51 protein-coding genes, 1 pseudogene and 1 riboswitch (1 of these 53 running past the window's edge) are annotated in these 56,994 nt (G+C 59.9%); of the genes and pseudogenes, 28 read left to right on the top strand and 24 right to left on the bottom strand.

Annotation, left to right across the window (positions count from 1 at the left end; all coding sequences use genetic code 11):
• The first annotated feature begins 331 nt into the window (after positions 1-331).
• The 10 genes from betI to yccS all read left to right on the top strand — a co-directional run bounded on the left by betI (position 332) and on the right by yccS (position 14,987).
• Positions 332-925: a transcriptional regulator BetI gene (betI, locus tag ACFZPT_RS02890; RefSeq protein WP_034101198.1), complete on the top strand. Its 594-nt coding sequence runs from the start codon at positions 332-334 to the stop codon at positions 923-925.
• A gap of 109 nt (positions 926-1,034) precedes the next feature.
• A complete protein-coding gene (gene betB, locus ACFZPT_RS02885; protein WP_034115325.1) occupies positions 1,035-2,507 on the top strand; it encodes a betaine-aldehyde dehydrogenase in 1,473 nt (490 codons plus the stop codon).
• 139 nt (positions 2,508-2,646) lie between these two features.
• Positions 2,647-4,350, top strand: coding sequence for a choline dehydrogenase (betA, locus tag ACFZPT_RS02880; RefSeq protein ID WP_034101201.1), 1,704 nt, complete (start codon positions 2,647-2,649; stop codon positions 4,348-4,350).
• A 165-nt stretch (positions 4,351-4,515) separates the two neighbouring features.
• A complete protein-coding gene (locus tag ACFZPT_RS02875; protein WP_034115326.1) occupies positions 4,516-5,958 on the top strand; it encodes a TldD/PmbA family protein in 1,443 nt (480 codons plus the stop codon).
• Positions 5,958-7,274 carry a TldD/PmbA family protein gene (locus ACFZPT_RS02870; protein ID WP_034115327.1) on the top strand — a complete coding sequence of 439 codons (1,317 nt, stop codon included), beginning with the start codon at positions 5,958-5,960 and terminating at the stop codon, positions 7,272-7,274. Before ACFZPT_RS02875 ends, ACFZPT_RS02870 begins: the two co-directional genes overlap by 1 nt.
• Before the next feature lie 294 nt (positions 7,275-7,568).
• Positions 7,569-8,459 (top strand): alpha/beta fold hydrolase, encoded by an 891-nt coding sequence (locus ACFZPT_RS02865; RefSeq protein ID WP_099312894.1) that lies wholly within the window; start codon positions 7,569-7,571, stop codon positions 8,457-8,459.
• 36 nt (positions 8,460-8,495) lie between these two features.
• Complete coding sequence (gene mdtD, locus ACFZPT_RS02860; RefSeq protein ID WP_034101205.1) at positions 8,496-9,923, top strand: multidrug transporter subunit MdtD; 1,428 nt, start codon at positions 8,496-8,498, stop codon at positions 9,921-9,923.
• Between the two features lie 131 nt (positions 9,924-10,054).
• Entirely contained in the window at positions 10,055-11,392 is a 1,338-nt protein-coding gene (gene dbpA, locus ACFZPT_RS02855; RefSeq protein WP_231980942.1) for an ATP-dependent RNA helicase DbpA, read from the top strand.
• A gap of 100 nt (positions 11,393-11,492) precedes the next feature.
• The gene (locus tag ACFZPT_RS02850; RefSeq protein ID WP_034101207.1) at positions 11,493-12,671 is read left to right on the top strand and encodes an NAD(P)/FAD-dependent oxidoreductase; all 1,179 of its coding nucleotides are present in this window, start codon (positions 11,493-11,495) and stop codon (positions 12,669-12,671) included.
• Positions 12,672-12,803: 132 nt separating this feature from the next.
• On the top strand, positions 12,804-14,987 hold the full coding sequence (gene yccS / locus ACFZPT_RS02845) for a YccS family putative transporter (protein WP_034115330.1): 2,184 nt from the start codon (positions 12,804-12,806) through the stop codon (positions 14,985-14,987).
• Between the two features lie 94 nt (positions 14,988-15,081).
• On the opposite strand, the gene ACFZPT_RS02840 is transcribed toward yccS, so the two are convergent.
• Positions 15,082-15,819 (bottom strand): ABC transporter substrate-binding protein, encoded by a 738-nt coding sequence (locus ACFZPT_RS02840; protein WP_034101210.1) that lies wholly within the window; start codon positions 15,817-15,819, stop codon positions 15,082-15,084.
• A gap of 190 nt (positions 15,820-16,009) precedes the next feature.
• Between ACFZPT_RS02840 and ACFZPT_RS02835 the strand changes: the two genes are divergently transcribed.
• Positions 16,010-16,462: a GNAT family N-acetyltransferase gene (locus tag ACFZPT_RS02835; protein ID WP_034101761.1), complete on the top strand. Its 453-nt coding sequence runs from the start codon at positions 16,010-16,012 to the stop codon at positions 16,460-16,462.
• 76 nt (positions 16,463-16,538) lie between these two features.
• On the opposite strand, the gene ACFZPT_RS02830 is transcribed toward ACFZPT_RS02835, so the two are convergent.
• From ACFZPT_RS02830 to ACFZPT_RS02820, 3 genes are read right to left on the bottom strand one after another with little or no spacing between them, the layout of a single operon-like run.
• The gene (locus ACFZPT_RS02830; protein ID WP_034101211.1) at positions 16,539-16,835 is read right to left on the bottom strand and encodes a helix-turn-helix domain-containing protein; all 297 of its coding nucleotides are present in this window, start codon (positions 16,833-16,835) and stop codon (positions 16,539-16,541) included.
• 19 nt (positions 16,836-16,854) lie between these two features.
• The gene (locus ACFZPT_RS02825) at positions 16,855-17,355 is read right to left on the bottom strand and encodes a M48 family metallopeptidase (protein ID WP_034115331.1); all 501 of its coding nucleotides are present in this window, start codon (positions 17,353-17,355) and stop codon (positions 16,855-16,857) included.
• A gap of 41 nt (positions 17,356-17,396) precedes the next feature.
• A complete protein-coding gene (locus ACFZPT_RS02820; RefSeq protein WP_034115332.1) occupies positions 17,397-19,502 on the bottom strand; it encodes a bifunctional diguanylate cyclase/phosphodiesterase in 2,106 nt (701 codons plus the stop codon).
• 309 nt (positions 19,503-19,811) lie between these two features.
• On the opposite strand from ACFZPT_RS02820, the gene ACFZPT_RS02815 reads away from it, so the two are divergent.
• Positions 19,812-20,477: a polysaccharide lyase family 7 protein gene (locus tag ACFZPT_RS02815; RefSeq protein ID WP_034115333.1), complete on the top strand. Its 666-nt coding sequence runs from the start codon at positions 19,812-19,814 to the stop codon at positions 20,475-20,477.
• A gap of 60 nt (positions 20,478-20,537) precedes the next feature.
• Here ACFZPT_RS02815 and ACFZPT_RS02810 read toward each other — a convergent pair whose 3' ends face one another.
• Positions 20,538-20,822, bottom strand: coding sequence for a hypothetical protein (locus tag ACFZPT_RS02810; protein WP_379554916.1), 285 nt, complete (start codon positions 20,820-20,822; stop codon positions 20,538-20,540).
• A gap of 964 nt (positions 20,823-21,786) precedes the next feature.
• Here ACFZPT_RS02810 and ACFZPT_RS02805 point away from each other — a divergent pair.
• Positions 21,787-22,185, top strand: a pseudogene (locus ACFZPT_RS02805) (carbamoyltransferase C-terminal domain-containing protein); the annotation flags it as partial.
• Positions 22,169-23,386 (top strand): MFS transporter, encoded by a 1,218-nt coding sequence (locus ACFZPT_RS02800; protein WP_256593250.1) that lies wholly within the window; start codon positions 22,169-22,171, stop codon positions 23,384-23,386. The pseudogene ACFZPT_RS02805 and the gene ACFZPT_RS02800, both read left to right, overlap by 17 nt.
• A gap of 112 nt (positions 23,387-23,498) precedes the next feature.
• Here ACFZPT_RS02800 and fba read toward each other — a convergent pair whose 3' ends face one another.
• From fba to tkt, 6 genes are all read right to left on the bottom strand, one after another.
• Positions 23,499-24,563 (bottom strand): class II fructose-bisphosphate aldolase, encoded by a 1,065-nt coding sequence (gene fba, locus ACFZPT_RS02795; RefSeq protein WP_003177554.1) that lies wholly within the window; start codon positions 24,561-24,563, stop codon positions 23,499-23,501.
• 273 nt (positions 24,564-24,836) lie between these two features.
• Positions 24,837-25,169, bottom strand: a complete 333-nt coding sequence (locus ACFZPT_RS02790) for an MliC family protein (protein ID WP_034101217.1) — start codon at positions 25,167-25,169, stop codon at positions 24,837-24,839.
• A gap of 61 nt (positions 25,170-25,230) precedes the next feature.
• Positions 25,231-25,458 carry a lipoprotein gene (locus tag ACFZPT_RS02785; RefSeq protein ID WP_034101218.1) on the bottom strand — a complete coding sequence of 76 codons (228 nt, stop codon included), beginning with the start codon at positions 25,456-25,458 and terminating at the stop codon, positions 25,231-25,233.
• 29 nt (positions 25,459-25,487) lie between these two features.
• The gene (locus ACFZPT_RS02780) at positions 25,488-26,651 is read right to left on the bottom strand and encodes a phosphoglycerate kinase (protein ID WP_099312895.1); all 1,164 of its coding nucleotides are present in this window, start codon (positions 26,649-26,651) and stop codon (positions 25,488-25,490) included.
• Between the two features lie 17 nt (positions 26,652-26,668).
• Positions 26,669-27,724, bottom strand: a complete 1,056-nt coding sequence (epd, locus tag ACFZPT_RS02775; protein ID WP_034115335.1) for an erythrose-4-phosphate dehydrogenase — start codon at positions 27,722-27,724, stop codon at positions 26,669-26,671.
• A gap of 139 nt (positions 27,725-27,863) precedes the next feature.
• Positions 27,864-29,861: a transketolase gene (gene tkt / locus ACFZPT_RS02770; protein WP_034115336.1), complete on the bottom strand. Its 1,998-nt coding sequence runs from the start codon at positions 29,859-29,861 to the stop codon at positions 27,864-27,866.
• Positions 29,862-30,118: 257 nt separating this feature from the next.
• On the opposite strand from tkt, the gene ACFZPT_RS02765 reads away from it, so the two are divergent.
• The 5 genes from ACFZPT_RS02765 (at position 30,119) to ACFZPT_RS02745 (ending at position 35,114) form a co-directional block, all read left to right on the top strand.
• Positions 30,119-31,114 (top strand): metalloregulator ArsR/SmtB family transcription factor, encoded by a 996-nt coding sequence (locus ACFZPT_RS02765; protein WP_034115337.1) that lies wholly within the window; start codon positions 30,119-30,121, stop codon positions 31,112-31,114.
• A gap of 19 nt (positions 31,115-31,133) precedes the next feature.
• Positions 31,134-32,324 carry a methionine adenosyltransferase gene (gene metK / locus ACFZPT_RS02760; RefSeq protein WP_034115338.1) on the top strand — a complete coding sequence of 397 codons (1,191 nt, stop codon included), beginning with the start codon at positions 31,134-31,136 and terminating at the stop codon, positions 32,322-32,324.
• Positions 32,325-32,540: 216 nt separating this feature from the next.
• Positions 32,541-32,891 (top strand): DUF1090 family protein, encoded by a 351-nt coding sequence (locus tag ACFZPT_RS02755; protein WP_034101224.1) that lies wholly within the window; start codon positions 32,541-32,543, stop codon positions 32,889-32,891.
• A 99-nt stretch (positions 32,892-32,990) separates the two neighbouring features.
• Positions 32,991-34,652: an NAD-dependent DNA ligase LigB gene (ligB, locus tag ACFZPT_RS02750; RefSeq protein ID WP_034115339.1), complete on the top strand. Its 1,662-nt coding sequence runs from the start codon at positions 32,991-32,993 to the stop codon at positions 34,650-34,652.
• A gap of 66 nt (positions 34,653-34,718) precedes the next feature.
• Positions 34,719-35,114, top strand: a complete 396-nt coding sequence (locus ACFZPT_RS02745; RefSeq protein ID WP_034115340.1) for a DUF1090 domain-containing protein — start codon at positions 34,719-34,721, stop codon at positions 35,112-35,114.
• A 6-nt stretch (positions 35,115-35,120) separates the two neighbouring features.
• On the opposite strand, the gene ACFZPT_RS02740 is transcribed toward ACFZPT_RS02745, so the two are convergent.
• Entirely contained in the window at positions 35,121-35,570 is a 450-nt protein-coding gene (locus tag ACFZPT_RS02740) for a cytochrome c (RefSeq protein ID WP_034101227.1), read from the bottom strand.
• 128 nt (positions 35,571-35,698) lie between these two features.
• Here ACFZPT_RS02740 and ACFZPT_RS02735 point away from each other — a divergent pair, with 128 nt between their 5' ends.
• The gene (locus ACFZPT_RS02735) at positions 35,699-36,895 is read left to right on the top strand and encodes a murein transglycosylase A (protein ID WP_034115341.1); all 1,197 of its coding nucleotides are present in this window, start codon (positions 35,699-35,701) and stop codon (positions 36,893-36,895) included.
• Between the two features lie 65 nt (positions 36,896-36,960).
• Here ACFZPT_RS02735 and ACFZPT_RS02730 read toward each other — a convergent pair whose 3' ends face one another.
• The 4 genes from ACFZPT_RS02730 to ACFZPT_RS02715 form a co-directional block, all read right to left on the bottom strand.
• Entirely contained in the window at positions 36,961-37,347 is a 387-nt protein-coding gene (locus ACFZPT_RS02730) for an MAPEG family protein (protein WP_034101230.1), read from the bottom strand.
• A gap of 121 nt (positions 37,348-37,468) precedes the next feature.
• Positions 37,469-38,356 carry a formate/nitrite transporter family protein gene (locus ACFZPT_RS02725; RefSeq protein WP_034101231.1) on the bottom strand — a complete coding sequence of 296 codons (888 nt, stop codon included), beginning with the start codon at positions 38,354-38,356 and terminating at the stop codon, positions 37,469-37,471.
• Positions 38,357-38,427: 71 nt separating this feature from the next.
• Complete coding sequence (locus ACFZPT_RS02720) at positions 38,428-40,344, bottom strand: patatin-like phospholipase family protein (RefSeq protein ID WP_034115342.1); 1,917 nt, start codon at positions 40,342-40,344, stop codon at positions 38,428-38,430.
• A 97-nt stretch (positions 40,345-40,441) separates the two neighbouring features.
• Positions 40,442-40,846: an acyl-CoA thioesterase gene (locus tag ACFZPT_RS02715; protein WP_034101233.1), complete on the bottom strand. Its 405-nt coding sequence runs from the start codon at positions 40,844-40,846 to the stop codon at positions 40,442-40,444.
• 198 nt (positions 40,847-41,044) lie between these two features.
• Positions 41,045-41,151, top strand: a riboswitch (S-adenosyl-L-homocysteine riboswitch).
• A 21-nt stretch (positions 41,152-41,172) separates the two neighbouring features.
• Between ACFZPT_RS02715 and ahcY the strand changes: the two genes are divergently transcribed.
• The 5 genes from ahcY (at position 41,173) to ACFZPT_RS02690 (ending at position 47,663) form a co-directional block, all read left to right on the top strand.
• Entirely contained in the window at positions 41,173-42,582 is a 1,410-nt protein-coding gene (gene ahcY / locus ACFZPT_RS02710) for an adenosylhomocysteinase (RefSeq protein WP_034101234.1), read from the top strand.
• 121 nt (positions 42,583-42,703) lie between these two features.
• Positions 42,704-43,549 (top strand): methylenetetrahydrofolate reductase [NAD(P)H], encoded by an 846-nt coding sequence (metF, locus tag ACFZPT_RS02705; protein WP_034101762.1) that lies wholly within the window; start codon positions 42,704-42,706, stop codon positions 43,547-43,549.
• 78 nt (positions 43,550-43,627) lie between these two features.
• Entirely contained in the window at positions 43,628-44,707 is a 1,080-nt protein-coding gene (locus tag ACFZPT_RS02700) for a hypothetical protein (protein ID WP_034101235.1), read from the top strand.
• A gap of 64 nt (positions 44,708-44,771) precedes the next feature.
• Positions 44,772-45,563 carry an ABC transporter substrate-binding protein gene (locus ACFZPT_RS02695; RefSeq protein ID WP_034115343.1) on the top strand — a complete coding sequence of 264 codons (792 nt, stop codon included), beginning with the start codon at positions 44,772-44,774 and terminating at the stop codon, positions 45,561-45,563.
• Positions 45,564-45,785: 222 nt separating this feature from the next.
• Positions 45,786-47,663: a DEAD/DEAH box helicase gene (locus ACFZPT_RS02690; protein WP_034101237.1), complete on the top strand. Its 1,878-nt coding sequence runs from the start codon at positions 45,786-45,788 to the stop codon at positions 47,661-47,663.
• A 216-nt stretch (positions 47,664-47,879) separates the two neighbouring features.
• On the opposite strand, the gene ACFZPT_RS02685 is transcribed toward ACFZPT_RS02690, so the two are convergent.
• Complete coding sequence (locus ACFZPT_RS02685) at positions 47,880-48,458, bottom strand: YceI family protein (protein WP_034101238.1); 579 nt, start codon at positions 48,456-48,458, stop codon at positions 47,880-47,882.
• A gap of 32 nt (positions 48,459-48,490) precedes the next feature.
• Positions 48,491-49,042 (bottom strand): cytochrome b, encoded by a 552-nt coding sequence (locus tag ACFZPT_RS02680; RefSeq protein ID WP_034101239.1) that lies wholly within the window; start codon positions 49,040-49,042, stop codon positions 48,491-48,493.
• 273 nt (positions 49,043-49,315) lie between these two features.
• On the opposite strand from ACFZPT_RS02680, the gene ACFZPT_RS02675 reads away from it, so the two are divergent.
• Complete coding sequence (locus ACFZPT_RS02675) at positions 49,316-50,722, top strand: adenosylmethionine--8-amino-7-oxononanoate transaminase (RefSeq protein WP_034101240.1); 1,407 nt, start codon at positions 49,316-49,318, stop codon at positions 50,720-50,722.
• A gap of 69 nt (positions 50,723-50,791) precedes the next feature.
• Positions 50,792-51,511: a 16S rRNA (uracil(1498)-N(3))-methyltransferase gene (locus ACFZPT_RS02670; RefSeq protein ID WP_034101241.1), complete on the top strand. Its 720-nt coding sequence runs from the start codon at positions 50,792-50,794 to the stop codon at positions 51,509-51,511.
• 159 nt (positions 51,512-51,670) lie between these two features.
• On the opposite strand, the gene ACFZPT_RS02665 is transcribed toward ACFZPT_RS02670, so the two are convergent.
• Genes ACFZPT_RS02665 through ACFZPT_RS02655 form a run of 3 tightly spaced genes read right to left on the bottom strand, consistent with a single transcriptional unit; the run spans position 51,671 to position 54,200 of the window.
• Complete coding sequence (locus ACFZPT_RS02665) at positions 51,671-52,573, bottom strand: transporter substrate-binding domain-containing protein (RefSeq protein WP_034115344.1); 903 nt, start codon at positions 52,571-52,573, stop codon at positions 51,671-51,673.
• A gap of 24 nt (positions 52,574-52,597) precedes the next feature.
• Complete coding sequence (locus tag ACFZPT_RS02660; RefSeq protein WP_034101243.1) at positions 52,598-52,948, bottom strand: RidA family protein; 351 nt, start codon at positions 52,946-52,948, stop codon at positions 52,598-52,600.
• Between the two features lie 10 nt (positions 52,949-52,958).
• Positions 52,959-54,200 (bottom strand): D-amino acid dehydrogenase, encoded by a 1,242-nt coding sequence (locus ACFZPT_RS02655; protein ID WP_034115345.1) that lies wholly within the window; start codon positions 54,198-54,200, stop codon positions 52,959-52,961.
• Between the two features lie 106 nt (positions 54,201-54,306).
• Between ACFZPT_RS02655 and ACFZPT_RS02650 the strand changes: the two genes are divergently transcribed.
• The gene (locus ACFZPT_RS02650; protein WP_034115346.1) at positions 54,307-55,209 is read left to right on the top strand and encodes a LysR family transcriptional regulator; all 903 of its coding nucleotides are present in this window, start codon (positions 54,307-54,309) and stop codon (positions 55,207-55,209) included.
• Here ACFZPT_RS02650 and ACFZPT_RS02645 read toward each other — a convergent pair.
• The 3 genes from ACFZPT_RS02645 to ACFZPT_RS02635 all read right to left on the bottom strand — a co-directional run.
• Complete coding sequence (locus tag ACFZPT_RS02645; protein ID WP_034101246.1) at positions 55,204-55,821, bottom strand: hemolysin III family protein; 618 nt, start codon at positions 55,819-55,821, stop codon at positions 55,204-55,206. The genes ACFZPT_RS02650 and ACFZPT_RS02645 overlap by 6 nt on opposite strands.
• Positions 55,822-56,300: 479 nt before the next feature.
• On the bottom strand, positions 56,301-56,720 hold the full coding sequence (locus ACFZPT_RS02640) for a hypothetical protein (RefSeq protein WP_034115347.1): 420 nt from the start codon (positions 56,718-56,720) through the stop codon (positions 56,301-56,303).
• A protein-coding gene (locus ACFZPT_RS02635; protein ID WP_052202244.1) for a polymorphic toxin type 44 domain-containing protein crosses the window boundary here: on the bottom strand, positions 56,698-56,994 show its 3' portion. It continues 87 nt past the right edge of the window; 297 of the gene's 384 nt are visible here — the last part of the coding sequence; its start codon lies off the right edge, out of view; the stop codon is at positions 56,698-56,700. Before ACFZPT_RS02635 ends, ACFZPT_RS02640 begins: the two co-directional genes overlap by 23 nt.

The raw sequence follows: 56,994 nt of genomic DNA, 5'->3' as shown, positions 1-56,994 counted from the left end.
TGGCGCAGATGCTCCGGGCAGTGCGAGAGAGAAACACAAGGCAACGGTTATCCCGGGACATCGATTTTTCGGCAGTCGACGGACGGGTGTTATAAAGACACCCCGAAAATCCCCGCCCCCGCGAAAGCGGCGGCAGGCCCTTGAGCGGGCCCTTCCAGGGATGTTCCAGGTGTCAGATGTCGCTGTCAGAACGGGCTGAAAACCTGCCAGCAGCGACGATTTGTCGCAGAGCTTATTCTTTGTTGATTGAACGTTCAATCAAAACAAAATAGACTGGCCTTCAAGCCGATGGACGTGATCGCCCGCCGGCAGGCCTAAGGAGACGTGCTACATGCCCAAGGTCGGTATGCAACCCATACGCCGCCAACAGTTGATCGAAGCCACGTTGACGGCCATCGATCAAGTGGGGATGGCAGACGCCAGCATTGCGCTGATCGCCCGTCTGGCCGGTGTATCGAACGGCATCATCAGTCACTACTTTCAGGACAAGAACGGCCTGATCGCCGCAACGATGCGGTACTTGATGAATGTGCTGATCGAGAACGTCTACGAGCGCAGGCTTGCGCTGAAGGATGACAGCCCACGGGCGCACATTCAGGTGATCATCGGAGGCAACTTCGACGCCAGCCAGGTCAATGGCCCGGCAATGAAAACCTGGCTGGCCTTCTGGGCCGCCAGCATGCATCACCCGTCATTGCACAGGTTGCAGCGGATCAACGATCAACGTCTGTATTCCAACCTGTGCTGCCAGTTCCGCCGAGCGCTGCCGCTGCCCGAAGCCCGCAGCGCGGCTCGCGGCCTGGCGGCGTTGATCGACGGTTTGTGGTTGCGCGGCGCCCTGTCGGGAGACGCTTTCGACACGGAGCAGGCGCAACGCATCGCTTACGAATACATGGATTTCCAATTGGCCAAGCAGGTGAGTTAGAGCCCTTATAAATGCTCAACCCCTGAACGTCCGCCGCGCAGTGATGCCACACCCTCATGGCCCACTGTCGGCGGGTAACGCCAACCACTTATGCACTTGCGAGGACTTTATGGCCCGTTTCGACCTGCAAAAACTCTACATTGACGGCGGCTACAGCGACGCTGGCAGCGATGCCACTTTCGAAGCCATCAACCCGGCTAACGGTGAAGTTCTCGCCCAAGTGCAACGTGCAACGAAAGAAGACGTTGAACGTGCCGTGGTCAGCGCTGAAAAAGGCCAGAAAATCTGGGCCGCCATGACTGCCATGGAGCGTTCGCGCATCCTGCGCCGTGCCGTCGACATCCTGCGCGAGCGCAACGATGAGCTGGCCGCCCTGGAAACCCTGGACACCGGTAAAGCCTTCTCCGAAACCAAGTACGTCGACATCGTTACCGGCGCCGACGTGCTGGAATACTACGCAGGCCTGGTGCCGGCCATCGAAGGCGAGCAGATCCCGCTGCGCGACACTTCATTCGTCTACACCCGCCGCGAACCGCTGGGCGTAGTCGCCGGTATCGGTGCGTGGAACTACCCGATCCAGATCGCCCTGTGGAAATCCGCCCCGGCCCTGGCCGCCGGCAACGCGATGATCTTCAAGCCGAGCGAAGTCACCTCGCTGACCACCCTGAAACTGGCCGAAATCTACACCGAAGCCGGTGTTCCCGCCGGTGTGTTCAACGTCCTGACCGGCAGTGGCCGCGAAGTCGGCACCTGGTTGACCGAGCACCCGCGCATCGAGAAAGTCTCGTTCACCGGCGGCACCGACACCGGCAAGAAAGTCATGGCCAGCGCGTCGAGCTCCTCGCTCAAAGACGTGACCATGGAACTGGGCGGCAAGTCCCCGCTGATCATCTTCGACGACGCCGACCTGGATCGCGCCGCCGACACCGCCATGATGGCCAACTTCTATAGCTCCGGTCAGGTCTGCACCAACGGCACTCGCGTGTTCGTGCCCAAGCACCTGCAAGCGGCGTTCGAAGCCAAGATCGTCGAGCGCGTGGCGCGCATCCGCATCGGCAACCCGGAAGACGAGAACACCAACTTCGGCCCGCTGGTCAGCTTCGCCCATATGGAAAGCGTGTTGGGCTACATCGCCAAGGGCAAAGAGCAAGGCGCACGCCTGCTGTGCGGCGGCGATCGCCTGACCGATGGCGACTTCGCCAAAGGCGCATTCGTGGCACCGACCGTGTTCACCGACTGCACCGACGACATGACCATCGTGCGTGAAGAAATCTTCGGCCCAGTGATGAGCATCCTCACCTACGAGACCGAAGAAGAAGTGATCCGCCGCGCCAACGACACCGACTTCGGCCTGGCCGCGGGTCTGGTGACCAAGGACCTGAACCGCGCCCACCGCGTGATTCATCAACTGGAAGCGGGCATCTGCTGGATCAACGCCTGGGGCGAGTCCGACGCGAAGATGCCGGTGGGCGGCTACAAGCAATCGGGTGTGGGCCGTGAGAACGGCATCAGCTCGCTGAACAACTTCACCCGCATCAAATCGGTACAGGTTGAGCTGGGCGATTACGCCTCGGTGTTCTAACACCCGAGCCTTGCGTTGCCTTTGAGGCCGCCATCGGAGGCAAGCCCCCTCCCACCTTTGGAATGCATTCCCCTGTGGGAGGGGGCTTGCCCCCGATGAGGCCCGACCTGCTGACCACACTTCAAAGAGGGTGCATTCAATGTCCCAAGAATACGACTACATCATTGTGGGTGCCGGCTCCGCCGGTAACACCCTGGCGACCCGCCTGACCGAAGACGAAGGCGTCACCGTCCTGCTGCTGGAAGCCGGCGGCCCCGACTATCGTCTGGATTTCCGTACCCAGATGCCAGCCGCCCTGGCGTTCCCGCTGCAAGGCCGTCGCTACAACTGGGCCTACGAGACCGATCCAGAGCCGCACATGGACGGCCGCCGCATGGAATGCGGTCGCGGCAAGGGCCTGGGTGGTTCGTCGCTGATCAACGGCATGTGCTACATCCGTGGCAACGCCATGGACTACGACAACTGGGCGAAGCTGCCGGGTCTGGAAAACTGGACCTACCTCGATTGCCTGCCGTACTTCCGCAAGGCCGAAACCCGCGACATCGGCCCCAACGACTACCACGGTGGCGACGGTCCGGTCAGCGTAACCACGCCCAAGGCCGGCAATAACCCGCTGTTCCACGCCATGGTCGAAGCCGGCGTGCAGGCCGGTTACCCGCGCACCGAAGACCTCAACGGCTATCAGCAGGAAGGTTTCGGCCCGATGGACCGCACTGTCACGCCGAACGGCCGGCGCGCCAGCACCGCGCGCGGTTACCTGGACACCGCCAAGAAGCGCTCCACGCTGACCATCGTCACCCACGCGCTGACCGACAAAGTCTTGTTCGAAGGCAAGCGCGCCGTGGGCGTGCGTTACCTGATCGGTGCCGCCGAAGAACGCGTTGAAGCCCGCGCGCGCAAAGAAGTGCTAGTGTGCAGTGGCGCAATCGCTTCGCCGCAACTGCTGCAACGCTCCGGTGTTGGCCCGGCCAAATTGCTGGAAAGCCTGGATATCCCGGTGGTCCACGACCTGCCCGGCGTCGGCGAAAACCTGCAGGACCACCTTGAGCTGTACCTGCAATACGCCTGCACTCAGCCAGTGTCGCTGTACCCGTCGCTGCTCTGGTACAACCAGCCGGCCATCGGTGCCGAGTGGCTGTTCAACGGCACCGGCATCGGCGCCAGCAACCAGTTCGAAGCGGGCGGTTTTATCCGTACCCGTGAAGAGTTCGAATGGCCGAACATCCAGTATCACTTCCTGCCGGTGGCGATTAACTACAACGGCAGCAACGGTGTGAAAGAGCACGGTTTCCAGGCGCACATGGGTTCCATGCGTTCGCCGAGCCGTGGCCGTGTGCAGCTGAAATCGAAGAACCCACGGGACTACCCGAGCATCCTCTTCAACTACATGGCCACCGAACAGGACTGGCAGGAATTCCGCGACGGCATCCGCCTGACCCGGGAAATCATGCAACAGCCGGCGCTGGACCCTTTCCGTGGCCGCGAAATCAGCCCGGGCATCGACGTGCAAACCGACGAGCAGCTCGACAAGTTCATCCGCGAACACGCCGAGACCGCGTTCCACCCGTCCTGCTCGTGCAAGATGGGCACCGACGAGATGGCGGTGGTGGACGGCGAAGGCCGCGTGCATGGCATGCAGGGTCTGCGCGTAGTCGATGCGTCGATCATGCCGATCATCACCACCGGCAACCTGAATGCGCCGACGATCATGATCGCCGAGAAAATCGCCGACAAGATCCGTGGCCGCCAGCCGCTGCCACGCAGCACCGCCGACTACTACGTAGCGGGCGACGCGCCGGTACGTGGTAAGCCGTTGCGTGAAGTGGGGCCGACTGCGCAGTAACTGATACACCGCGGTGCCTTCATCGGGGGCAAGCCCCCTCCCACATTTTGACCTTGTGTGGGAGGGGGCTTGCCCCCGATAGCGCCCGACCCGCCAATGCAAAACGCCTCCTTGATAAGCTACTCTGTTGCCTGCCCGCACCGAGCCGCCCACAAGGAAGGCCCCATGTTCGACCACCACGCCACACTCAAAAAACATTTCAGTGCCCTGCGCACCACCGCCGACTTCTTCTCCCTGCGCTACGTACGCGAGTCCGGCCAATACCTGTCGGTGCGCAAGAATGTCGCCGAACCGCCGCACCTGAACCATGACGAGGGCGTCATGCTCACCGTGCGTCTCAACGGTGTGGAGGCTTACGCCGCGACCCACGATATTTCCCTGGCCGGCCTGCAAGCCGCCCTCGAACGCGCCGAACAGCAGGCGCTGCGGATCAAGCCCCATGCGCTGCTCGACCTGCGCGATCAGCAGGTGTCCAGCGACGTGGCCGACTATCTGTCGCCCGAACTCAACCAGCCCTTTCCTGCCTTGAGCGACTGCTATCAATTGCTGGGCGACGAGTCTGCCGCCGTGCCGAAAGACGAGCGCCTGGTCAGCTGGGACGTCAGCCTTGGCCTGACCCAGGTCGAGCAAATCTACCTCAACAGCGCTGGCGCCGAGTTGCGTCAGGCCCAACGTTTTGTGTTCCCCGGCGTGAGTGTCACCGCCTACGACAGCACCGACAGCCAGACCCGCACCCTGGGCGGTACCAACTTCGGCCAGCAAGGCGGCTATGACGTGATCCGCCGCTTCGGCCTGGTAGGCGCCGCACCACGGGTGGCCGACGAAGCCCTGCAACTGTTGCTGGCGCCCAACACGCCCCAGGGTCCGCGCGACCTGCTGCTGATGCCCGACCAGATGATCCTGCAGATCCACGAATCCATCGGCCATCCGCTGGAGCTGGACCGCATCCTCGGCGATGAACGCAATTACGCCGGCACCAGTTTCGTCAAGGCCAGCGACTTCGGCCACCTGCAATACGGCTCCCGCCTGCTCAACGTAACGTTCGACCCGAACATCCCCGAACAGCTCGCCAGCTACAGCCATGACGACGATGGCAGCGCCGCCAGCAAGCAGTTCCTGATCCGCGAAGGCTTGCTGCTCAAGCCGTTGGGCGGTGCGTTGTCGCAATTTCGCGCCGGCATGGACGGTGTGGCCAACAGCCGGGCCAGCAGTTGGAACCGCCCGCCGATCGACCGCATGGCCAACCTGAATATCGAGGCCGGCGACCAGAGCCTGGCGCAAATGATCGGCGGTATCGAAAGCGGCATCCTGATGTCGACCAACCGCTCGTGGTCTATTGATGACGCGCGCAACAAGTTCCAGTTCGGCTGCGAATGGGGCCAGTTGATCGAAAACGGCGAACTCAAAGGCGTGGTGAAGAACCCCAACTACCGCGCGATTTCCGCGCAGTTCTGGCGCAACCTCAGCGCGGTGGGCGACGCCAGTACCTTCCAGGTGCTGGGCACGCCCAACTGCGGCAAGGGCGAGCCCAACCAGGTGATCCGTGTCGGCCATGCCTCGCCGGCCTGCGTGTTCAGCAACGTCGACGTTTTCGGAGGAGATGCCTGATGAATGATTTCAAGGCATTGGTGCAGTGGCTCACCCAAGCCATCACCGACAAGGAACAGTTTCACCTGGGCTATGCCGCCGAAGCGTCGGAGTTCGTGCGTTTCAACCACGCCAAAGTGCGCCAGGCCGGGCAGGTGCAGCAGGCCAGCGTGAACCTCAAGTTGATCAGTGACGGGCGTCACGCCGACCTGAGCATCACCCTGGCCGGCGATTCGGAACTGGATCGCCAGCGTTTGGCCGAAGGCCTGCAGCAGTTGCGCGAAACCTTGCCGCTGCTGCCACCGGATCCCTACCTGTTGCTCAACCACGATGCCTGGCACAGCCACAACGAACAGGCCCAACCCTTGCCGGAACTGGCCCAGGTGTTGGCCGAAGTCAGCCAGGCCGCAGACGCGCTGGACCTGGTGGGCTTCTATGCCGCCGGCCCAATCAGCCGTGGCTTTGCCAGTTCCGACGGCGCATTCGGCTGGCACCAGGCCAATAGCTTCAATTTCGATTTCAGCCTGTTCCATGCCAATGGCGAAGCGGTCAAAGCCAGCTACGCCGGGCACACCTGGGACAGCGCCGAGTTCGCACGGCGCTTGCAGCAGGCTCGCGACCAGCTCGACTTCCTCGGCCGGCCGCTGCACACCCTGGCACCGGGTCAATACCGCGCTTACCTGGCACCGGCAGCGCTTGAAGAAATCATCGGCATCATCACCTGGGGCGGTTTTTCCGCCCAGGCCATCGCCAGCAAAGGCAGTTCGCTGCAACGTCTGTATGCCGGCGAGCAACACCTCAATAAGCAGGTGACGGTGCAGGAACGGATCAGCGGCTCCCTGAGCCAGGCGTTCTCCAGCGAAGGCTACCCGCGCAGCGATGTAACGCTGATCGACGCCGGCCAGGCGAGCGGTCAACTGGTCAATTCGCGCAGCGCCGCCGAATACGGCCTGAGCGCCAATGGCGCCAGTGGCGACGAATCCCCCAGCGCCCTGCAAATGGCGGCCGGCGACCTGGCCCAAGCCGACATCCTCAAGCAGTTGGGCACCGGGCTGTATATCAGCAACCTGTGGTACCTGAACTACTCCGACCTGCCGGCCGCGCGCCTGACCGGCATGACGCGCTTCGCCACGTTCTGGGTGGAGGACGGCGAGATCAAGGCGCCGGTCAGCACCATGCGTTTTGATGACAGTGTGTACAGCTTGCTCGGTTCGCAGCTGGAAGCACTGACCGCCGAGCGGGAGTTACTGCTGTCACCCAGTACCTACGGTCAGCGCAACACAGCCTCCAATCTGTTACCGGGGGCGCTGATAAAACGCCTGACCCTGACGTTGTAAAAACTCTCCCTGTGGGAAGGAGCTTGCTCCCGATAGCGGTGTTCAACCAAGTGCTCATTAACTGACACATCGCTATCGGGGGCAAGCACCCTCGCACATTGTCTTGTGCTGGTTTCAGACAGCTCGGCTTTACCCATTCCTACGGTCATTTCTCTTGCGCACCGTGCGCGCGGGCAGCCTGTTGTCGCCTGCAAAAAACCTCGTTATAAGGGTTAGTGGCATCCCGCCACCCTACCCGCGTGCCCGCACGCAAAGCATGACCTTGTCCGGGGAAGGACAAGCTGGAGCGTTGACATGAACCATGGAAGTTTTGTCATTGAACGGCTGTACAAGCACTACAACGTCCACGTAGAGCGACTGGGAAACGATCCACACAAGAACACCGTCCTGCTGGTCAATGGGGCGCTCTCCACCACGCGGTCTTTCGCGCGTACCAGCAAATGCCTGGCCGAACACTTCAATGTGCTGCTGTTCGACCTGCCGTTCTCCGGCTATTCACGCGAACACAACGGCGACCTTGACCTGGTCACCAAGGACGACGAGGTGCAGATCCTGCGGGCGCTGGTGGAGCGTTTCGAGGTCAACCATCTGGTGTCGGCTTCCTGGGGCGGCATTTCCACCCTGCTCACCCTGGCGCACAACCCGCCCTCCATCAAAAGCTCGGTGGTGATGGCCCTGGCACCCAACCTCAACCGAGCCATGCTCGACTACGTGGACCGCGTACGCGTGCTGATCGAGGCCGATGACAAATCCGCCGTCGGCCATTTGCTCAACGAAACCGTAGGCAAATACCTGTCGCCGCGTCTCAAGCGCAATAACCATCGGCACCTGTCGAACATGGCCACCACCGAATACCGGCAAGCGCGCTTTCATATCCACCAGGTGCTGGCATTGGGCGACGGCAATTACCTGCCGGCGCTGCGGCAAATCGAAACGCCGGTGCATTTCCTCAACGGCGCGCTGGACGAATACACCCCCGCCGCCGACGCTCAATTGTTCAAGCAATACGTGGGGCGCAGCAGTTTTGCGGTGGCGCAACACACCGGTCACCTGTTGGATCTGGAATCCCGCGAGGCCGCCCTGGCGGTGCATCGCGCGCTGTTGGATTTCCTGGTGGGCGAGCACGCGGTGTTGTCGGACTTAGACCAACCGCCAGTGGGAAAAGGCGCGATGGATGGCGCATAATCGCCGACACATAGCCGGCTAACAAAAAGGTCCCCCATGCCCGATCGCGCCCCTCTCGATGCCAAGACCGCCCGCTGGCTCCCCTGGGTGGTGGCGATTGCCTTCTTTATGCAGTCGCTCGATGGGACGATTCTCAACACCGCTCTGCCGGCCATGGCCAGGGACCTGGCGGAAAACCCGTTGCGCATGCAGGGGGTGGTGATCGCCTACATGCTTACGGTCGCCTTGCTGATCCCAGCATCGGGCTGGATCGCCGACCGTTTCGGCACCAAGAAGATCTTCTTTGGCGCAATCATGCTGTTCAGCATCGGCTCGCTGCTGTGCGCGCTGTCCAGCAGCCTGACCATGCTGGTGGGGGCTCGGGTCGTGCAGGGTCTGGGCGGCGCGCTGATGCTGCCGGTGGGACGCCTGGTGGTATTGCGCGCCTACCCGCGCTCCGAGCTGGTGCGGATCATGGGCTTCATCACCATCCCTGGCCTGCTCGGCCCGCTGCTTGGCCCGACCATGGGCGGCTGGATGGTGCAATACCTGACCTGGCACTGGATCTTTCTGATCAACCTGCCGGTGGGCATGATCGGGTGCTACGCCGTGTGGAAGTTCATCCCGGACCTGCGCGGCAGTGAACGCACGCGCTTTGACGGAATGGGCTTTGTGCTGTTCGGCGCGGCGATGGTGCTGATCACCATCGCCATGGAGGGCCTGGGCGAACTGCACCTGCCGCACCTGCGGGTGATGTTGCTGCTGTTCGGCGGGCTGGCGTGCCTGGCGGCGTACTGGCTGCGCGCCGGGCATATCGATAACCCGCTGTTTTCGCCGGTGCTGTTCAAGACCCGCACCTTTGCCGTGGGCATCCTGGGTAACCTGTTCGCCCGCCTGGGCAGCGGCGCGTTGCCGTTTCTGGTGCCGCTGCTGTTGCAGGTGGCGCTGGGGTATTCGCCGTCGGAGGCCGGCATGAGCATGCTGCCGTTGGCGGCGGCGGCGATGTTCGCCAAGTCCGTGGCGCGGCCGCTGATCGAACGCCTGGGCTACCGCGTGGTGCTGACCGGCAACACCCTGGCGCTGGGCATCATGCTGGCGAGCATGGGCCTGGTCAGCGAGCAGACGCCCTACCCGCTGCTGCTGGGCATGCTGGCGGTGCTGGGGGCAATCAACTCCCTGCAATTTACCGCGATGAACACCGTGACCTTGATCGACCTCGACGACGCCCAGGCCAGCAGCGGCAACAGCCTGCTGTCGGTGGTGGCGCAATTGTCCCTGAGCCTCGGCGTGGCCTGCGCCGGCGCATTGCTGGGCGGGTTCACCGCCGAAGCCGGCAATGACGGGGTCAATACCGTGCTCGGCGCGTTCCAGTTGACCTTCCTCACCGTGGGCGTCATGGCGATGTTGGCGGCGGCGATTTTCCTGCAACTGTCGCCAAAAGACGGCAAACGGCTGGGCAGCCGCGAGCACGACATCGAGCACTGACGGGCGGCTCGTCTAGAACTTGCGGGGAAAATCCCACGAGACTGGTACACTGCGCGACATTTTGTTTTTGCAGAGCCCGCCCCGTGACCACCATCGCCACCGCTTTTAATACCTTGCCGCTGTCCGCCGCCATGCTGGCTAACCTCGACTCGCTGGGTTACGTCGAGATGACGCAGATCCAGGCACAAAGCTTGCCGGTGATCCTCAAGGGGCTGGACCTGATTGCCCAGGCCAAGACCGGCAGCGGCAAGACCGCCGCCTTCGGCATCGGCCTGCTGAACCCGATCAACCCGCGCTACTTCGGTTGCCAGGCCCTGGTGATGTGCCCGACCCGCGAGCTGGCCGACCAGGTGGCCAAGGAAATCCGCCGCCTGGCCCGCGCCGAAGACAACATCAAGGTGCTGACCCTGTGCGGCGGTGTGTCCCTCGGCCCGCAGATCGCTTCGCTGGAACATGGCGCCCACGTGATCGTCGGCACCCCGGGCCGTATCCAGCAACACCTGCGCAAGGGTTCGCTGGTGCTGGACGGCTTGAACACGCTGATCCTCGATGAAGCCGACCGCATGCTCGACATGGGTTTCTATGACGCCATCGAAGACATCATCAGCAAGACCCCGCCACGCCGTCAGACCCTGCTGTTCTCGGCCACCTACCCGGTGAGCATCAAGCAGTTGGCCTCCAAGTTCATGCGCGCGCCACAGCAGGTGAAGGCCGAAGCGTTCCATTCCGACGAGCAGATCGAGCAGCGTTTCTATGAGATCTCCCCGGAAGAACGCATGGACGCGGTGACCAAGGTGCTGGCGCATTTCCGTCCGGCCTCGTGCGTGGCGTTCTGCTTTACCAAGCAGCAAGTGCAGGAAACCGTCGACCACCTGACGGCCAAGGGCATCTCCGCCGTCGGCCTGCACGGCGACCTGGAACAGCGCGACCGCGATCAGGTACTGGCGATGTTCGCCAACCGCAGCACCTCGGTGCTGGTGGCCACCGACGTGGCCGCCCGTGGCCTGGACATCGACTCGCTGGACATGGTGATCAACGTCGAACTGGCCCGCGACTCGGAAATCCACATCCACCGCGTCGGCCGCACCGGCCGCGCCGGTGAGACCGGCATCGCCATCAGCCTGGTGGCGCCGTCCGAGGCCCACCGTGCCCAGGCCATCGAGCAGCTGCAAAAGTCGCCGCTGAACTGGGACCAACTGGACAACCTCAAGCCGCAAAGCGGCGGTCCGTTGTTGCCGCAGATGAGCACCCTGTGCATTGCCGCTGGCCGTAAAGACAAAGTGCGCCCAGGTGACATCCTCGGTGCATTGACCGGCGAAGCCGGCATCCCCGGCGCCCAGGTTGGCAAGATCGCGATCTTCGACTTCCAGGCGTTCGTGGCCGTGGAACGGGGCATCGCTAAGCAAGCACTGCAGCGCTTGAACGACGGCAAGATCAAGGGCCGCTCGTTGCGCGTGCGCATCCTGTAACCCGATCTGCGACCTATATGAAGATCCAATGTGGGAAGGGTTTTGCCCCCTCCCACAGTTTTGATTGCATTCAGACCCGTATTTTTATGAGGACATTGCTGTGCGCTCGACCGAAGTTGTGATCATTGGCGCCGGCGCCGCAGGCTTGATGTGCGCACTGACCGCCGCTGGTCGTGGGCGCAAGGTGATGTTGATCGACCATGCAAACAAAGCCGGCAAAAAGATCCTGATGTCCGGCGGTGGCCGCTGCAACTTCACCAATATGTACACCGAGCCGGCTAACTTCCTGTCCCACAACGCGCACTTCTGCAAGTCGGCCTTGGCCCGTTACACCCAATGGGACTTCATCGGGCTGGTGGCCAAGCACGGCGTGCCGTACCACGAGAAGAAACTCGGCCAACTGTTCTGTGATAACAAATCCAGCGACATCCTCGGAATGTTGCTCGATGAGTGCATCCAGACCGGTGTAAGCCTGCACCTGGACACCTCCATCCAGGAAATCGCTAAGCTCGACAGCGGCTATCAGTTGCAAACCACCCTCGGTGAGCTGCGCTGTGAATCCCTGGTGATCGCCACCGGCGGCCTGTCGATCCCGACCCTGGGCGCCACCGGGTTCGGCTATCAGGTGGCCAAGCAGTTCGGCCATGAACTGCTGCCAACCCGCGCAGGATTGGTGCCGTTTACCATCACCGATCAGCTCAAGGCGCTGTGCACCGAGTTGTCCGGCACCTCCGTGGATTGCGTGGCCAGCTGCAACGGCCAGAGTTTTCGCGAGAATCTGCTGTTTACCCATCGCGGCCTGAGCGGGCCGGCGATCCTGCAGATTTCCTCGTACTGGGAGCCGGGCGACACGGTCGAAATCAACCTGCTGCCCGAGCACGACGCCCACACCTGGCTGCAACAGCAACAGGTCGAGCGACCGAACAGCGAGTTGAAGACCCTGCTCGGTGAGATCTTCACCAAAAAGATGGCCAACCTGCTGGCAGACACTTGGTTCGCGTCCAAGCCGATGAAGCAATACACCCATGCCGAAGTCGCCGACATCGCGCAGAAGTTGTCGAGCTGGCAGTTCGTGCCCGCCGGCACCGAGGGCTATCGCACCGCCGAAGTGACGCTGGGCGGCGTGGACACGCGGGAAGTCTCGTCCAAGACCATGGAATCACTGAAAAGCCCAGGGCTGTACTTTATTGGCGAAGTGCTGGACGTGACCGGCCACTTGGGCGGGTTTAACTTCCAATGGGCCTGGGCATCGGGCTACGCCGCCGCGCAATACGTCTGACGAAGCCCCCTCCCACGTTCTGATTTGCAGTGTGCCTGTGAAATAATTTGCGGTGAGATGTGATCACCACGCTTGCCGTGGCGTCCTTACTGCCTCAATTTAGCGGCATCGTCCCGGAAGACTCCAGCCTTCATGTCATCGACCTCGTTCAAGCAGTCCATGCGGCGCCTATGGGCGCTGGATAAATTCAGCTACAGCGTTCGGGTGTTTATCGCCCTCACCGGCAGCATGGCGCTGTGCTGGTATCAGGATGAAATGACCCTGCTGATCCCGCTGTTCCTGGGGATTATCGCCAGCGCTCTGGCCGAGACCGATGACAGCTGGCAAGGCCGCCTCAATGCCCTGGCGGTGACGCTGGTGTGTTTCAGCATCGCCGCGCTGTCGGTGGAACTGTTGTTCCCCTACCCCTGGCTGTTTGCGATTGCCCTGGCGCTGGCGAGTTTCTGCCTGACCATGCTCGGCGCCCTTGGCGAGCGCTACGGTGCGATTGCCTCGGCGACGCTGATTCTGTCGGTCTACACCATGATCGGTGTGGATCAGCGCGGAGGGGCGGTGTCGGACTTCTGGCACGAACCGCTGCTGTTGGTGGCCGGCGCTGCCTGGTATGGCGCGTTGTCAGTGTTGTGGCAGGTGCTGTTTTCCAACCAGCCGGTGCAACAGAGCCTGGCGCGTTTGTTTCGCGAGTTGGGGCGTTACCTCAAGCTCAAGTCGTCGCTGTTTGAACCGATCCGCCAACTGGATGTAGAAGCCCGTCGTCTGGAACTGGCTCAGCAGAACGGTCGCGTAGTCGCAGCGCTGAATGCGGCGAAGGAAATCATCCTGCACCGCGTGGGTAACGGTCGCCCGGGTTCGAAGGTCAGCCGCTACCTGAAGCTGTACTTTCTGGCCCAGGACATCCACGAACGCGCCAGTTCTTCGCACTATCCCTACAACGCCCTGGCCGAGGCGTTTTTCCACAGCGACGTGCTGTTCCGCTGCCAGCGCCTGTTGCGCCAGCAAGGCAAGGCCTGCCAGGCCCTCGCTGAGTCGATCCAGTTGCGCCAGCCGTTTGTCTACGACGACAGTTTTGCCGAAGCCCTCGGTGACCTGAACGCTTCTCTGGAACACCTGCGCATCCAGAGCAACCCGGCCTGGCGCGGCCTACTGCGCTCGTTGCGCGCCCTGGCGGCCAACCTGTCGACCCTCGACCGCCTGCTCGGCGACGCCAGCAACCCCGACGCCCTGGCCGACGCCACCGACAGCAATCTGCTCGATCGCGCGCCGCGTAACCTCAAGGAAATGTGGACACGGCTGCGCACGCAGCTGACGCCGACGTCATTGCTGTTCCGCCATGCGTTGCGCCTGTCGTTGGCGCTGACCATCGGCTACGGCACCTTGCATGCGATTCACGCATCCCAGGGTTATTGGATCATCCTCACGACGCTGTTCGTGTGCCAACCCAACTACGGCGCCACCCGGCGCAAACTGGGCCAACGGATCGTCGGCACCGCCATTGGCCTGACCGTGGCCTGGGCGCTGTTCGATCTGTTCCCCAGCCCGCTGGTGCAATCGATGTTCGCCATCGCTGCCGGCCTGGTGTTCTTTATCAATCGCACCACCCGCTACACCCTGGCCACGGCGGCGATCACGCTGATGGTGCTGTTCTGCTTCAACCAAGTGGGCGATGGCTACGGGCTGTTCCTGCCTCGGCTGTTCGATACGTTGATCGGCAGCCTGATCGCGGGGCTGGCGGTGTTCCTGTTTCTGCCGGACTGGCAGGGCCGGCGCCTGAACAAAGTGCTGGCCAACACCCTGACCTGCAACAGTATCTACCTGCGGCAAATCATGCAGCAGTACGCCGCCGGCAAGAGCGACGACCTGGCCTATCGCCTGGCCAGGCGCAATGCGCACAACGCCGATGCGGCGCTGTCCACCACCTTGGCCAACATGCTGATGGAGCCGGGGCACTTTCGCAAAGAAGCCGACGTGGGCTTTCGCTTCCTGGTGCTATCACACACTTTGCTCAGCTATTTGTCGGGGTTGGGCGCACACCGCGACACCGCACTGCCGGCCGACGTGCGCGAACACCTGATCAACGGCGCCGGCCATAGCCTGGCAGCCAGCATTGACGAAATCGCCACGGGGCTGGCCAACAAACAACCGATTGCGATCCAGAGCGATGCCGAAGAAGCCCTGGCCGCCGAGCTGGAGCAGATGCCGGATGAGATCGACGAGGGGCAGCGCTTGGTGCAAACGCAGCTGGCGCTGATCTGCCGACAGCTGGGGCCGTTGCGCACACTGGCGGCGCATTTGATCAAGGACACCGAAGCGGCTTAGGTCGCTATCGGGGGGCAAGCCCCCTCCACCCCTGATCGGATTAACACGGTCCACCTGTGGAAAGGGCTTGCCCCCGATAAGGCCCGCACAGGCACTACATACCATGGGCCTTCATCAACCGCGCATAACTGCCATCCACCTTCATACTGGCAATCTCCCGGTCAAAGCTCGCCACAATCTGCGCATGCTGAGGATTTTTCAGGCTAACCAGGATGTGCAGGCTGTTTTCGCTCAGCGGTTTGGGCAGAAACTCTATGGCGTTGCGCACCCGGGGCGATTCGCGGGACAGGTAATAGCGCGCCACATACTCATCCTCCACCGTCAGCCGCACCCGCTGCGCCGCCAGCATGCGTACGGCCATGGCGAAGTTATGCACCGGCACTTTCTGCAGTTGGGTGTCCCCGTCGAAGGCCGCCGAATAGGCATAACCGCGCACCACGGCAATCGGGTAGTCGTGCAGTTGTTCCAGGGTCTGATAGTCGATAGGGTCGTCGCGGCGCTTGATAAAACGCACGCGGTTGAGCAGGTATTCGTTGGAGAATTCGCCCAGTTGCGTGCGGGCGTCGTCGTACCAGGCGTTGATCAGCACGTCATAGCGCCCATCGCCCACGCCCATCAACGCCCGGGCCCAGGGCACTTGTTCAAAGTCACTGGCATAACCTGCGCGCGCTAGGGCCGTGGTGACAATGTCAGTGGCCAGCCCACCATTGATCAAAGTCGCATCGGTAAAGGGTGGCCAGGCATCCGCGACCAGGCGCAGACGCTGTGCAAACGCCGGCTGAGCCAGCAACAACACTCCAATTAAAGCAAAGGCACGAGAAAATCGCGGCATGCTCAAAATCCTTGGCGAGCTTAGCTCAGGCCATACCTGAGGTGTTAACAGTAGCCCAGATTACACAAAGAAACGGGGCAACAGGGCACTCAGTGATGGCTAATTGATTTCATTCACCACAATAGACCATTTAGACAGAGCTGCCCGTCGCGCTTACTATCAAGAACAGACATTTATGCGAGAACACACCATGACAGTTGATTGGGTCTGCAAACACCACAATGACCTGGGCAAAGATCAGCTCTACGCCATCCTGCGGTTACGCAACGAAGTCTTCGTAGTGGAGCAGAAATGCATCTATCAGGACGTCGACGGGCAGGACTTGATCGGCGACACCCATCACCTGATGGGCTGGCAGAATGACGAGCTGGTGGCCTACCTTCGGCTGCTGGACCCCGATACCCAAGGCGGTGACGTGGTGGTCGGCCGAGTGATTATTGCCCCAGCGGCACGGGGCACCGGGTTGGCGCACCGGATGATGGAAGAGACTCTCAAGCAGATTGACGATATCTGGCCTGATACGCCGATATTTCTCTCAGCCCAAGCGCATTTGCAGGGCTATTACGGCCGTTATGGCTTCGTGGTAGCGGGAGAGGAATACCTGGAGGACGACATTCCTCATATCGGCATGCGGCGCGCCTGAGAAAGCCATCCAGAGCACTGCGGCCAACTGTGGGAAGGGGCTTGCCCCCGATGATGCCAGGGAATCAACCAAGAACTCAGGGATAACCCAGCACGCGCTTGATCGAGGTCAGATTGGCTTCGATCCAGCGCCGATCGATCGCGCCCCAGTCGCGAATTCGATAACACCCGGCATGGTTGCGGGCGCCGTCTTCTTGTTCGAACTCACACACGATATCCAGGTCGGCCAGCGCGGCAATGGTGTCCTGGGCCGTGCGCCGAGGCATGCCGGTCATCTCCGTCAGCGCCGGTACGTTGCTGGCCTGGCCGCTGTCGATCAGGTAGGCCACATAGAGGCGGCGGTAGAAGCTGCTTTTGGTTTTGCTCACATCCATGGTCATTGGCCTTGTGCGGTCAGGGTTTGCCCAGCAGGTCGCGATACGTGAGGTATACCCGCAGGTCGAATTCCACCTGATGGTATTCCGGCATCATGTATTGGCAGAGTTTGTAGAACGCCTTGTTGTGGTCCGATTCTTTGAAGTGCGCCAGCTCATGCACCACGATCATGCGCAGAAATTCCGGCGCGGCCTCTTTGAACAAGGCGGCGATGCGGATCTCTTTCTTGGCTTTGAGGTTGCCGCCCTGCACCCTGGAAATGGTCGTGTGCAGGCCCAGGGCTCGGTGCGTCAGGTCCAAGCGGTTATCGAACAGCACTTTATCGATGGCCGGCGCGTTGCGCAGGTGTTCTTGCTTCAAGGCCAGCGCGTAGGCGTACAAGGCCTTGTCGCTCTGCACCCCATGGCGCTCGGGATAACGCTGTTCCAGATAGGCGCCCAATTGGTCCTTGGCGATCATCTGGCGCACTTGCTCCTGAAGAGTGACAGGGTAGGCCTGGAGGTATTTCAGCGTAGTCATGGCGTGCGCGGCGGGATTCGAAGGGCGTCAGTGTAACCAATTCAACTCACGCGGGTGCGGGACCAGTCGACCATTTCCTCGGCCATCAACGGCAATGCCGCCCATGCCCCTTGAACGAACGGACAGCCGTGTGCCCTGAGCCAGTGGGCCTGCTCTTGGGTTTCCACGCCCTCGGCCACCACCAGCACTTCAAAATGCGCACACAACTCAATGATGCTGCGGGCCATGGCCGCATCGCGCGCCGAGCCTGGCAGGCGCGCCACTAATTTCGGATCGAGCTTGAGGGTGTCGAACTCCAGATCGCGCAGATGGGCCAGGGAACACTGCCCGGAACCAAAGTCATCCAAGGCGATACGCACACCAATGCGACGCAACAACTTGAGTTGCTTGATGGCCTCCTCGCGGTTACTCATCAGGCAATCTTCGCCGATCTCCACCTCCAACTGACGCCCGTTCAAACCGTAGCACTCCAGCATCTGCTGCAGCTGGTTGGCCAGGTTGGGCATATTGAACTGGCTGCTGCTCAGGCTCACGCTCAGCACCAGCTCTTCATCGAAAGTGCTGTGCCAGGCATGACGCTGGGCGGCGACCTGCTGGTAAATCCACGCGCTCAATTGGCTGATCAGCCGCGCTTCCTCCAGCAACGGCAGGAACAACCCCGGCGGCACGTCACCCACACTGGGATGTTGCCAGCGCAACAACGCTTCCACGCCACGCAGGCGCCCATCCTCCAACGACACCTGCGGCTGGTAGACCAGGGTGAACTCTTTATTTTCGATTGCCGTGCGCACGCTGTCTTCGAGCATCAAGCGTGAGCGGGCGCGCCCGTTCATTTCCTGGTCGAAATAGCGATATTGCTGACGCCCTGCGCGTTTGGCTTCGTACATGGCGATATCGGCCGCCCGCAGCAGACCATTCAAATCCGCGCCGCAGTCCGGAAACGTGGCGATGCCGATACTCACGCCGAGCATCACATCCAAACCGTCGACTTGCTGACAGACAGACACCCGTTCGATCAATTTTTCCGAAATTTTTGCCGCCTGCTCCGGAAACTCCAGCTCCACCAACGCGGTAAATTCATCACCGCCCATGCGTCCGATGATGTCGTAGGAACGCAGGCAACCTTGCAGTTGTTCCGAGACCCAGCGCAGCACCCGATCCCCTGCATCATGGCCCAGGGAATCGTTGACCCTCTTGAAGCCATCGAGGTCCAGGTACAGCAGCACCAGCGACTGCTCCCCCCGCTCGCCGCGCAACAGGCTGTTTTCCACGGCTTGATAGAACCCACGGCGATTAAGCAAACCGGTGAGTGGGTCAGTGACCGCTTGAAACTCCAACTGCTGGTGCAGGTGGCGCACCTCGGACATGTCCAGCACCGTCACCACCATCGCCTTCTGCTCGGACGGCAGCGGCGCGCAGGATAACGCCACCGGCACCTGCTGACCGCGACCGGTGCGCAGCAGGGCGTCATGCAGGCGCCAGGTCTGGCCCGTTTGGTAACCGGCATACATCTGCGAATCCTGCCAACTAGGCAAATGAGGCTTTTGCAGAAAACTCAGAAACGGCTGGCCCTGCAGCTCATTGTGCGTGGCGTTGAGCAAGCGCGAGATCGCCGGGTTGGCGTACTGAATCACGCCCTCCTCGCTGACCACCAGGATGCCTTCGGCAGCGTTGTCGAGCACCGAGGCATTGAAGGCGCGGGCCGACTCCAGGTCGTGGCTCAAGCGCTGCAAAGCCCGGCGATTGCGCTGGTGCTCCAACAACGCCTGGACCTTGGGTTTGAGAATATGTGGGTCGAAAGGCTTGAACAGGTAATCGATGGCGCCGCTGGCATAGCCTTCCAAGACGGAAGCAGGCGATTGCGCATTGGCACTCAGAAAAATGATCGGGGTCATGCGCGTACGTTGACTGCCGCGCATCAGGCGGGCGACTTCAAAACCGTCCATGCCCGGCATCATCACGTCCAGCAATACCAAATCGACGTCATGCTGCAGCAGCAACTCCAAGGCTTCCACGCCGGACGCAGCGGTCACCACGTGCCAATCCTCACGTTGCAGAAGGGCGCGCATGCTGATCAGGTTTTCGGGGTAGTCGTCGACCACCAGAAGAACCGAACTGCCATCGCCGTGGTGTGGAGCGCATTCCATGCTACGTCTCATCCTTAGATTGCCGCTCCGGTCACTTCTGAGATAAAACCCGGATAAACACTGAGGCTTCACTCTAGCTCCGGTTCTGAAAAATCAGAAGGGAAGTGGATGCCATCATTGCGCCAAAGTTCGGGCAGCCGACTAACGGTCAACCTCTACAGCCCCCGATTCATGGGAAACATGGCATTTTGACATTCCGTTGACGCCAATAAACTGCCATCGATTGTTTAACAATTGGACAGCCACCGCCTATAAAGAACGTTTAAGGCCCCGTGCCAGAGCTTTCACCCCCCGTAAAAGGCCAATGCCATGATCGACCTCTCTACTTGGAACCTGAGCATTCCGATCGGCTCGCCCCCCGCGACCATCGAAACCCCGAAACTGCTCAGCGGCTTCAACGACCAATATTTCCAGGCCGAAGGCAGCAATGTGCAATTCTGGACACCCGTCACCGGTACCCGCACCGAGAACGCCATCTACCCCCGCAGCGAACTGCGCGAAACCTACGCCGATGGCCGCCTGCGCAACTGGACCTACCCCGACGCCGACAACTTCCTACGCGCCACCCTCACCGTCAACCAGGTGCCTTCCACTGGCAAAATCGTGATTGGCCAAATCCACGCGTATGAGAGCCAGAAACCGCTGATCAAACTTGAGTATCAATTCAAGGAAAAAACCCAGACCGGCAACATCGTCGCCAAAGTGCGCATGCGTCCGGACGAAGAGGAGAGCCGCGTGATCACCGTGGCCTCCAACGTACCGCTGGAAAAGAGCTTCACCTACGTGATCAACCTCAACAAAGCCGGACTGCTGAGCGTCTATGCCGCCGATGGCGAATGGAACGAGCGCATCGGCGCCGCCTGGGGCGCCAAGCCGCTGTACTTCAAGGCCGGCGCTTATGTGCAGGACAACAGCGGGGATAGCAAGGAAGGAGCGAAGGTGACGTTCGACAAGTTGGATATTGATCACGAGTGAAGGTTTCTGTGGGAGCCGGCTTTGCTCGGCCCCCACATTTGCGAGGGGCTTTTCACCTGCTTATTGCACAGGCAATTTAATCGGAGCAGGTCCTTTTGAATTCATTACGTTAAAGGCGCATTTAGAAACACTGCTCTGGATACATTCGTTGTTCTCATTCCAATTAGAGCCCTGTGCCACGGGAGACGAAACGAAACTCTGGGCCATTCTCAAGTAGTCGTCACTTCCTGCGCCGACGTAATTACAAGCCACATAGTAATAAGCGTGGCTGGTCTCACTATCTGTACCTTGTTTGATGGCTGCACTTTGGAACTTAAATGCGGCTGTAATAGAACTGTCTTCCATGTATTACTCACCCTTCCAAACACCGCTCTGATCCGCAAACTGGCGACTGACAGTCTTGATGGTCGAAACCTCAGGGCAATTCAACTCCACTCCGTATACCTGCCCTATAAGCATAAAAGCACCGAGTATTGCACCCATTTTCAAGCACTTGAAAGTGTCATGACCGCGTATTCCTTTACTGGATTGATAGCCCAATAATGAGGACAAAACGCAATCGATGACACTGTAAACTTTGACAGTCTTATAGATAAATTCCAAATAACCACAAACCCATAGATAACCGAATAATAGATCAGCACACCGCCCCCATTAATGAGCCTGATAGGGGCTCGGTTTTTTATGCCTATTGCTTGGGATTTAAGCGCGAGTCTGGATTCTGCTAAGTGCTGCACAGCGTACCCTAAAAAATCGGCTGAATTCCTGAGGTTTTATTACCCCAGTACAAACGCGTTATAACACGTGATATACACCCCATATTACGTTCATGGCCGCTAGGGCTCCCCCCCATACTGGTCAATATTAACGTAGATATTCCCTGCGTCGTACTCGGTTTCTCCGATCAAACTCTCGAAATTAAGCCGCAAAGAAGAATATTTGAATCACAACGACAATCAAATCTTTCGCACATATGCAACCAAATATTACATAACTGTGTTTTACTTAATATTTTCAAAAATCAGCGGTAGCGCGAAATGTAGGAAATATCAATCAGAATAACCCGACAAGCTCATACAAAAAATAAACAAGGACTTAGCTAAAATTAATACAGCTGAAAAAATACACATTGACAATCAAAATAAACCTTCATACGGTTTGAGTGCATCGCCAATCTGCGAATGCAATAACACTGAGGAACTATATATGAATCGTGTAATTATAGAACCTACGCTCATCAATCAGTCAAACGATGCATACCAGACCCTCACTTCTCAATTAAGACAGAGAAAATCTCGTTAGATTAAACAAAATCAAGAAACGCGAAGGGTTTCGCCCTATAGCTCCGATATGTTTAGAAGAATGTATGGCTGAATACTTCTATCCCCCTGCCCCCTCACCCTTCATGCTGGAATTTCGCAAAGTTATCTCAGCTAGCATACCGGCGGTGACACACGTCGATAACTCAGCGCGTCCGCAATCAGTCAATAAATTACAGAATATTCGTATGCACCAATTACTCAGCACCTATCATGCCGTATCAGGAGTCGGCGTACTTTGTAACACCTCTTTAAATTTCAACGGATGCGGCTTTATAAATAGACTAAGCGACTTGTATCGATTCGCCAGTGAAAATGAACTGGATGGCTTCGTATTTGAAGATAAGCTTTTTCTGCATCCAGACCGTCATAATGAAAACGTCAAGTAAAATTATTTGCGTGCAAGCGCTATCCAGTTTCTCACTGTGGCTCGATATTTTTTTAATCTTCACGGTTCCCGTTTATCTATGGCATGCCTCTCCTTCTTCGATAGCGTTCCTGGCTTTTTGCCTGGGTGCGCCTATGTTGTTTCTAGGTCCGATTATAGGATCGCTGATAGATCGATATGATGTAAGGAAAACACTAGTATCCGGCGCTTCACTCCGCATACTGTCTACTTTAGGGCTGGCAGTGTCTCCAGACCTTAAAAGCTTTTTTCTTTTCGTCATATTCAAAGGCATGTCAACCTTATTTTACCTTCCGTCAATAACCATTCTTGTTCGGCAATTGATACATGCTGATGAGCACAAATCTTTTTTCAGTCACGTAAGTTTATTTGATCAATCGTCAAAAATTCTTGCACCGTTACTTGCAGGCGTGTTAACGGCAGTATTGTCGCCTAAAGATTTATTCTTTTTCTCAGCTACCGCAGTTTTATTAACCTTTCCACTCCTGAGGTCTATTTGCCTATCACTCCGAACGCAAATTAAGGCAAGCTCCATCAAAGCCTTACCACTTTATCTCGATATAATAAGAGGACTATCTATATTCAACGCCTTACCTTTTCAACTACGCATAGGCTTTTTGTACTCCCTGCTTACATCGCTGGCTTTAGGTATTTATGACCCACATTTGGCGTCTTTTCTGGCCTATGAAGGTTTACATCCAGTCAATTTTTCAATAATCGTATCAGCGACGGCCGGAGGTGCAATAAGTGCCGCATTGATGATGAAATTTAAATTGAGAAACTTCGATGAAATTCTTCTTCGGTCAGGCGCATTACTTATTTTCTCTACAGCATTAACCCTGACCGCAATTTTAGTATTTTTCCAAACACCGGGGAGAGCCTACTTCTATCCAATGGTTTGGTTTTTGAATGGCTTCGGCTATGAGACACTCATAATATCTTCAAATATAATTCTTCAGCAATTATGTCCTACAGAAAATATTGGAAGAATATCCCTATCATTTAGAAGCATTCAAATACTTTGCGTGATAACGGGCCCCTCTTTAGGAACAATGCTAATAATCGCGGGTGGTCGCCCAGCACCTTTTATTGTGGCAGCAGGCATGGCATTTCTAACTGCGTCGGCGTCCGTTATGGTCTATTTATACTTGCAAAAAAAACAAGCGCACACACCTGTCAGCTAGTGCAGAATCAAAAAGTTCATTCCGTGAATCTCCTGTCTTGCGAACCCACCTAGCCAAATCTCAACAAGAAAAAGCCCGCATCACTGCGGGCTTCTTTTTAAACGCCTGAGGCTTAGTTCACCTTAGCGTTCAACTCACCTTTCAAGTAACGCTGGTACATGGCTTCCAACGAGATCGGCTTGATCTTCGACGCATTGCCCGCAGTACCAAATGCTTCGTAACGAGCGATACACACATCACGCATCGCGGTGACGGTGGCGCCGAAGAATTTGCGCGGGTCGAATTCGCTCGGGTTGGTGGCCATCAGGCGACGCATTGCGCCGGTGGAGGCCAGGCGCAGGTCGGTGTCGATGTTGACTTTGCGCACGCCGTACTTGATGCCTTCGACGATTTCTTCAACCGGTACGCCGTAGGTTTCTTTGATGTCGCCGCCGTACTGGTTGATGATCGCCAGCCACTCCTGCGGTACCGAGGAAGAACCGTGCATCACCAGATGGGTGTTAGGGATGCGCTTGTGGATTTCCTTGATACGGTCGATGGCCAGTACGTCGCCGGTCGGCGGCTTGGTGAACTTGTAGGCGCCGTGGCTGGTGCCGATGGCGATGGCCAGGGCGTCGACCTGAGTCTTTTTCACGAAGTCAGCGGCTTCTTCCGGGTCGGTCAGCATTTGGCTGTGATCCAGCACGCCTTCGGCGCCGATGCCGTCTTCTTCACCAGCCATGCCGGTTTCCAGGGAACCCAGGCAGCCCAGCTCGCCTTCCACCGAAACACCGCAAGCGTGGGCCATGGCCACGGTTTGCTGGGTAACGCGGACGTTGTATTCGTAGTCGGTTGGGGTCTTGCCGTCTTCGCCGAGGGAGCCGTCCATCATGACCGAGCTGAAGCCCAGTTGGATGGAGCGCTGGCACACGTCAGGGCTGGTGCCGTGGTCCTGGTGCATGCACACCGGGATGTGCGGGAATTCTTCGATCGCGGCCAGGATCAGGTGACGCAGGAACGGCGCGCCGGCGTATTTGCGGGCACCGGCCGAAGCCTGGACGATCACTGGGGAGTCGGTCTTGTCAGCGGCTTCCATGATGGCGCGCATCTGCTCAAGGTTGTTGACGTTAAAGGCTGGGACGCCATAGCCGAACTCGGCTGCGTGGTCCAGCATTTGACGCATGCTGATAAGTGCCATTGTGTTGTCTCTCCCGGTCGAGGGTCGTTAATCGTGCAAGCCTGCCGTAGCGGCGGCTGCTATTCAAGTTATTGCAGGCCAGGTGTTATGGGCCTCGCCTGCTGAATCGTTATTGCTGTGTCCGACCCACAACCTATGCCACTTTGGAGCCGGATTTAATGTGGGAGGGGGCTTGCCCCCGATGACAGTGGATCAGCCAGCACATGGGTGTGCTGAAAAACCGCTATCGGGGGCAAGCCCCCTCCCACATTGGATCTCACCAAATTTGAAATCTTATTGGGCCTTGCAGCCACGCCCGATCAAATCGTCGGTGGCGACCCAGTAAACCAGGCCTTCCTCACCTTTGGTGTGAAACGCCAGTTGGTCGTTGCTGTAGAGCACGCCCGAGGCGGCAACCTCCTGTTTAAGGCGGTAGACCTGGTCGGAACCGCCGAGGCGCACATCCACCTCGCTGCGCGCCGCATTGGCAAAGCGCCAGTTGACCTCGGCCTTGCTGTCGCAGGTCCAGGTGGTCCACTTATCGGCAGGGTCTGCCTTATTGAACATGTTGATGCTGCTGCAACCGGCCAACAGAGCCAGTGCCGCCAGGGCGAAAACGCCTTTCATTGCCAATCCTCGAACGGCGGCCCAAAGGCCGCCACTGCTGTCGGTTAGTTGATCAGACCCGTCAAGGGCAACCCTGTTCCTGACCGTTGGGCGCGGAGTCGTATTTCTCCAGCCGTTCATTGCCGATGCGCTTGTTGATCACCGGCATGGTTTCGGCCTGCCAGTCAGCCTGGTAGCAGCTCTGTTTCTGCTGCGCCGCAGGCTGTTCGGGCGTCGACGCCGCAGTGGGCGCGCTGCCGCAGCCGGCCAGCAGGCCCGCCGCGAACACCAGTGCCAATGACTTGATCATAGGAATGCTCCTTTTCCGGATCACGAGCCTTAAACCTTGGCTCGGGTTTCCAGCACTTCAACGGCAGGCAGCACTTTGCCTTCGACGAATTCGAGGAATGCGCCACCACCGGTAGAAATGTAGGAGATTTGGTCAGCCACGCCATATTTATCGATGGCCGCCAGGGTGTCGCCGCCACCGGCGATGGAGAATGCCGAGCTGTCGGCGATGGCCTTGGCCAGCACCTTAGTGCCGTTGCCGAACTGGTCGAACTCGAACACGCCGACCGGACCGTTCCACAGAATGGTCTTGGAAGCCTTCAACAACTCAGCGAAGTTAGCCGCGGTTTGCGGGCCGATATCCAGAATCATGTCATCGGCGGCTACGTCAGCGATCAGCTTGACGGTAGCTTCGGCGCTTTCGGCGAATTCCTTGGCCACGACCACATCCACCGGCAACGGCACGCTGACTTTGGCGGCGATGGCGCGGGCGGTGTCGAGCAGATCCGGCTCGTACAGGGACTTGCCCACCGGGTGGCCAGCTGCGGCCAGGAAAGTGTTGGCGATGCCGCCGCCGACGATCAACTGATTGCAGATCTGGCTGAGGCTGTTAAGTACGTCCAACTTGGTGGACACCTTGGAGCCCGCCACGATGGCGGCCATCGGCTGTGCCGGCGCTCCCAGGGCCTTGCCCAGGGCTTCCAGCTCAGCGGCCAACAGAGGGCCGGCAGCCGCAACCTTGGCGAACTTGGCCACGCCGTGGGTCGAACCTTCGGCACGGTGAGCGGTGCCGAAGGCGTCCATGACGAACACATCGCACAGCGCAGCATATTGCTGGGCCAGTTCGTCGCTGTTCTTTTTCTCGCCTTTGTTGAAGCGCACGTTTTCGAACAGCACGATATCGCCGGCCTTCACGTCAACGCCGCCCAGGTAGTCAGCCACCAACGGCACTTCACGGCCCAGGGCCTTGCTCAGGTAATCGGCTACCGGCTTGAGGCTGTTTTCGGCGGAGAACTCACCTTCGGTCGGACGACCCAGGTGGGAGCAGACCATCACGGCCGCACCTTTTTCCAGGGCCAGCTTGATGGTCGGCAGCGAGGCCAGGATTCGCGCATCGCTGGTGACAACACCGTCCTTGACTGGGACGTTGAGGTCTTCGCGAATCAGTACGCGCTTACCCTGCAGATCGAGGTCGGTCATCTTCAACACGGTCATGGGTCGCAGTTCCTGAATTACTGTTGAGGTTGTTTAGAGGCGATGTGCAGATAATGTTCCGCAACATCCAGCATTCGGTTGGCAAAACCCCATTCGTTATCGAACCAGGCCAGGATGTTCACCAGCCTGGGGCCGGAAACGCGGGTCTGGCTGGCATCGACAATCGCCGAATGCGGGTCATGGTTGAAATCGCAACTGGCGTGGGGCAACTCGGTGTAGGCCAGTAAACCTTTGAGCGGACCGCCGGTGGCGGCCTCGCGCAGGATCCGGTTGACCTCCACGGCATCGGTGTCGCTGACGGTTTGCATGGTGATATCCAGGCAGGACACGTTCACCGTCGGCACACGTACGGCTTTGGCCTGGATTCGCCCGGCAAGTTCCGGCAGCAAGCGTTCGATGCCGCGCGCCAGGCCGGTAGACACCGGAATCACTGACTGGAACGCCGACCGCGTGCGGCGCAGGTCTTCGTGGTGGTAAGCGTCGATCACCGGCTGGTCGTTCATGGCCGAGTGGATCGTGGTGATCGACACATAATCCAGGCCGATCGCCTGATCCAGCAGGCGCAACAACGGCACGCTGCAGTTGGTGGTACAGGACGCATTGGACACCAACCGCTCATCGCCAGTCAGGCAATCCTGGTTGATGCCATAGACGATGGTGGCGTCGACATCCGCCTCGCTGGCCATCGGCTGGGAAAACAGCACACGCGGCGCGCCGGCGTCGAGAAACCGCTGGCCATCGGCGCGGGTGTTGTAGGCACCGGAGCATTCCAACACCAGGTCGACGTCCAGCGCCGCCCAGTCGATGCCCTCGGGGGTGGCACTGCGCAGGACTTTCACGCAGTTGCCATTGATATGCAGACAATCGCCGTCGACCCGCACTTCGCCGGGGAATCGGCCATGGGTGGAGTCAAAGCGTGTCAGGTATTCGATGCTGGCCATGTCGGCCAAATCGTTGATGGCAACAATCTCGAACCCGGCTGCCGCCCCTCGCTCGAACAGAGCACGCAAGACGCAACGACCAATGCGGCCGTAGCCGTTGAGTGCAACTTTGTAGGGACGCGGTTGGGGCATGGGGCTCTCGATCAATAGTTCGCTCAGTGTTGAATGTTCCGACGCCATCGCGGGCAAGCCCGCTCCCACCTTCAGATCGCGATCCAATGTAGGAGCGGGCTTGCCCGCGATAGCGCCAGTACAGACAACGCAGACTGACTTAGTCTTCCAGCAGCTCTTCAGCCTGACCCAGGATGTTTTCCAGGGTGAAGCCAAACTCTTCGAACAAGGCTGGCGCCGGCGCCGACTCACCGTAGGTGGTCATGCCGATCACGCGGCCTTCCAGGCCCACGTACTTGTACCAGTAGTCGGCGTGTGCCGCCTCGATGGCGATACGCGCACTGACCTGCAACGGCAGCACCGATTGCTTGTAGCCGGCGTCCTGTGCTTCGAACACGCTGGTGCACGGCATGGATACAACGCGCACGTTACGGCCCTGCTCAGTCAGCTTGTCGTACGCCTGAACGGTCAAGCCCACTTCGGAACCGGTGGAGATCAGGATCAGCTCCGGCTCGCCCACGCAGTCCTTGAGCACGTAACCGCCGCGGCTGATGTCGGCGATCTGCGCGTCGGTGCGCGCCTGATGCTGCAGGTTCTGACGGGAGAAGATCAGCGCTGTAGGGCCGTCCTTACGCTCGATGGCGTGCTTCCAGGCCACGGCGGATTCCACCGCGTCGGCTGGGCGCCAGCAATCCAGGTTCGGCGTTGTACGCAGGCTGGTCAATTGTTCGACCGGCTGGTGCGTCGGGCCGTCTTCGCCCAGACCGATGGAGTCGTGGGTGTACACATGGATCACGCGCTTCTTCATCAGCGCGGCCATGCGCACGGCGTTGCGGGCGTATTCCATGAACATCAGGAAGGTTGCGCCGTAAGGCACCAGACCACCGTGCAAGGACACGCCGTTCATGATGGCGCTCATGCCGAACTCGCGCACGCCGTAGTACATGTAGTTGCCGCTGGCATCTTCGGCCGTGACACCTTTGCAGCCTTTCCACAGGGTCAGGTTGGAGCCGGCCAGGTCGGCCGAGCCGCCGAGGAACTCAGGCAGCAACGGGCCAAAGGCGTTCAGGGTGTTCTGGCTGGCTTTACGGCTGGCGATGGTCTCGCCCTTGGCAGCGACTTCGGCGATGTAGGCAGATGCCTTTTCCGAGAAGTCAGCAGGCAGATCACCGGCCAGGCGGCGGACCAGCTCGTTGGCCAGCTCCGGGAATTCGGCGGAGTAGGCAGCGAAGCGCTGGTCCCACTCGGCTTCGGTGGCCAGGCCTTTTTCCTTGGCATCCCATTCGGCGTAGATGTCAGCCGGGATTTCGAACGGGCCGTGGTTCCACTTCAGCGCTTCGCGGGTCAGGGCGATTTCCGCGTCACCCAGTGGAGCGCCGTGGCAGTCTTCCTTGCCTTGCTTGTTCGGCGAGCCGAAACCGATGGTGGTCTTGCAGCAGATCAGGGTCGGCTGCGCGCTCTTGCGGGCGGTGTCGATCGCGGTTTTGATCTCTTCCGGATCGTGACCGTCGACGTTGCGGATCACCTGCCAGTTGTAGGCTTCGAAACGCTTCGGGGTGTCATCGGTGAACCAGCCTTCGACTTCGCCGTCGATGGAGATGCCGTTGTCATCGTAGAAGGCGATCAGCTTGCCCAGGCCCAGGGTGCCGGCCAGGGATGCGACTTCGTGGGAAATGCCTTCCATCATGCAGCCATCACCCAGGAACACATAGGTGTGGTGATCGACGATGTCGTGTCCAGGGCGGTTGAACTGCGCGCCCAGCACTTTTTCAGCCAGGGCGAAACCCACGGCGTTGGCCAGGCCTTGGCCCAGCGGCCCGGTGGTGGTCTCGACGCCTGGGGTGTAGCCGAATTCCGGGTGGCCCGGCGTGCGGCTGTGCAACTGGCGGAAGCTCTTGAGGTCGTCGATGGTGACGTCGTAGCCGGTCAGGTGCAGCAGCGAATAGATCAGCATCGAGCCATGGCCGTTGGACAGCACGAAGCGGTCACGGTCGGCGAACGATGGGTTACTCGGGTTGTGTTTCAGGTAGTCACGCCAAAGCACTTCGGCGATATCCGCCATGCCCATCGGGGCACCGGGATGGCCGCTGTTGGCTTTTTGCACGGCATCCATGCTGAGGGCACGAATGGCGTTGGCACGCTCACGACGGCTGGGCATCGCTGTTCTCCTGCGGATATAGAAAGAAACGGAAAAAAGGACCGGCATTTTCCCTCAGCCACCGCCTGCGGGCAATGACAGATAGTCACTTGAGGCGGTTTTTCCTGTGGTTTGCGCGGCAATCGTCTGCGGAAACCTTTCACGTGTTCGTCTAAAGGTTATAGCGACTGCTTATAACCGCCACTTATCGATCAATATCAAAACTTTTTGATATTGACCTTGCGAGCGCCCTGCCCCACCACTAGACTGCTGGCCTTATGAACCTATCTGTGCCCTCCCTGCGTCCCGACGATGGTGAAGAGCTGGCCGCTTTGTGCAAAGCCGCCGGCGACCCCTTGCGCCTGAATGTTTTACGGGCCCTGACCAACGATTCTTTCGGGGTGCTGGAGCTGGCGCAGATTTTCGCCATCGGCCAATCGGGCATGAGCCATCACTTAAAGGTGCTGTCCCAAGCCGAATTGGTCGCCACCCGCCGCGAAGGCAATGCGATTTTTTACCGCCGCGCCCTGCCCCACACCGAACTGCTCGGCGGCAAACTGCACGCCGCCCTACTGGAGGAAGTGGACAACCTGAGCCTGCCGAACGATGTCCAGGCACGTATCGGTCAGGTCCACGGGCAACGTGCCGCGGCCAGTCAGGACTTTTTCGCACGGGTCGCCGAGAAGTTTCGCGCCCAGCAGGATTTGATCGCCGGTTTACCGCAGTACCGCGACAGCGTACTGGCGTTGTTGGACAAGCTGAGCTTCAGTGAAGAGGCCACGGCGCTGGAAGTCGGCCCCGGCGACGGCGGTTTTCTGCCGGAGCTGGCACGCCGCTTTCAGCAAGTCACGGCGCTGGACAACAGCCCGGCGATGCTGGAGCTGGCGCGCCAGCTCTGCGAGCGAGAAGCCTTGGGCAACGTCAACCTGCAGTTGGCCGACGCCTTGAAAGACAGCAGCCTGCGGGCCGACTGCGTGGTGCTGAACATGGTCTTGCACCATTTCGCCGCCCCCGCCGACGCCCTCAAGCAAATGGCCGGGTTACTGCACCCCGGCGGCAGCCTGCTGGTGACGGATTTATGCAGCCACAACCAGAGTTGGGCCAGGGAGGCCTGCGGTGATCTCTGGTTGGGTTTTGAACAGGACGATCTGGCCCGTTGGGCCACCGCTGCGGGACTCGTTCCCGGGGAAAGCCTCTATGTAGGTTTACGTAATGGTTTCCAGATCCAGGTCCGCCACTTTCAGCGACCGGCTGGCGACACTCACCATCGGTAAATATCAGGAAAACATCGAGATGAGCGAATACTCCCTTTTCACCTCCGAGTCCGTGTCTGAAGGGCATCCGGACAAAATCGCCGACCAGATTTCTGATGCGGTGCTGGACGCCATCATCGCTGAAGACAAGTTCGCCCGCGTGGCGTGCGAGACCCTGGTGAAAACCGGTGTAGCGATCATCGCCGGCGAAGTGACCACCTCCGCCTGGGTCGACCTGGAGCAACTGGTCCGCGACGTGATCACCGACATCGGATACAACAGCTCCGACGTCGGCTTCGACGGCGCCACCTGCGGCGTGATGAACATCATTGGCAAGCAGTCGCCCGACATCAACCAGGGTGTCGACCGCGCCAAACCGGAAGACCAAGGCGCAGGCGACCAGGGCCTGATGTTCGGCTACGCCAGCAACGAAACCGACGTGCTGATGCCGGCCCCGATCACCTTCTCCCACCAGTTGGTCAAGCGCCAGGCCGAAGCCCGTAAATCCGGCCTGCTGCCGTGGCTGCGTCCGGACGCCAAGTCCCAGGTAACCTGCCGTTACGAAGGCGGCAAAGTCGTCGGCATCGACGCGGTGGTGCTGTCGACTCAGCACAACCCGGACGTGTCCTACGCCGACCTGCGCGAAGGCGTGATGGAACTGATCGTCAAGCATGTACTGCCGGCCGAACTGCTGAGCAAGGACACCCAGTTCCACATCAATCCGACTGGCCAGTTCATCATCGGCGGCCCAGTGGGCGACTGCGGCCTGACCGGTCGCAAGATCATCGTCGACAGCTACGGCGGTATGGCCCGCCACGGCGGTGGTGCGTTCTCCGGCAAAGACCCGTCCAAGGTGGACCGTTCGGCCGCCTACGCCGGCCGTTACGTGGCCAAGAATATCGTGGCCGCCGGCCTCGCCGAACGTTGCGAAATTCAGGTTTCCTACGCTATCGGCGTGGCTCAGCCTACGTCGATCTCGCTGAACACCTTCGGCACCGGCAAGATCAGCGATGACAAGATCGTCAAACTGGTGCGTGAAGTCTTCGACCTGCGCCCCTACGCAATCACCACCATGCTCGACCTGCTGCACCCGATGTACCAGGAGACCGCAGCCTACGGCCACTTCGGTCGTACGCCTGAGCAGAAGACTGTCGGCGACGACACCTTCACCACCTTCACCTGGGAAAAAACCGACCGCGCCAACGACCTGCGTACCGCCGCCGGCCTGTAACAGTCGCGCTACTCAAACAGCCCTGCCCGGTCCACCCGGCAGGGCTTTTTATTGCCCGATGAATCGGGCGGGCGTTCACATTTTTTGGCTCCCAACCTTGCAGGCAAAATAATGGCTCTCTAGAATCCGCGCCCTCTCGGGCACCCACCCTATTTGGATATTGCCTTGCGCCAGTCCGGGATTACCCGGCGCGGCAATCGAACATTGAGGTTTTTCATGCGCATCTCCACGCTCGCCCCCGCCGCCCTTCTGCTCAGCTTGTTCGCCTTGCCGGCCCACACCGCCGATCTGAGCGCACTGAGCAGCGTCCTGGGCGCACATACAGGTGGCGGCAATGCCGGCGACTGCCAGAAGCAAGCCAACGACCTGCAGGCCAAGATCGATGCGGCCAACGCCCAGAACGACGTGTTGAAAGTGCGTGCGTTTGAAGCCGCACTGGAACAGGTCAACAAAGGTTGCAACAAATTGGCTGAGTCCCAGGCCAAGGCCGACGCCAAGCAGCAAAACCAGGCGGCCAAAGCGGATAAGAACGACGCGGTGAAAGCGCTGGGCGGTCTGTTCAAGTAAAACAGAAACACCCGGTAAAAAGCCCCGCACTGTCGGGGCTTTTTTGTGGGCAAACGGATCATTTAGGCTGGGCGCCCCTTCCGAGCAAGGATGCTCACGATGCGTTTTTTGATTGCTCTTTTACTCAGCGCGTTAACCTTTGGGGCCTTGGCCGAGAGCTGCCCCGACGAAGCCCGTCATCAGGTCGATGCCCTGGCCGAACAGGTACGCGTGTGGGACGACCGTTACCACCGCCTCGGCCAATCTCCCGTCAGCGACGAGCTCTACGATCAAGCCCGCCAACGTCTGGCTCATTGGCGCCAATGCTTTCCTTCCCCCACTGCTCCACCTGACCGGCCGCTGGCCAGTTCACGAGGCACCTTGCGCCACCCGGTCGCCCACACCGGCCTGGAAAAACTCTTGGACGAACAAGCAGTCGTGGCCTGGCTGGCGACGCGGCAGGACGTGTGGGTTCAACCCAAGGTAGATGGCGTCGCGGTGACCCTGGTTTATCGCAAAGGTCGGCTGGCGCAGGTGATCAGCCGTGGCGATGGAGTGCTTGGCCAGGACTGGTCGGCGTCTGCGCGCAAGATTCCCGGAATTGTCCAACAGTTGCCAGACCCCATCGACCTGGTGTTGCAAGGCGAACTCTATTGGCGACTGGACGCCCATGTGCAATCGCTACAGGGCGGGCTCAATGCTCGCAGCAAAGTGGCCGGGCTGATGAACCGCCGCCAGTTGAGCGACGCCGACGCCGCAGGTATTGGCCTGTTCGTCTGGGCCTGGCCCGATACCCCTTCTGGGTTCAGCGAGCGTCTGGCGACCCTGGCGCGCTGGGGCTTCACGGACAGCCAGCGCTACAGTCACCCCGTTCAAAGCCTCGACGAAGCCGCGCACTGGCGCACCTATTGGTACAACCATGCGCTGCCCTTTGCCAGTGATGGGGTCGTGTTGCACCAGGCGTCGCGCGCACCCGCCGAACGCTGGCAGGTCAGCACGCCATACTGGGCCGTAGCCTGGAAATATCCGGCCACCAAGGCGCTGGCCCTGGTGCGCCAGGTGCGGTTCAAGATCGGTCGCACCGGGCGGATCACTCCCCTCCTGGAGCTGGAACCGGTGCGGCTGGACGACCGGCAGATCAAACGGGTCAGCGCTGGCTCCTTGAAGCGCTGGCAAACCTTGGATATTCGCCCCGGCGACCAAGTGTCCATCACCCTCGCGGGCCAGATCATTCCACGGTTGGACCAGGTCATCCTGCGCAACCCCAACCGAGTCGCCTTGGCCGTCCCCGATCCAAAGGACTTTCACGCTTTGAGTTGCTGGCAACTGGACCCAGGCTGCGAAGAGCAATTGCTCGCGCGCCTGACCTGGCTTAGCGGCAACCAGGGCCTGGCGCTACCTCATATGGGCCGCGAGACCTGGAACGTATTGATCCAGGCCGGTCTAATCGCAGGCTTTCTCGATTGGTTAACCCTGGATGCGGCGCAGCTTGCTAACATTGAGGGCTTTGGTGAGCAAAGCCGCACGCGGGTCCTCGACAGCCTCCACCGCGCTCGACAACGGCCCTTTGCGCAATGGCTCAAAGCCTTGGGCGTCCCGCCTGTGGCACGCAACAACCTCAAGGGTGACTGGCACACGCTGGTCGCCCGCGACACCCAAGCCTGGATGGCCGAAGATGGCATCGGGCCGGGTCGAGCGGCGCAATTGAGCGCTTTTTTTCACGACCCGCAGGTGCGGGTCTTGGCGGAAACACTACATGCGGCCGGGATAGACGGGTTCTGAACCGGCCAGACACCGCTTTAACAGTCGGCAGAATTCACCCTGCCATTTGCGATCCAGGAGTTCCCTATGAAATGTTTAGCCCCATTTGCCTTATCGATTGTCGCAAGCCTGATGACCACGCCGTTGCTGGCGGCCGATGATGCAGAACCCCTCACCGGCTGCGCCGCCAAGCGCCAAGCCATCAGCACCCAGATCGAGCAAGCCAAGGCCCACGGCAACAGCGAACAGCAAGCCGGCCTGGAAAAAGCCCTGAGCGAAGTCACCGCCCATTGCAACGACGCCACCCTGAAAAAAGAGCGGGAGAACAAGGTGCTCGACGCCAAGCATGAAGTCAGCCGTCGTCAGGCCGACCTCGACAAGGCCATGAAAAAGGGCGACCCAGACAAGATCAACAAGCGCAAAGACAAGCTGGCCGAGTCACGCAAAGAGTTGCAGAACGCAGTGGAAGAACTCGACCAGTAACACCGATCAATGGTCCCGGAATTGTTTATGGCAGGCACTGCAGGCATCTTCGACTTTCTGCACCGCAGGCCCGAGGTTATTGGCCTTGTAAGGCTGAACCTGGCTGGCGATCACCAATTCACCGGTGGCCGCTTCCAGGTCGCGCGCCAGTTGCTGGAACTGCGCCTGCTTTTGCCACACGTCGTCTTTGGCGCTGGTGTGATCTTCTTCACGCACGCTCGGAAAGTGCTGCCACGGCTCGTGGGCCAACGTATCGAGTTTGGCCGCGCCTTCGGCGAACTTCGCGCCGTCGAACGGAATACGCCCACGCAACATGCCGCCCAGGTCTTCGCTGGTCTTGAGCATCTGTTTGAAGATCGCCTTGCGCTGACCCAGAGGCGAATTCGGATCCACTCCGCCGCAGGCGGACAAAGTCAGGCAGGCCAGCAATACAACAGTCAGTCTTTTAAAAGTCATGATGGCTTCAAGGTCACGGAAACGGCGGCCAGTATCCTCGCCCCGTCCGCAAAGACCAATAGTCCTATTAATAATAAGGGTTGCCCAGCGCCGCTTCGGCGTGGGTGATCGCTTCAGGAATTGCTTGGATGACTATCACATTGAAACCCTGGAGCCGCCGTCTGGCGTGGGCTCTACCCCTCATCGCGCTGCTGGCCGGCTGCGACGCTGGCAAGGACACAGGCAAAGAAGTCGGCAAAGATGAAACCGTCAAACCTCACGCCGTCGCCACCTACGTGAATACTCCGTGGGAAGCCTTGCCGGTGGTGTCCGACAACGACTTAATGGCCGGTTTCGAAGCCTGGCGTAGCGCCTGCCAACGCCTCAAGGCCGACCCGGTCTGGGGCGCGACCTGCGCCGCAGCGGCTACGGTCCCGGCCGATGCGCCAGCAGTGCGCGGTTTTCTCAAGGAGCGCCTGGACGTTTTCGGCCTGCGCTCGGCGGACAACACTCCCAACGGCTTGATCACCGGCTATTACGAGCCGGTCTACCCCGGCAGCCTGACCAAGACCGCCACTGCTCACGTGCCGGTCTACGGGGTGCCGGATGATCTGATCATCGTCAATCTGGAGAGCATTTACCCCGAACTCAAAGGCAAGCGCCTGCGTGGTCGCCTGGAAGGCCGCGTGCTCAAACCGTATGACGATGCCAGTGTGATCAACGGCCAGGGCTCCAGCGCCAAGCCGATCGCCTGGCTCACCGACCCGATGGACCTGCAATTCCTGCAGATCCAGGGTTCGGGGCGCATCCAACTCAAAGGCGGGCGCCAATTGCGCGTGGGTTACGGCGACCAGAACGGCTACCCCTACCGCCCTATCGGCCGCTGGCTGGTGGAACAGGGTGAACTGAAGAAGGAAGAGGTCAGCATGGGTGCCATCAGCGCCTGGGCCAAGGCTCACCCGCAACGCATTCCGGAACTGTTGGCAAGCAACCCCAGCTATGTGTTCTTCAGCGCCCGCCCCGACAGCAACGAAGGCCCACGGGGCTCGCTGAATGTGCCGCTGACCGCCGGCTACAGCGTGGCGGTGGATCGTAAGGTGATTCCGTTGGGCAGCCTGTTGTGGCTGTCGACCACCAAGCCAGACGGTTCGCCGATTGCCCGCCCGGTCGCCGCCCAGGACACCGGTGGCGCCATCACTGGCGAAGTGCGTGCGGACCTGTTTTGGGGCACCGGCGATGCGGCGGGTGAGTTAGCGGGGAATATGAAACAGCAGGGCCAGATCTGGATGCTATGGCCCAAGGGCGCAACGTTGCCGCAAGTGCCGGACGCGCCCACCGGCACCTGACCAACGCTGAAAGCCCAATGAGGGAGGGAACACACCTCTCCCACATTGGGCAGCGGCGCCGCGCCTCAGATCGAGACGAAGAAGAAACTCGCGATCAACGCCATTCCCACCGCCCACACCAGCGAACGCAGGATCGCCCAGTCCGCCAGGTAGCAAATGATGTACAGCAGACGGCTGGTGATAAACAGCACCGCTAGCACGTTGATGGTCACCAATTCGGCCGTACCCGCCAGATGGGCGATAATCACCGCCGCCGCGAATGCCGGGGTGACCTCAAAACCGTTGAGCTGCGCGCTGTGGGCACGCTTGGCCACACCGTCCAGGCCCTCCAGAAAAGCCCGCGGGTCGTGGTTGTGGCGCAACCCGAATTTGCCCCCACTGAACTTGGCCACCCCCGTGCACAAGTACGGCAGAAAAATGGCGATCAATACACACCAGAAAGCGACTGTCATGACTTATTCCTTTTGTCGTTTTATGCAGCGATTAGAGTTCTAGCACTACATACGCAAAACCGCACGTATCCGCTATGAGCCATGGCACACCGAAAGGTTCTATCGCGCGATTGCCTGAGGTTCACTGATCCTTGTCGATACGCTGAGGATGTCGCGGGTCCGCAGCTTTTTTGTTCGGCAGGCTGCTCTCGCTGCGAATCTGCGCATGGCTGATCAATGCAAAGATAAAGCTGCCACCGATGATATTGCCGGCCAGGGTTGGGCCGGCAAACACCAGCCAGAAGTCATGCCACGACAGTTCGCCGGCAAACACTAGGTACGAAACCTCTGCAGAGCCCACCACGATGTGCGTGAAATCCCCCAGGGCCATCAGGTAGGTGATCACAATGATGATCCACATCTTGGCGCTTTCCATCGACGGGATCATCCACACCATGGTGGCAATCATCCAGCCCGAGATGATGCCCTTGGCGAACATCTGGCCGGCGTCGTTTTCCATGACCTTTCGGCCGATCTCCAGGAAGGCCTGATCGGTCTTGGTGTCAAAAATAGGCAAGTGCAGCATCACGTAGGCCACCAGCAAGGTGCCGCACAGGTTGCCCACCAACACCACCGACCACAGCCGCAACAAGCGCCCGGCATTGGCCAAAGTCGGCTTGCTCATCACCGGCAGCACGGCGGTCAGGGTGTTTTCCGTAAACAATTGCTGGCGCGCCAGGATCACCGCGAGGAAACCTGCGCAATAGCCGAAGCTGGCGATGACCTTGAAAGCTTCACCGTCGGGCAGGCGCGAATTGAGCAATCCCATGGCCATCAACGACAGCCCCATGGTCAGGCCGGCGGCCAGCGCCGACCACCATAGGGCGGCGACGCTGCGCTCCAGTTCCTGATCGCCTTGGGTGCGGATAATTTCGTGCAGCACCGCCGCGCGGGGTGGTTGGTTCTCGTCGACATCCTGCTGCTCTTCCTGCGACAGGTTCGGAGTTTTACCGTCTTCGTGTGTGGCCATGATTTACCAAAGTCCAAGGGATGCCTGTAGCTACGACACGCCGTGACAGTGGCTGTTCAGTGGCCAGGCAACTAAACCGGTAGACGCCAGGCTTTGGCCGCTTCCACAGTGGTAGAGCGAAACGGGACACTCCAGGGTTTATTGCGCGCCTTGTAATGTTTGACGATGCCGTCGAGCACGTTATTGAACGCCTGTGGCGTCTGCGCATCTGCCAAGTCACGGGCTGCACGTCGCAGCAGCTCGATGTTGGATGCCGGCTGGCCCGGACGATAGAGCGACGGATAAATGACTTCCCGCGTAAAGTTTTCGGCTTTTACCGCCAGATCATTTCTTGTCATCTGTGCAACCGCGCTTTTCATCACCTTGGACATCGCGGAGTTATCGCCGACTGACGCTTTGCTCATCATTTGCAGGAGCTGCTGAAAATTAGGCTTATCGGCTGCGTTGAGGCGCCGCCCCAACCATTCGACATACTCAGGGCCTCGCGCCAGCGCATCCAAGTTACGCAACGCCCTCGCGATCTTGGGTGTCACCGTCAGCTTGTCACCGGCCTGATTGGCTTCGGCAATGGCGACATTCAGCGCTTGCAGCGCTTGCGTTGCACCATTACGAAACATCAGCACATCCTTGGCGGCGGGATCCTTCTTCAGATCATGCTCAACGCTCGCCAGCATGTCATCGTCCATGGCCAATACAGCTTGGTCCAATGACTCAAATTGATAGCGCTCACGTAACTGCGCACGCCTTTCCAGGTGCGCGCCTACCGCTGCACGCGCCGACGCCTGCAGGTGCATTTTCTGATCGTCGGTCATGGTGAAATTAACCGTGCCACCCAGCAGGCCGCGAAAATCGCCCTTTTCGGACTTCAGCGGTAACACGACAGTCTGATCCGCTTGGGCCTTGAGCTTATCTTCCTGATACCCCTCGGCAGCCGCATGGGGAATTCCCAGGATCCTATCGACCACGTCACTCCAAAAACCGCCGCTCGTTGCAGGCTTCGGATTATCGGGTTCGAACTTGACAACCAACGACTCGGTCTTGCTCAGAGAGGGCTCTGAAGAAGGCGGATCAATCACCGCAGAAGACGGTGTATTGACCAGCAGCCCACCATCCTGGAATGCCGTTTGTTCAGCATGTTCCTGAAACAGATGGCCTTGCTCCTTCGGGCTTTTGAATAGGCCAGGCAGTGAGCCGGATATATGAGCCGCACGGGCAATGTCCATGTCAGGGGTGGTGCTGGCATTGAAGACCACCAACTGCGGTCGGCCATCGAACATGCCGACACCCGTAATATTGAGCTGCTTGACCGCCGGAATGTGGCGGCTCAACACCGCAAGATCATTAAAAGTCGGCCCTTCCCCTGCGCTGAGCCGGTCGGAAATCTTCATGACTTCATCTGGCCGGTTTTCCCGAGATGCCCCTGCGATCTGCGCCAACAGCGACTTACGCGCTTGATCGCCAATCAAATCCTCCAGAGGCTGCGCTTCGGTCTGCAGGCGCGGAATCAGAGTGAACAGTAATTGCGCGATGTTTCCGGCCGGCCCGGGTAAGCGCTCCGCCAACTTGCCAAGTTGAGCACTGGCCTTCTGTAACTTTGCGGTAAGAGAATCTTTGCTGCTCAGCAATTCAGGCAAGTTGAGGCTGTTCGATAGTTTTTCGAATGTCTTGGCATCCATGCCACTGGCGAGCAGCGCAGCGGAGATAGCGCCAGCCGAAGAGCCGGAGATGACTTTGACCCCGCCCATTGCCTTGTGGTCTTCAAGCGCCTGGACCATGCCCGGAAATGCAATACCCTTTGCCCCACCACCACTCAACACCAGATGTGCAGGCGGTGGCGGCGACAAGGTCACTTCCACCTGCCCATCGCTGGCGCGAGCAAGACTCATCTTGCGCTCGCCTACGTGCTTGACTAGAAATGCCTTTGCATCCTTATCGACATTTTCAGACCGTTGAGGCTGAAAAATGGCATTAGAACTGGATATTTTCATACACGACTCTCTCTACAGGGTGAACCCTGAGTGAAGCGAGAGCCTGGGATAGGTCCATCCGGAATAATTTGGCAATGCAAATCAACCCGGGCTGAGGTTATTCAGGCGGGCTGTCTTCCTTGAACTGATCCTTCACGTACTTGATCTCGGTCCGCCCATGGGGCGCCGGCAGCCCGTCTTCGCCCAGATTGACGAATACCATTTTCTCCACGGTGAGGATGCTTTTGCGGGTGATCTTGTTGCGCACTTCGCAGGTCAGGGTAATCGAGGTGCGACCGAATTCAGTGGCGGTGATACCCAACTCAATGATGTCGCCCTGGCGCGAGGCGCTGACAAAGTTGATTTCGGAGATGTACTTGGTGACGACCCGCTGGTTGCCCAACTGGACAATCGCATAGATCGCGGCTTCTTCGTCAATCCAGCGCAGCAGGCTGCCACCGAACAGTGTGCCGTTGGGGTTGAGGTCTTCAGGTTTAACCCATTTGCGGGTGTGGAAGTTCATGGTCACTCCAAAGCGTCTTGCCGAATGATGGGCAACATCATGGCAGAGGCCGGGCCCAAGCTCTATGAACCATTGCCTATAGCGGCCATGAGCGATCTTCATGCCGGTGACGGAAAGGCTTGGGAAGTCTGGAATGCGCAGCTATAATCCCACCCGTTTCAAAACGGTCATCTTCAATTGTTACCGTTTTCCCGCCACCTGTCCGAGGGGCGCTGCAGCAGGTTCAACCTGTCAGGCTCGGATGGGGCGTTGTCCGGCCTGGTTGCCCTGGCCTGATACTAAACGCACAACGGCGCCCATTCGCACACTACGAATGGAGGCTCTTCATGAGCGCTGTCAACACGCCTGCAGATTTCACCGACTACAAAGTCGCCGATATGTCCCTCGCTGCCTGGGGCCGTCGCGAAACCTTTATCGCCGAATCCGAAATGCCTGCCCTGATGGGCCTGCGTCGCAAGTACGCCGCCGAGCAACCGCTCAAAGGCGCGAAGATCCTCGGCTGCATCCACATGACCATTCAGACCGCCGTGCTGATCGAAACCCTGGTTGCCCTGGGTGCCGAAGTGCGTTGGTCGTCCTGCAACATCTTCTCGACTCAAGACCAGGCCGCCGCCGCTATCGCTGCTGCCGGTATTCCGGTGTTCGCCTGGAAAGGCGAGACCGAAGAGGAATACGAGTGGTGCCTGGAGCAAACCATCCTCAAGGATGGCGCGCCATGGGATGCCAACATGATCCTCGACGACGGCGGCGACCTGACCGAGTTGCTGCACAAGAAATACCCGCAGATCCTCGATCGCGTCCATGGCGTGACCGAAGAAACTACCACCGGCGTACACCGCCTGCTGGACATGCTGGCCAAGGGCGAGCTGAAAATCCCGGCCATCAACGTCAACGACTCGGTGACCAAGAGCAAGAACGACAACAAGTACGGCTGCCGTCACAGCCTCAACGACGCCATCAAGCGCGGCACCGACCACCTGCTGTCAGGCAAGCAAGCCCTGGTGATCGGCTACGGTGACGTGGGCAAGGGTTCGTCCCAGTCCCTGCGTCAGGAAGGCATGATCGTTAAAGTGTCCGAAGTCGATCCGATCTGCGCCATGCAGGCCTGCATGGACGGTTTCGAAGTGGTTTCGCCATTCATCGACGGCGTCAACGACGGCAGCGAAGCCAGCATCGACAAAGCCCTGCTGGGCAAGATCGACCTGATCGTCACCACCACCGGTAACGTGAATGTCTGCGATGCCAACATGCTCAAGGCCCTGAAAAAGCGCGCCGTGGTGTGCAACATCGGTCACTTCGACAATGAGATCGACACCGCTTTCATGCGCAAGAACTGGGCATGGGAAGAAGTAAAACCTCAAGTGCACAAGGTTCACCGTACCGGCGCTGGGGAATTCGATCCACAGAATGACGATTACCTGATCCTGCTGGCCGAAGGCCGCTTGGTTAACCTGGGCAACGCCACCGGCCACCCAAGCCGCATCATGGACGGCTCCTTCGCCAACCAGGTGCTGGCGCAGATCTTCCTGTTCGAACAAAAGTACGCCGACCTGTCGCCTGCCCAGAAAGCCGAGCGCCTGACCGTGGAAGTACTGCCTAAGAAACTCGACGAAGAAGTGGCCCTGGAAATGGTTCGCGGCTTCGGCGGCGTGGTGACCAAGCTGACCAAGACCCAAGCCGATTACATCGGCGTGACTGTCGAAGGTCCGTTCAAGCCGCACGCTTATCGCTACTAAGTAACCGGCTGGTCCGTCTGTAGGACGGGCTTGCTGTGGTCGCAGAGCAATCTCCTGCGCCATAACAAGCTCGTTCTTGCAGCGTTCACCTTCGGCTTTATGAGTTTCAAAGGGTATGACCATGTCCCAAGACCGTCGCTACAGCTTCGAGTTCTTCCCGACCAAGACCGATGCTGGGCATGAAAAACTGATGGCCACTGCCGCGCAATTGGCCAGCTACCAACCCGACTTTTTCTCCTGCACCTACGGTGCCGGCGGCTCGACCCGCGACCGCACGATCAACACCGTGTTGCAGCTGGAAAGCCAGGTCAATATTCCCGCCGCACCGCACTTGTCGTGCGTGGGCGACAGCAAGGCCGACCTGCGCGGCCTGCTGACCCAGTACAAAGACGCCGGGATCAAGCGCATCGTCGCTCTGCGTGGCGATTTGCCGTCCGGTATGGGCATGGCCAGCGGTGAGCTGCGCCACGCCAATGACTTGGTGAGCTTCATCCGTGAAGAAAGCGGCGATCACTTCCATATTGAAGTAGCTGCTTACCCGGAGATGCATCCCCAGGCGCGCAATTTCGAAGACGATTTGCAGAATTTCGTGCGTAAGGCGAACTCCGGCGCGAACAGTGCGATCACCCAGTACTTCTTCAACGCTGACAGCTACTTCTACTTTGTCGAGCGTGTACGGGCTCTCGGTGTGGATATCCCAATCGTGCCGGGCATCATGCCGATCACTAACTACAGCAAATTGGCGCGTTTCTCCGACGCTTGCGGCGCAGAGATCCCACGCTGGGTTCGCAAGCAACTGGAAGCCTATGGCGACGACGTCAAGAGCATTCAGGCGTTCGGCGAGCAGGTTATCACCGAGATGTGTGAGCGTTTGTTACAAGGTGGCGCACCAGGGTTGCACTTCTATACCCTGAACCAGGCTGAACCCAGCCTTGCCATCTGGAACAACCTCAAGCTGCCACGCTGAAGTCTTTCCGGCTGAACCAAGGCCCTCGTTTCGACGAGGGCCTTTGTCGTTTTACATGTCCACGGAAACCCGCAGTCCATGAATACAGTGCCTACGACTTCCCGCCCGCAGTTGGTCTATCTGGTTTTCGGTGCGCAGACCTACCACCAGGAAGCCGTGTTCAGCATCGCCAGTGCCCTGGCGTTTCTGCAGGAAACTCCCGATGCCGTGGATATTCAGGTATTCAGCGACGACCCCGAGCCCTATCGCCTGCTGCCCGTACGCGTGCGCCCGCTGGACGAGGCCACGCGTAAACGCTGGTGCGAGCCCCACGGTTATCACTTCCGCACCAAACATGTAGCGTTGCGCCAGGTGCTTGAAGAGTCGGCGGTGGCGCTGCTGATCGACACAGACACCTTCTTCCATCGCTCCCCCCTTGAACTGTTCGAGCGCGTGCAGCCGGGCACGCTGCTGTGCAACGCTTTCTACACCCAGTACGGTGAAAACCGCGAGAGCATCCTCTATACCGCCCTGCACCAGCGTCTGCTCGACATGGGCGTGGCCGACGATCAGATGATGACGCTCAACTCCGGGGTCATGGGCCTGACACAGCAGGATGCCCCAATTCTGGATCACTCCATCGCCTTGATGGATGAACTGTTCCCCCATGCCCAGGGCGCATACACCTTGGAAGAGTTCTGCCTGTCGATCGCCGCTTACCGTACGGTCAAGGTGCGCGAGTGTCCGGACCTGATCCATCACTACTGGAGCCGCAAGCAACTGTTTCGCGCCAAGGTCAAAGCCTGGATCGCCAAGCACCAGTCGGCGCCCACCAGCGCTCAAGCCCTGGCCGATACCCGCCAGGTCTCCGCCCACCTGCCACGACCACCACGCATGCAGCGCCTGATGTACAAGATGATCACGCTGGTCCTGCCCAAGCACCAGCAACAGTTCATTCGCGAAATCCTTTACGGCTGCTACGAGCACGAGAATGAATTCGACCAGGCATGTGGCCCGGTCTGGTGGGACAAGGCACGACAGAACCAGGAAGAGCGACAGAAACACCCGATCGACGCTCACCAATTGGAACATTGGTTTGCCAATCCCGTCGTCCGCTTGATTCTCGGTGAGCGGCGTACCGCGATCTACGAACACTTGATGACGTCTCCGGCCAAATAACGCTATCCGCCGGATGCGCATGCCAGAGCTTCTCTTTAACGCAGTGGCATCGTAACCTCAGGGCATGCACGCCCTTCTGAAGCTGTTGACCGCTGCGCTTTTCACTTGCCTGAGTCTGGCCGCTTATGGCGAGAAATTGCGCATTGTCACCGAGCCGTGGGCACCTTATGTGTATGAAGACCAGGGCGCCATGTACGGGCTGGACTATGAAACCACCGTCATTGTGTTCCAGCGTCTCGGGGTCGAGGTACAGTGGCAATTCCTGCCCTGGAAACGCTGCCTGGCGATGTTGGACCAAGGCCACGCCGACGGCGCGCTGGATATTTTCCACAGCCAGGCGCGCGACGCCCAGTTGCTGTACCCCAGCGAACCGCTGTCGGACGTGGACTTCGTGCTGTTCTATGCCAACGAGCGCCCCCACCCGGCGCAGCATCTGGATGACCTGCGCGGGCTGACAGTGGGCACCTCGCCGGGTTACCTGTACGGGGCTGAATTCAGCGATTCGGCGCTGTTCAATCGCGAATCGGCGCCGAGCCACGAGGCGAACTTCGGCAAATTGCTGCTGGGGCGTATCGATCTACTGATCACTGATCGCCGGGTCGGCCAGCATCTGATCAAGACATTGGGCCTGGAGGGCAAGGTCAGCCAGGCGCCGCTGGTGGTCAGCCGCCAACCGCAGTTTCTGGCCGTACGCCGTGGCGCGGGCATGGACCTGCTGGTGCAGCGTTTTGCCGCCGAATTAAAGCGTTTCAAACAAGAGCCTGGCTATGCCGCCTTGAGCGCCCGATACGGCGGAATCCCCGGTATTGCAGCTGCAGAACGCACCGTTGAGCAGCAGGAAAGCAGCGCGCCGTGATTGCTCTGTTATACTCCGGCCTTTCCGCCAGGCTTACGCCCGGCCGCTGAGGTCTTGAAAAAGGCACCCAACCCCGCTACAGCGCAGCTTTGCAGCCCGCGCGAGCCGGTGGAGTGCTCGCCAGACGCAGCAGGACCGGACGGGATTTCGCTCCCCTAAGCGCCATTCACGCCCGGCAAGATTATCCCTTTGGGCCAAGCCCTAACTAAAACAGGATTACTCATGTCCTTTGCTTCCCTCGGTCTCTCCGAGGCTTTAGTCCGCGCCATCGAGGCAGCGGGCTATACCGAGCCTACTCCCGTGCAACAGCGGGCTATTCCCGCCGTGTTGCAAGGTCGCGACCTGATGGTCGCAGCCCAGACAGGTACTGGTAAAACCGGCGGTTTCGCCCTCCCGATCCTGGAGCGGTTGTTCCCCAACGGTCACCCGGACAAATCCCAGCGTCACGGCCCGCGCCAACCGCGCGTACTGGTCCTGACCCCTACCCGCGAACTCGCCGCCCAGGTCCATGACAGCTTCAAGCTGTATGCCCGCGACCTGAAGTTCGTCAGCGCCTGCATCTTCGGCGGCGTCGGCATGAACCCTCAGGTTCAGGCCATGTCCCGTGGTGTCGACGTGCTGGTGGCGTGCCCCGGTCGTTTGCTCGATTTGTGCGGCCAGGGCAGCGTCGATTTGTCCCACGTAGAAATCCTCGTGCTGGACGAAGCCGACCGTATGCTCGACATGGGCTTCGTCCATGACGTGAAGAAAGTCCTCGCCCGCCTGCCGGCCAAACGTCAGAACCTGCTGTTCTCGGCAACGTTCTCCCAGGACATCACCGCCCTGGCCGGCAAGCTGCTGCACAACCCGGAGCGCATCGAAGTCACGCCGCCGAACACCACGGTCGAGCGTATCGAACAACGCGTGTTCCGCCTGCCCGCCAGCCACAAACGCGCGCTGCTGGCCCACCTGATCACCGCTGGCGCCTGGGAACAGGTGCTGGTGTTCACCCGCACCAAGCATGGCGCCAACCGCCTGGCCGAGTACCTGGACAAGCACGGCCTGACCGCCGTCGCCATCCACGGCAACAAGAGCCAGAACGCGCGCACCAAAGCCCTGGCCGACTTCAAGGCCGGCACCGTGCGTATCCTGGTGGCCACCGATATCGCCGCCCGCGGCCTGGATATCGACCAATTGCCACATGTGGTCAACTTCGAGCTGCCGAACGTCGATGAAGACTACGTGCACCGTATCGGCCGTACCGGCCGTGCCGGTCGTTCCGGCGAAGCCATCTCCCTGGTGGCGCCGGACGAAGAAAAACTGCTGAAAAGCATCGAGCGCATGACCAAGCAGAAAATCGCCGACGGCGACCTGATGGGCTTCGATGCCAGTACCGTAGAAGCCGAGAAGCCTGAAGCGCGCGAGCGTCCCGATGTGCGTAACCCACGCAACCCGCGCGGTCCGAAGGGCGATGGCCCGAACGGCGGTGGCGGTGGCGGCGGTCGTCGCGACAAGGGCAAGGACAAGGGCAAGGAAAAATCCGCCAGCAACGGCCGTGGCGAACGCCCGGCCCGCGAGCAAAAGCCCCGCGAAGGCACCCCGGCCCGCGAACAGCGCCAGCCGAGCCAACCGCCACGCGCCGCCGCTGACCGCGCTCCGGACGAGTTCCTCGACGACGATGTGGATAACTTCGGTAACCGCGTTGACTACGTACCTCAGGCCAAGCCGGCCCAGGGCCGTGGCCGTCGTCCAGGTGCTCCGGCACAGGGCGCAGGCGCAGGCGCTCCTCGCGGCGGTCAGCCACAGGGCGGCCGTCAGAATGGTCCGCGTAACAGCAGCGGCGGCACCACCGGCACCCCGCCAGCCAAGCGCAACGGCCCGCGTAACGGCGCTCCCCGTGATGGCCAGGCCCGTCGCGAAGACTCGCGTAATCGCCGCCCGGCCCGTGACGACCAGCCACGTTCCTCCGAGCCAGCCGTGCAGAACCCGCGTGGCGGCCCCGCTCCGAAGATTATCCACAAGGAGTCGAAGGTCGATCGTTTCCCGACTCCAGAGCAATTGGATCAATTGCCCGGCCGTCCTCGTGGCGAAAAACCAGCGTTGCTGACCCGCAACCGCTGAGTTTCTACGCAGCATAAAAAATGCCCCGCTCTTTCGAGACGGGGCATTTTTTTGGGCTCAACAAACTAAATATGGGAGGAGGCTTACCCCCGATAGCTGTGTATCAGTATCAACAGGCAGACCGAGCTGCCACCAGTAGCAAGCGCCCTCCCACACTGAGCGCATTCCAGATACAAAAAACCGGATCCTGAGATCCGGTTTTTTAACTACGCAGAATTACTTCTGCTTCACGCCTTCCAGGGAGATATCCAGATCCAGGGTCTGGGAGGACGGGCCTGGGCCTTTGATGCCGAAGTCGTTCAGGTTCAGCGTGGTCTTGGCGTTGAAGCCGGCACGCTCGCCGCCCCATGGGTCTTTGCCCTCACCGTTGAACGTGGCCTTGAAGGTCACCGGCTTGGTCACGCCGTGCAGGGTCAGGTCGCCGGTCACGTCAGCAGTTTTGTCGCCGGTGGATTTAACGGCGGTGGACACGAACTTGGCGTCAGCGAACTTGGCAACGTCGAGGAAGTCTTTGCTGGCGATGTGCTTGTCACGCTCGGCGTGGTTGGACCACAGGCTGGCGGTTTTCACGTCGACTGCGATTTTGCTGGCTTCTGGCTTGGCCGAATCCCAGCTGAACGTGCCATCCCAATCCTTGAAGGTACCGTGGATGAAGCTGTAGCCCAGGTGGCTGATTTTCCAGTCGATGAAGGCGTGCTGGCCTTCTTTGTCGATCTTGTAGTCAGCCGCCATGACCTGGCCTGCGGACAGTAAAGCAGTACCGATTGCCAGTGCAGCGAGTGTCTTTTTCAACATGCTTTCTATTCCTTGTGAGTCGAGGTTGAACATCAGGCTTTGCGCCCCAGCATTCGCGTGAGGGTCGCATCACGATCGATAAAGTGGTGTTTCAACGCAGCCACGCCGTGCAAACCGGCGAAGACCACCAATACCCAGGCCAGGTAAAAGTGCACCAGACCCGCGTTGTCTGCCTGGTCCGGTAGACCGGAAACCAAGGCAGGAATTTCAAACAGGCCAAACACCGGAATACCGACACCGTCTGCGGTGGAAATCAGGTAACCGGCGATCATCACCGCAAACAGGCCGACGTACAGGAACATATGGCCAAACGCCGCGCCGATACGGGTCAGGCGGCTGTAACTGGCCAGCGGCGGTGGCGGCGGGCTGATCAAGCGCCAGACGATCCGCACCAGCATCACCGCAAACAGCGTGATGCCGATGCTCTTGTGCAGGTCCGGTGCATCTTTGCGCCAGGCACTGTAGTAATCGAGTCCCACCATCCACAGGCCCAGGGCGAACAGACCAAACACCACCAGGGCCACGCCCCAGTGCAAAACCATACTGACCCAGCCATATCGGGCCGGTGAGTTACGTAGCTGCATGTACTTAATCCCGTAAGAGCTGCGCCCAAGACTAGCGTGTTAACTATCGAATTAAAGCGGAAAATTTCGCTTTGAAATATCGAGAAATGCGATCTAGAGCCTAGGCACGATAAGTTAACCAAGGATTAAGGACTATTCCTGAGAAACGTGACAGTCCGTCCTGTGTTTACTGCCAATTCACACGCCATGGGTTGTGACACCGCCCTGCTTTGCATAGGCTTGCGCGATTGTTTCACCTGCGCCGGTCGCAGGACCGCTTCGAGGAGAGACACGATGGGCCTGAACAACCAGTGGATGCAACGCGACCTGGCGGTGCTGTGGCATCCCTGCACCCAGATGAAAGACCACCAGCAACTGCCGCTGATCCCCATCAAGCGTGGCGAGGGCGTGTGGCTGGAAGACTTCGAAGGCAAGCGCTACCTCGACGCCGTCAGCTCCTGGTGGGTCAACGTGTTCGGGCATGCCAACCCGCGCATCAACCAGCGCATCAAGGATCAGGTCGATCAACTGGAGCATGTGATCCTCGCCGGTTTCAGCCACCAGCCGGTGATCGAGCTGTCCGAGCGCCTGGTGGCGATGACGCCCGAGGGCCTGACCCGTTGCTTCTATGCCGATAACGGTTCGTCGTGCATCGAAGTCGCGCTGAAAATGAGCTTCCACTATTGGCTCAACCGCGGCCTGCCGAACAAAAAGCGCTTTGTGACCCTCACCAACAGCTACCACGGCGAAACCATCGCCGCTATGTCGGTGGGCGATGTGCCGCTGTTTACCGAGACCTATAAGGCGCTGCTGCTCGACACGATCAAAGTACCCAGCCCCGATTGCTACCTGCGCCCCGAGGGTATGAGCTGGGAAGAACACTCACGCACGATGTTCCTGGCCATGGAACAGACCCTGGCCGAGCACCATGCCACGATCGCTGCGGTGATCGTCGAGCCGCTGATCCAGGGCGCCGGCGGTATGCGCATGTATCACCCGGTGTACCTCAAGCTGCTGCGCGAAGCCTGCGACCGCTACGGCGTGCACCTGATCCATGACGAAATCGCCGTAGGCTTCGGCCGCACCGGCAGCATGTTCGCCTGCGAACAGGCCGGCATCCGTCCGGACTTCCTGTGCCTGTCCAAGGCCCTTACCGGCGGCTATCTGCCCTTGGCCGCCGTGGTGACCACCGAGGACGTGTACAGCGCGTTCTACGACGACTACCCGACCCTGCGCGCCTTCCTGCATTCCCACAGCTACACCGGCAACCCGCTGGCGTGCGCGGCGGCCTTGGCGACCCTGGATATTTTCGAAGAAGACAACGTCATCGAGAACAACAAGGCCCTGGCCCAGCGCATGGCCACCGCCACCGCGCACCTGGTGGACCACCCCCATGTGTCAGAAGTGCGCCAGACCGGCATGGTGCTGGCCATCGAGATGGTCCAGGACAAAGCCACCAAGACCGCCTACCCATGGCAGGAACGCCGTGGCCTGAAGGTATTCGAACACGCACTGGAGCGCGGCGCGTTGCTGCGGCCGTTGGGCAGCGTGGTGTATTTCCTGCCGCCCTATGTGATCACGCCGGAGCAAATTGACTTCCTGGCCGAAGTGGCCAGCGAAGGCATCGACATCGCCACCAACAGCAGCGTCAGCGTCGCGGTGCCACAGGACTTCCACCCAGGCTTTCGCGATCCGGGTTGATTCCCCACCTTTTTAGGCACCCTCGCCACCGTTATCTTGCTCCTGCACAGAATTTCCCAGAGAACAGAAATGAGATTGTCCCGCTTTTTCACCGACACCCCGCTGAGCCTCGGCGACGTAGAACTGCCCGAGGCCCAGGCGCATTACATCAGCCGCGTGTTGCGCATGGTCGAAGGCGACGCCGTGCAATTGTTCGACGGCTCGGGCCAGGAATTCCTCGGCAGCTTGCTGGAAGTCGGCAAGAAGCGCGTCACCGTGCAACTGAGCGAGAGCTTCGCGGGCCAGGCCGAATCCCCGCTGCACATCCACCTCGGCCAGGGCCTGTCCCGGGGCGAGCGGATGGATTGGGCGATCCAGAAAGCTACTGAGCTTGGGGTCAACGCGATCACGCCGATTTTCAGCGAACGCTGCGAAGTGCGCCTCAAGGACGAACGCGCCGACAAGCGCCTGCTGCACTGGCGCCAGGTGGCGATCAGCGCGTGCGAGCAATGCGGGCGTTCGACGGTGCCGGTGATTCACCCGCCGCTGCTGCTGGCCGATTGGTTGAAGCAAACCGCGGCGGACCTGAAGCTGGTGCTGCACCCGGTGGCTGAACCGATGATCAGCCATGCCAAGCCGTCGAGCCTGGCGTTTTTGATCGGGCCAGAAGGTGGGCTGACCGACAATGAAGTCGAAACGGCCCAAGCCGCCGGCTACCACGCCGCCCGCCTTGGGCCGCGGGTGTTGCGTACCGAAACCGCTCCCGTTGTTGCATTGGCCGTGGCCCAACAACTCTGGGGCGACTTCTAACGCCCTTACCTTGTAAACCCAATCAAAACTGTGGGAGCGGGCTTGTGTGGGAGCCGGGCTTGCCCGCGATGCAGTCACCTCGGTCTTTCAGTAACACTTGGGTGATGCTATCGCAGGCAAGCCAGCTCCCACAGTAGATTGGGTTACCACATCAGCACATCACTCCACCGGGTCGCTGACCGGCTTGGCAATGATCGCCTTCAGCTCGCTGGTCATCGGGAACTCAAGGTTCAAGCCCTTCGGCGGAATCGGCTGTTCAAACCAGCGCTGGTAAATCCCGTTGATTTCCCCGCTGCGGTACAGGTCACCGAGGGTCTCGTTGACCACCGCCAGAAACTGCGGGTCATCCTTGCGCACCATGCAGCTGTAGATTTCCCGCGACTGCTCCTCGCCCACCACCACCCAATTGTGCGGGTCCTTGGCCTTGGCGCGTTCGCCGTAGAGCAGCGCGTCGTCCATGTAGAACGCGGCCGCGCGGCCAGTCTCAAGCATCTTGAATGCCTCGCCATGGTCCTTGGCGCTGATCACAAAGATATTGGCCTTGTGCTCGGCACTGTAGCTTTTGAGGAAGCGCTCGTTGGTGGTGCCGGCGGTGGTCACCACGTTCTTGCCCTGCAGATCGGCAAACCCCTTGATGCCGCTGTCTTTGGCAGTCAGCAACTGGCCCTTCACGTAGATAAACCCGTAGGAAAACGCCACCTGTTTCTGCCGCTCGGCGGTCACCCCGGTGGAACCGCATTCCAGGTCGACGGTGCCGTTCTGCACCAGCGGGATGCGGGTCTGGGAGGTCACCAGGTTGTATTTGACGTTGAGGTTGGGCACCCCGGTTTTCTGCTGGATGCGTTCGACGATCTTGTTCGCCAGGTCCACCGAATAGCCCATGGGTTTGCCGCTATGGTCGCCCACGTACGAAAACGGTACCGAGGCGTCGCGATAACCCAAGGTAATCGACTTGGCGTTGGCGATCTTGCTCAGCGTACCGCTCAAGGCCGCTTCGTTCGCCACGGCCTGCGCGCCCCATAACAGCCCCACCGCGCAGCCGGTCAACAGGATTTTTTTCATTGTTATGCTCCGTTGGTTTTTTGGTTATTTACGTACAGCAATCACACTGATTTCCACCAGCACGCTCGGCCGTGCGAGCTGGGCTTGCAGGGTGGTCCGGGTGGGCGCCATCCCCGGTGTCAGCCACGCGGACCACACTTCGTTCATCGGCGCAAAACCGCTGTCGATGTCCTTGAGATAGATGGTCGCATTGAGCAAGTGGTCCTTGTCGCTGCCGGCCTGGGCCAACAGCGCGTCGATCCTGGCCAGGACTTCGCGGGTCTGGGTCGCCACGTCCTGGCCGTCACCCGGCACCTGGCCCGACAGAAACACCAGCTCATTGAAAGTCACAGCGCCGCTGAGGCGTTCGTTGGTGTTGATTCGTTGGAGGGTCATGGATGCGTCCTCACGCGGCGCGGGGCGACAGGCCCTGCATATCGATGGAAGGTTGGTGCTGGCCGATCAGTTCGGCGAGCAGTTGGCCGCTGCCGCAGGCCAGGGTAAACCCGAGGGCGCCGTGGCCCAGGTTGAGCCACAGGTTGCGGTAAACGCTCGCGCCGATCAGTGGCACACCGGTCGGCGTGGCCGGGCGCATGCCGGCCCATTCCAGCGCATGGCTATAGTCACCAGCTGTAGGAAAAGTCTCGACCGCCTGGCGTTTCATCAGCGCCAGGCGCTTAGGCTCAAGGCTGGCATCGAAACCGACGATATCCACCATGGCCGCCACCCGCAATTGTTCGCCGATGCGTGCGTAGACGATCTTGCGGTCGTAGTCGGTGATGCTGATGTTAGGAGCGCGGTGCTGCTCGCCAATCGGCACACTGAGGCTGTAACCCTTGAGCGGATACAACGGCAGCGACACGCCAGGCAACGCCAATTCAGCGCTGCGGTGCCCGGCGGCCAGCACCAGGTGCTCCACCGGCATGACCTCCTCGCCCAGCTCCAGCGCCTGCACCGCACCCTCGGCATGACGAATACCGGTGACCTTGCGCCCCAATATAAATGTGCAACGCCCCGATGCCTCCAGACGCGCCGCCAGACGCTGACAGAACGCATGGCAATCGGCGACTTCCTCGTTTGGCGTGTAGATACCGCCGACAAAACCGCCTGCCGCCAGCGTCGGTTCCAGGCGTGCGCAGTCCAGGGCGGATAGCACCTGTTGTTGCAGGATGTCGGTGACCTTGCTGCGCGCATGCTCAAAGGTATTCGCGTTGCGAAAGGCCACCAGCTTGCCGTTGCGCCGCCAGTCGAAGCCGTCCAGACGATCGTCGACGCGCCATTGCTGCAAGGTGTTTTGACTCAGGGACGCCAGACGCAGCAGGTGCGCGGCGTTGCGTTTATTCACCGAGCCTCGGCAGGCGCCGACAAACGCCGCCATCCAGCGCCATTGTTGGGGGTCCAGGCGCGGGCGCAGTTTCAATGGCGAATCGCCGCGCAGCAGCCAGCCAATCGCTTGCAGCGGCACACCGGCATCGGCCAGCGGCGCGACGTAGCGGTAAGACAATTGCCCACCGTTGGCAAAGCTGGTTTCGCTGCCGAGGCGCTCGCGCGCGTCGATCACCGTGACCTCATGACCGGCACGCACCAGCGCGTACGCACTGGCCAAGCCGATCACCCCACCGCCGATAACGCAAACCTGCCTGGCCATGCTCGCCCCTGCCGTTGATTGAGAGAGCCCAAGCGTAGGGGCAGGTGACACGCTACCGACAATGAATAAAGATAGGTCGCCTATAAACAAAGGTTATGGACGTGCCATGCGCTTGCGTCATATCGAAATCTTCCAGGCTATCCGCCAGACCGGCTCCGTCAGCGCCGCCGCGCAGTTGCTGAATGTGTCGCAGCCGGCGGTGACCAAGGTGCTGCAACATGCCGAAATGCAGCTGGGCTTTCCGCTGTTTCTGCGGGTGCGCGGTAAATTGCAGGCAACTCCGGAAGCCTTGGCGCTGGAGCGTGAAGTCGAGAAAGTCACCGAGAGCCTGCAAGGCGTGCGGCGCCTGGCCAAGAGCCTGCGCAGCGCACCGGGGCACAGCGTGCGCATTGGTGCGATTCCGGCATTGGCCCTGGCCCTGCTGCCGCCGGCGATTCTGGAATGGAAGCGCGACTACCCGGACATTGCCTGCGAACTGTCCAGCGACCATAGCCGCGAGCTGGTGCAAAAACTGTTGATGCGCGAGATCGACCTGGCGTTGACCCTCAACTTCTCCGGCCATCCGGGATTGACCACCCAAGTGCTGGCCAACGGAGCGCTGGTGGCGCTGGCCTCCAAGGGTTATTGGCCCGAGGAGGCGCTGAGCATGCCATTGGCCCTGACGGACCTGGCCGGCGCGCCGCTGATTGGCCTGTCCAGCGCCGACCCACTGTCGGCCAGGCTCGACAACTATCTGGAAAGCGTTACGCCGCCGCCGCGCGTGACCCTCTCGGTGCAGACCTACGCTCTGGCGCGGGCTATGGTCGAGTCCGGCGCCGGCTTAACGGTAATCGACCCCTTCACCGCCCTCGGCGCTTCCCCCGCCACCACCTGCATCCGCACGCTGACCCCACCGCTGCCGATCACCCTCTACGCCCTGACCCGCGCCGATGAACCGCCACCGCACACGCTGGCCAAGCTGCTGGAGATCTTCGGCCAGCGCGCCGACGCGATGCTGCAGCGGCTATAGCACGTAGTGCATGATCGCCACGAAATGCAGCACGCTGCCGCCGATCACGAACAAGTGCCAGATCCCATGGGAGTGCCGCAGGCGGTGCTCCAGGGCAAAAAAGATGATGCCAACGGTGTACAGCACGCCGCCCGCCGCCAGCCAGATAAACCCCGCCGTGCCCAGCGCGGCCATCAGCGGCTTGACCGCCACCAGCACAATCCAGCCCATCACCGCATAAATGACGATGGACAAAATGCGCGCCTCGGAACGCGGTTTGATCTCCTGCAAAATGCCGATCACCGCCAGCCCCCACACAATCCCGAACAGCGTCCAGCCCCATGGCCCGCGCAGGGTCACCAGGCAAAACGGCGTGTAACTGCCGGCAATCAACAGGTAGATGGAAAAGTGATCGACCTTCTGCATGATCTCTTTTCGCCGCCCCTGCACGCTGTGGTACACGGTGGACGCGCTGTACAGCACCATCAGCGTAAAACCATAGATCGCCACGCTGACGATCTTCCAGGGGCTGCCATCCAGACTGGCCACCACCAGCATCCATACGGCGCCAATACACGCCGCGACAGCACCGAGCAAATGGCTCCAGGCGTTGAATCGTTCCCCGTGGTACATGTGTCACTGACCTCCCGTAACCGTTGACGACTGGCCGCAAGCCTCCGGCCTTGGGCATCAGAGTGCAAGTGCCATGTGACGTTCCGAGGACGCCGCGCGCATTTGCGGGCACAATCGAGCCACATTCTCGTCACGCCGCAGCCTCCAGCGCGAGTCGGAGGTTATTTTGGTTGTCATGGTCGCTCCACGGGTTTGCCGTCGTGGGCTGTACCCTAGGCGTGATTCAGGAGGCTATCAATCAAGCTGGGCGGTGGATCATTACAGTTGTAGTAATGGAGCATCAACGAACGCTGAGCCGAGCCGAAAGATGATCTCAATGTAAGAGGGGGCTTGCCCCCGATGGCAGAGTGTCAGTTGATACATCACTTATGACCCACCGCTATCGGGGCACGCCCCTTCTACATTTGCTCAGTAGGTCTGTTTGGGACAAGTTCGTGCACGGCCCAAAATCTTGCAGGAGAAATCCGAAGCCCCCAGGCCTACAGCCTCATATCAATGCTCACCGCCTCCAAGCCTTCAAGCGGATAGCTGCGGTATTCATAAACCTCCCCACGAACAATGACATGGAGAACTCCATCCTTCTGGGTCACTTGGACATTAGGCTCTTTGGTTTTTAGAAATGGATGTGCCGAGACCAATGACGTGAGTATTTCGTGATCATTATCCAGATCCTTATGCACGTAGTACCTGTAGGAAAAGCCCACCGTCGCACCACCCTGACTATCCCGCACGCCATAAAGGGAGTTGCCGTTACTCAAGGAATGCTTGAGTACCACCTCATCCAACTCCGGTGTACCGGGACTCATCAACCAACCAACGCCCAAGTACCCGAGACACAACACCAGCAGCCCATTGAGCAAGACCTGGACCGGCCACTTAATACCCTTGAGCTCTGGCATATTCGATGCCCTCCTTGATCCAGTGCTGGTCGCTATGGTCATCGCCATAAGGCGCATCACCCCACCAGTCTCCAAACTCCGGCCGAGATGTCCCCGCCGCTTTTTGCGCAGCACCGGCTGCTCTCAATAACACGCCTTCAGGAATCCCCAACACCGTACCGGTAACCCCATAGTTAAAGTTACCGAACGCCTCGTACTCGCGACTTTTCTGTTTGTAATCCCAAGGGCCACGCCCTCTGACTTGTGAATAAAACCATGAATAGGTGAACGCCGA

It is taken from the genome of Pseudomonas sp. MD330_10, assembly GCF_042610415.1.
In the GTDB taxonomy this organism is placed as follows: domain Bacteria; phylum Pseudomonadota; class Gammaproteobacteria; order Pseudomonadales; family Pseudomonadaceae; genus Aquipseudomonas; species Aquipseudomonas rhodesiae.
Note: the sequence above shows the minus strand (reverse complement) of the source record. Positions and strands in the feature narration are given on the sequence as shown.

Bases quoted from the DNA above. Each gene is read 5' to 3' on its own strand.
- betI (WP_034101198.1), top strand. From the start codon at position 332: ATGCCCAAGGTCGGTATGCAACCCATACGCCGCCAACAGTTGATCGAA.
- betB (WP_034115325.1), top strand. From the start codon at position 1,035: ATGGCCCGTTTCGACCTGCAAAAACTCTACATTGACGGCGGCTACAGC.
- betA (WP_034101201.1), top strand. From the start codon at position 2,647: ATGTCCCAAGAATACGACTACATCATTGTGGGTGCCGGCTCCGCCGGT.
- ACFZPT_RS02875 (WP_034115326.1), top strand. From the start codon at position 4,516: ATGTTCGACCACCACGCCACACTCAAAAAACATTTCAGTGCCCTGCGC.
- ACFZPT_RS02870 (WP_034115327.1), top strand. From the start codon at position 5,958: ATGAATGATTTCAAGGCATTGGTGCAGTGGCTCACCCAAGCCATCACC.
- ACFZPT_RS02865 (WP_099312894.1), top strand. From the start codon at position 7,569: ATGAACCATGGAAGTTTTGTCATTGAACGGCTGTACAAGCACTACAAC.
- mdtD (WP_034101205.1), top strand. From the start codon at position 8,496: ATGCCCGATCGCGCCCCTCTCGATGCCAAGACCGCCCGCTGGCTCCCC.
- dbpA (WP_231980942.1), top strand. From the start codon at position 10,055: ATGCTGGCTAACCTCGACTCGCTGGGTTACGTCGAGATGACGCAGATC.
- yccS (WP_034115330.1), top strand. From the start codon at position 12,804: ATGTCATCGACCTCGTTCAAGCAGTCCATGCGGCGCCTATGGGCGCTG.
- ACFZPT_RS02840 (WP_034101210.1), bottom strand. From the start codon at position 15,819: ATGCCGCGATTTTCTCGTGCCTTTGCTTTAATTGGAGTGTTGTTGCTG.
- ACFZPT_RS02835 (WP_034101761.1), top strand. From the start codon at position 16,010: ATGACAGTTGATTGGGTCTGCAAACACCACAATGACCTGGGCAAAGAT.
- ACFZPT_RS02830 (WP_034101211.1), bottom strand. From the start codon at position 16,835: ATGGATGTGAGCAAAACCAAAAGCAGCTTCTACCGCCGCCTCTATGTG.
- ACFZPT_RS02825 (WP_034115331.1), bottom strand. From the start codon at position 17,355: ATGACTACGCTGAAATACCTCCAGGCCTACCCTGTCACTCTTCAGGAG.
- ACFZPT_RS02820 (WP_034115332.1), bottom strand. From the start codon at position 19,502: ATGGAATGCGCTCCACACCACGGCGATGGCAGTTCGGTTCTTCTGGTG.
- ACFZPT_RS02815 (WP_034115333.1), top strand. From the start codon at position 19,812: ATGATCGACCTCTCTACTTGGAACCTGAGCATTCCGATCGGCTCGCCC.
- ACFZPT_RS02810 (WP_379554916.1), bottom strand. From the start codon at position 20,822: ATGGAAGACAGTTCTATTACAGCCGCATTTAAGTTCCAAAGTGCAGCC.
- ACFZPT_RS02800 (WP_256593250.1), top strand. From the start codon at position 22,169: ATGAAAACGTCAAGTAAAATTATTTGCGTGCAAGCGCTATCCAGTTTC.
- fba (WP_003177554.1), bottom strand. From the start codon at position 24,563: ATGGCACTTATCAGCATGCGTCAAATGCTGGACCACGCAGCCGAGTTC.
- ACFZPT_RS02790 (WP_034101217.1), bottom strand. From the start codon at position 25,169: ATGAAAGGCGTTTTCGCCCTGGCGGCACTGGCTCTGTTGGCCGGTTGC.
- ACFZPT_RS02785 (WP_034101218.1), bottom strand. From the start codon at position 25,458: ATGATCAAGTCATTGGCACTGGTGTTCGCGGCGGGCCTGCTGGCCGGC.
- ACFZPT_RS02780 (WP_099312895.1), bottom strand. From the start codon at position 26,651: ATGACCGTGTTGAAGATGACCGACCTCGATCTGCAGGGTAAGCGCGTA.
- epd (WP_034115335.1), bottom strand. From the start codon at position 27,724: ATGCCCCAACCGCGTCCCTACAAAGTTGCACTCAACGGCTACGGCCGC.
- tkt (WP_034115336.1), bottom strand. From the start codon at position 29,861: ATGCCCAGCCGTCGTGAGCGTGCCAACGCCATTCGTGCCCTCAGCATG.
- ACFZPT_RS02765 (WP_034115337.1), top strand. From the start codon at position 30,119: ATGAACCTATCTGTGCCCTCCCTGCGTCCCGACGATGGTGAAGAGCTG.
- metK (WP_034115338.1), top strand. From the start codon at position 31,134: ATGAGCGAATACTCCCTTTTCACCTCCGAGTCCGTGTCTGAAGGGCAT.
- ACFZPT_RS02755 (WP_034101224.1), top strand. From the start codon at position 32,541: ATGCGCATCTCCACGCTCGCCCCCGCCGCCCTTCTGCTCAGCTTGTTC.
- ligB (WP_034115339.1), top strand. From the start codon at position 32,991: ATGCGTTTTTTGATTGCTCTTTTACTCAGCGCGTTAACCTTTGGGGCC.
- ACFZPT_RS02745 (WP_034115340.1), top strand. From the start codon at position 34,719: ATGAAATGTTTAGCCCCATTTGCCTTATCGATTGTCGCAAGCCTGATG.
- ACFZPT_RS02740 (WP_034101227.1), bottom strand. From the start codon at position 35,570: ATGACTTTTAAAAGACTGACTGTTGTATTGCTGGCCTGCCTGACTTTG.
- ACFZPT_RS02735 (WP_034115341.1), top strand. From the start codon at position 35,699: ATGACTATCACATTGAAACCCTGGAGCCGCCGTCTGGCGTGGGCTCTA.
- ACFZPT_RS02730 (WP_034101230.1), bottom strand. From the start codon at position 37,347: ATGACAGTCGCTTTCTGGTGTGTATTGATCGCCATTTTTCTGCCGTAC.
- ACFZPT_RS02725 (WP_034101231.1), bottom strand. From the start codon at position 38,356: ATGGCCACACACGAAGACGGTAAAACTCCGAACCTGTCGCAGGAAGAG.
- ACFZPT_RS02720 (WP_034115342.1), bottom strand. From the start codon at position 40,344: ATGAAAATATCCAGTTCTAATGCCATTTTTCAGCCTCAACGGTCTGAA.
- ACFZPT_RS02715 (WP_034101233.1), bottom strand. From the start codon at position 40,846: ATGAACTTCCACACCCGCAAATGGGTTAAACCTGAAGACCTCAACCCC.
- ahcY (WP_034101234.1), top strand. From the start codon at position 41,173: ATGAGCGCTGTCAACACGCCTGCAGATTTCACCGACTACAAAGTCGCC.
- metF (WP_034101762.1), top strand. From the start codon at position 42,704: ATGTCCCAAGACCGTCGCTACAGCTTCGAGTTCTTCCCGACCAAGACC.
- ACFZPT_RS02700 (WP_034101235.1), top strand. From the start codon at position 43,628: ATGAATACAGTGCCTACGACTTCCCGCCCGCAGTTGGTCTATCTGGTT.
- ACFZPT_RS02695 (WP_034115343.1), top strand. From the start codon at position 44,772: ATGCACGCCCTTCTGAAGCTGTTGACCGCTGCGCTTTTCACTTGCCTG.
- ACFZPT_RS02690 (WP_034101237.1), top strand. From the start codon at position 45,786: ATGTCCTTTGCTTCCCTCGGTCTCTCCGAGGCTTTAGTCCGCGCCATC.
- ACFZPT_RS02685 (WP_034101238.1), bottom strand. From the start codon at position 48,458: ATGTTGAAAAAGACACTCGCTGCACTGGCAATCGGTACTGCTTTACTG.
- ACFZPT_RS02680 (WP_034101239.1), bottom strand. From the start codon at position 49,042: ATGCAGCTACGTAACTCACCGGCCCGATATGGCTGGGTCAGTATGGTT.
- ACFZPT_RS02675 (WP_034101240.1), top strand. From the start codon at position 49,316: ATGGGCCTGAACAACCAGTGGATGCAACGCGACCTGGCGGTGCTGTGG.
- ACFZPT_RS02670 (WP_034101241.1), top strand. From the start codon at position 50,792: ATGAGATTGTCCCGCTTTTTCACCGACACCCCGCTGAGCCTCGGCGAC.
- ACFZPT_RS02665 (WP_034115344.1), bottom strand. From the start codon at position 52,573: ATGAAAAAAATCCTGTTGACCGGCTGCGCGGTGGGGCTGTTATGGGGC.
- ACFZPT_RS02660 (WP_034101243.1), bottom strand. From the start codon at position 52,948: ATGACCCTCCAACGAATCAACACCAACGAACGCCTCAGCGGCGCTGTG.
- ACFZPT_RS02655 (WP_034115345.1), bottom strand. From the start codon at position 54,200: ATGGCCAGGCAGGTTTGCGTTATCGGCGGTGGGGTGATCGGCTTGGCC.
- ACFZPT_RS02650 (WP_034115346.1), top strand. From the start codon at position 54,307: ATGCGCTTGCGTCATATCGAAATCTTCCAGGCTATCCGCCAGACCGGC.
- ACFZPT_RS02645 (WP_034101246.1), bottom strand. From the start codon at position 55,821: ATGTACCACGGGGAACGATTCAACGCCTGGAGCCATTTGCTCGGTGCT.
- ACFZPT_RS02640 (WP_034115347.1), bottom strand. From the start codon at position 56,720: ATGCCAGAGCTCAAGGGTATTAAGTGGCCGGTCCAGGTCTTGCTCAAT.